We start from the raw sequence: 52,719 nt of genomic DNA on the forward strand, positions 1-52,719 counted from the left end.
ATGCACAAAACTTAGGACCAACAGGAACTGAAGGTTGCACACAACCAGGTCATTGTGTTGGACAAACGGGATGGTTAGGTTGTCACCAACAAGAAACTATTGCTACAGTATGTACACAAGTAGGTTGCGAACCAACACACCTTTTAGGTTGCACTGGATATGAAGGTTGTATTCAACCAACAGGTACGCCTCCTGAAACTGTGTGCCCTCAAGGAGATGCAGATGCTCAAGCACTTGGTCATACAGCTTATGAAGGGTGTGGACAACACGGAACTGAAGCTACTCTATGTACACAAATAGGTTGCGAACCAACGCATCTTATAGGATGTACTGGATATGAAGGATGTATTACTCCAACTGGAACACCACCAGAAACTGTGTGTCCTCAAGGAGATGCAGACGCTCAGGCACTTGGTCATACAGCGTATCAAGGATGTGGACAACACGGAACTGAAGCTACTGTATGTACACAAATAGGTTGTAATGACACATTAGGTCATACAGCGTATGAAGGATGCGGACAACACGGAACTGCTGCTACTGTATGTACGCAAATAGGATGTGGACCTACACATCTTTTAGGATGTACTGGGTATGAAGGATGTCACCAACCAGGAACTGCTGCTACAGTATGTACGCAAGTAGGATGTGATGGTGGAAATGCACAAGCACAAATACATAGTATTCCTGTTGCTAACTGTATTCCTACACGTAGTTGTACAGGAGCATGGCCAGTATGTTAATAATAGCTTATCTGTAATAGATACAACTATTTTTTATTATTATATAGCTGCCTGTTTTTTGCAGGCAGCTTTTAAAACTCAAAATTATTTTTATGCGCTTAACAAAGAAAAATATCACTCACTATCTACTAGACAAAGGTTTTTTAGAACCAACTTCATTCATGTCTGGAGATTATATGCTTACACAAACACAAAGCAGGAATTCTATTTTTAAAATTCAGCAACAGCTAGACAAAGGATTATTTGTTAAGCAACTCATAGCGCAAGATGCTACCAATAGTTACTTAATGCAAAAAGATGCTACGAGTCATTATTTAATTCATCAATCAGATTTATTTAAAGAAACAGCAACACATATTCCAGATTATTATGGGTACGATCCGTATCACAACATTTTAGTAACGGAATATTTTGCAAACACAAAAAACATACACGAAACTGTGTATAGAGACAAAAAACTATCAGAATCACACGCAGTTAAAATGGCGCATATTTTAGCTTCGTATCATTTTGATATTACTGATGAAATAAAAAATAATAGCTCACTACAATTTTTCAGCAAACAAATTCCTTGGATTTTAAACACAGGACAATTATTAAATAGAAGCTCAAAAGGGATTAACAATACTGTCATTTCTGAAATTCACAAACATCAAGATTTGGTAAAAAGAATGGAGAAAGTGGCTGCTCAGTGGGAAACTACAAGCTTAATTCACGGAGATATTAAGTGGATGAACTTTATTGTGATGCCAAATAATGAAGATGTAAAGTTGATTGATTGGGAAATTGCCGATTTAGGCGATCCATTATGGGATGTAGCTGGTATTTTTCAATCGTACTTTAGTGCATGGGTTTTAAGCTTTAACAATCAAAATATTCAACAACATCAGCAAATACAAGGTTCTGAATTTTTAACAATTGAAACCATTACTCCTGTTGTAAAATTACTTTGGAAAACATATGCATCTGCACAAAAATTCACAGAAACAGAAGCAAGAGAAAAATTACTCAAAACACTTTCATACATGGCTGCACGCATGATTCAAACTGCTTTTGAGAACAACATGGCACAAAAACAAATGTATGCAAACTCAGTACGTATTTTACAATTTTGCAATCATATTTTAGGAGATCTAGAAAGAATTGCGAAACAATGGAATTTAATAGACTAAGACGATGAAAGACAACACATATACACAACAAGTACAACAAATTATAAATGCTATTGAAATTACGTCTTTAAGCACTTATAAGGTACAAGGAGAAGAAGAATATGTTCAAAATCAGATGCCGTATCAAACATTTGCAGAAGATTTTAAATCGTTTGGAAGTAACTCAACTGTAGACGATCAGCAACAACGTACCAATCTTATCAATGCATTAACAAATACAATTTATTCTAAATTTTATTGTGGCATTAAAAATGGTCAACATACTTCAAAGATTCCGCCAAAAGCAGAACGCAATGAATTTATGGATCAACTCTCGCAAGCAAACACTTCTGTAGGTGGGTTTGATTATCATTGGAATATTTACAATATTGACACGACAACAAAAAATGTATACGTTCAAAAAAATGGCGAATTACGATGGTTACAACCTAATAGTTATCGGTTTGTAAATCCTCAACAAAAACAAGCAGTAGTTAATACCAAAGTAAACTTAACACGTCAAAAAGAAAACAAAAACATTCAACCAGTATTTTATCATGTATTTGGAAATGAACTATTTCCTCAAGAAGTAGAAATTGGACGTATTTATTGGAACGTTTCGCCAGAAGGCGCATCCAAACTCATCAACTTACTCACAATAACTTTAAACGATTACAAAATTCCGTTTCAATTCAAATGCTTAAATCATCCTGAACTCTACGTACGTTCTGATTCGGCTGTTTTATACTTTAACAAAAAGCATGTACAACTAATCTCTATCATTTTAAATACTGTAATTCCAAATTTAGAACCGTATCTTGTAGACGAAATTCCGATGTTTACCAAACAACTTTTTAAAGGTGTTAGTTACGCGGAAGATCCTGGGAAAGGGCAAAGTTTTGGAATGAGCAGATCATCTACCATTGCAACAGCTTTAGTAGATGCGTTTCAGCAAGAAAAAAATACAAAACAAACGTTTGACACTGTCGTAAATTCTTTATTAAGAAAAGGAATGACTCTAAACCGTTTGTACCTTAACAAGCATACAGCACTAACGCCAACGTTCCCAACTTATGAATAATATAGAAACCACACTCAAAAAAGATGTACAAATGTATGTGAAAACCGCACATAATATTGGTAAATACTTAGCCAAAGAAGCATTATGGTATAAAGACATGTGTAACTGGACAGGTCATGAAGTAGGTAGTGTAGGCGGTAAATTTGAAACCGTTGTCAAAGCTTGTAGCATTGATCTTTATAGCGGACTTACTGGAATTGCTTTATTCTTGGCAGAATTATATGAAAAAACCCAAGATCCTATCATACTACACACACTAAATGGTGCTTTAAATACTATATATTTCAATTTAGATAAAAATAAAGTTAACAACTTTGGATACTATTCTGGAAAAATAGGTGTTGGATATACCTTATGGAAAATTGGAAAAAAATCAGGGAATAACGAACTCATTACAAAAGCGCTTAGTTATATTAAATCTGTAAAAGATGAAAATATTGCCGATTATGAAGTAGATATTATTTCGGGCGCTGCCGGATCTATCTCTGTGTTGTTAAAACTATACTATGCAGAACAAGACGATGATTTCTTGGAAATTGCTAAAAAATGCGGGCAATTTCTACTAGGTAAAGCCATGAAAAAAGGAGACGTCTATTCATGGATGACTGTTGACCAAAAGAATGCCTTAACGGGATATTCGCATGGAGCTTCAGGAATTGCTTCTGCACTGATGGAGCTATATGCAACAACAAAACAAGAAGAATATTGGTATACCGCTATGGGCGGATACAACTATGAGAAGCAATGGTACAACCAACAAACGCAAAACTGGCCAGACTTACGTGAGTATAATGGCACTAAGCCGTTAACCTACGGAGTAATGTGGTGTCATGGTGCGCCAGGAATTGCCATTGCACATTTAAAAGCCTATGAAATGACCAAGCACGAATACTTCTTACAAGAAGCTAAGATTGCTCTAGAAACTACCAAAAGAAGCGTCATTCAAGAAACAAATATAAACTCAAAAGCAAACTTCTCATTGTGCCACGGATTGGCTGGAAATGCTGACATCTTACTATATGCGAGTCAAGTATTAAACAATCCTGAATATGCACAAATTGCAAAAAATGCAGGGAACTTGGGAATCACACAATACGATGCAACAGGCGTTGTATTTCCAAGTGGTGTAAACGATCCTAGCGGATTAACAATTGGGCAACAAGAAAATCCTGGACTCATGTTGGGAATGTCGGGAACAGGCATGTTTTACTTGCGTTTGGCAGATATGATGAATATTCCTTCTGCGTTGGTACCTTAGAATTTATGATATAAGAATTCGAAGATTTCACATAGAAAATAGTAGAAAACACAATTAACTAAAATATTGATTCTATAATCATATTAAGCAATATAAATAACCACAAACTACATTGGTATTATACAACCTATAATTGTCGAATTGTAGATTAACTTTTTATGAATTAATCGTTTTTATGTATTAATTTACTTTATAATTAATTTTTAAAATCAATAATCATGAAAAAGATAATACCAATATTAGCTATCATCATTCTATATTCTTGTGAGAATGATGAGCTAATAAACGATTCAAAAACTGCTCAAAAAGAAACCGCAGAAACAAGTATCAAAAGTTTAGATCTCCCAGAAGGTTGCCCTTATTCATATGATGATTATAATGCTATTGAATCAGATTTTGTTGTAAATAACATTACCGAATTAAAAACTGCGATCACAAATTCAGTAAATGGAAACATTATATATTTAAATGATAATGTAACTTTTTCTTTCGCTGAAAGCGACTTGCCAATCATCATAAATAAATCCATAAAAATTGTAAGTAATAGAAATCAAGGTGGTTCTGAAGGCGCTATATTGCATAATAATTTCGTTGGACAAACAATGTTTAAAGTTGAAGCAAACGATGTCACTTTTAGTGGAGTTAGAATCTTTGGGCATAGTACTAATATTTTCCCTTCTTCTGGTGAAACAACTGGTATTGAAATAGATTATTATGATAGATTAGTAGTAGAAAACTGTGAAATTAAAGGTTGGTTTTTAGCAGGAGTAAAAATCACTAACTCCAAACAAAATAAAATAATCAGTAATTACATTCATCACAATAGAAGAGCTGGTTTGGGTTACGGAGTTGCTGTATATAATGATGCTTCCACAGAAACAGATGTATTAATTTCTTGTAATAATTTTGAATACAATAGGCATGATATCTCTGCTAGTGGTAGTGAAGAACAATCGTATGAAGCTTCCTATAATATCATTGGAGAACCTGGTGATGATGGAGTAAATAAAACACATAGATTTGATGTACACGGAAAAAATGGAGGAACTGAAGAGGTAGCCGGAAAACATTTCAAAATTCATAACAACACCTTTTTATATGAAAGAGATAGAGACATTCCTATCAGAATTGGTGGAATTCCTCAACTAAGTACCGATATCAATAACAATACTTTTGCACAAAAATGTAAAAGACACGCCATAGAACAAAGAACGTTAAACAACGTGCTCAATCAAGAAAACTGGGTATCTATGAACGTTTCTAGTAATACCTATTCAGGAGAAGCGATCAATAATATAAACCTAGACAATTACTTTTTAGCTATCAATGAAGCCTATGAATTTCAACGATACGATTTTGGAAATGAATGCAACTGTTACAATGAAAAAGTACAAGTTGCACATACAAGTCCAAGTATTTACAAAAAATTCTATGTCGGAAATTGGGTCGGAAATTCAACAGATGATGTCCTTGCGTTAACACATGACAATAAACTTATCTTGTTCCCTTATAACAACAGTACTTTTTATGGGCAAGGTGGTCCGATTGAAGTTCCAATTATAAATCCGTCTAGTTATGTGGAATTTTACGTAGGCAATTGGACAAATAATGGCACCGACGATCTCATTGGCTTAACAAATACTGGACAATTTATCCTTTTACCTTTTAATGGAACTTCATTTGGCGGACCAAATTATGGGAACGTTATTGGACACGTAAACCCTAGCACCTATACAAAATTCTTTTCTGGACAATGGACAGGAAATGGAACGAATGATCTTATTGGATTAACAAATAGTGGTGATTTTTATCTATTCCCCTTTAACAATAGTACTTTTTATGGACAAGGTGGCGCTTCTCATGTGGGAAGTATTGGTTCAAATACATTTAAAAATTTCTATGTCGGAAAATTTAAAGCTAACGGTTCTGACGACTTGATGGGTTGGACTGATGACGATCAAATTATTTTGTTCCCTTTCAGTTCGAACACATTCCAACCAAGCTCTGTAATTGCTGTGAATTTTATACATTATAAAGATTTCATTGTGCACAAATCCTTCACTAGTCAAGCTGACGAGTTCATCTTTATTACTAATAATAATCGCCTGAAATTATTTCAACTAGAAAGCACATTATACAATAGACAATTTATTGGCTGTGTAAAAGAATACGAACTATTTCTAGGCGGAAAATGGAAATAAAAACACTTTAATTCCTACAAACAAAACTTCATAACAAGGGTTATTTTCCCTTTTATTTTTAAGGTATTCCCTAGTGAATACATTTTTAGAAGCGTGTACTTTTACTTATTGAAAGTTCAAGTAAAATTCATGTGTATTTCTGAATAGAGGTTGTAGTCGTTCATAGATAGTTAGGTACATGGATTCGAAGAACTTACGAAAATCCCAAGTGTCCGCTTGGGATTTTTAATTCAATGAAACTCAACTTTGAGTAGCCCAAAAAGGCGAACACAAAGATGTACGTTGAATTGATCTCGTTACAGAACGAGATCTCACACATAACACATTTTGGAAAAAAAATTCAACTTTCAAATCTACTTTTTCAGCACTCATCTTACTCTAAATATCAACATCTTTTAATTTCTTTGATTTCCGTGTAAAGTTTTGAAAAAAATTGCGTCCTATTATAGACTGTTTGATTTTGCGTATTTTAGCAGCTCTCAAACGAAAAACAAGCATAAAACATGGACAAATCATATTACAATCCAAGAGACTTAAAAAAATTTGGAGCTATTACAGAATGGAGCGAAGAACTTGGAAATAAATTCTTTGAATACTACGGAAAAGTCTTTGAAGAAGGTGCACTCACACCACGCGAAAAATCATTAATTGCATTGGCCGTTGCACATACAGAGCAATGCCCATATTGCATAGATGCTTATACGAAAGATGGTTTACAACGCGGAATTACGAAAGAAGAAATGATGGAAGCCATTCATGTCGGCGCAGCTATTAAAAGTGGTGCAACCTTAGTACATGGTGTGCAAATGATGAACAAAGTTAATAAGTTAGAAATGTGAGTAGATTGTTAATTTTGCAAAGCAAAATTGTACAAGTCACTCATCCTGATGAAAATCAGGATCTCGTAATCAAAAATAGAAAGGTTCTATATAAAAGTTGAATCTGAAACCCAAATACTCTAAATTACGTATACGACTTAGAGACGAAAAACAAAAATTGATCAATGGCGACAAAGTCCCTACAAAAAAGAGAAAGTGACCTAGCAAACACGCAAAAACAATTGGAAATTCTATCAAATGGAATTTTTAAAAGTGGTGAATTGCCAACGTTTGCAAACAAGATAAAAGAAACAAATCAATTTCCTCTAAAACCGAAAAGCATTGAAATATTACAAATCAATGTAGGGTATATGTGCAATCAGGTATGTTCACATTGCCATGTAGATGCAGGACCTGACCGAAAGGAAATCATGACGCGCGAAACCATGCAACAATGTTTAGACGTCATTGAAAAAACTGGCGCACATACGCTCGATCTTACAGGTGGCGCACCTGAAATGAATCCTAATTTCCGTTGGTTTGTAGAAGAAGCATCTAAAATTGGTGTCAAAGATTTTATTGTACGATCAAATCTTACAATCATTCGTGCCAACAAAAAATACTACGACTTGCCTGAATTCTTCAAAAAACACAACGTACATGTTGTTTCCTCAATGCCACACTGGACGCGCGGAAAAACAGACAAACAACGTGGTGATGGAGTTTTCGACAAATCAATAAAAGCGTTACAAGAACTCAATGCAGTTGGGTATGGAATGCCAGATAGTGATTTACGATTAGACTTGGTATACAATCCTTCAGGAGCATTCTTACCAGGCGATCAAATGGCAATGGAAAAAGATTTCAAAAAAGCATTATTGGACGATTTCAACATTCAATTCCATAATTTATTTGCAATCACAAACTTGCCAATAAGTCGTTTCTTGGATTACCTAATTGCTTCTGAAAACTATGAAGATTACATGTATTCATTAGTAGAAGCGTTTAACCCAAGTGCAGTAGCAAGTGTGATGTGTACAAATACAATTTCAGTAAGTTGGGACGGTTGGTTATACGATTGTGACTTTAATCAAATGCTCGATTTAAAAGTAGCAAGCAAATCAAAACACATTTCAGAATACAACGAAGAAGACTTAAGCAAACGAAACATCATCATCTCACAACACTGTTACGGCTGTACGGCTGGCGCAGGAAGTAGCTGCCAAGGAACAGTTGCTTAAAGTATACAAAATTTGGTATGATAGCATTTTTCCACAATGTGTAAATGATTGCAAACGACGATCTTCAGAAATAATGAGTGAAAAGCGGAATTGCGATGCGTAGCATCAAGCATGAAGCGCATGAACGAATGATGCGCAGCAATTTCCTACAGATCGTCTTGACTTTTTTGGTTCGTTTTTGTGTCAAGACAAAAATGAACATATATTCAAAAGTTTAAAAGAAACTAAAAGGTGATACCTTCAGGTAATATGAAATAAAAATTAGAAATGAAGTATATAATATATTCTATAATTCTTTTCACTTTCGTTTTCGCGAACGGACAAACAGCACTCGACAGTCTCCTCCAAAAAGAAAACAAAGAATCCATTCCATACATAACAGTTTCAGAGTTGGTTCAAAAGGAAAACATTGTATTGCTTGACAGTCGCGAAAAAATAGAATATGAAACCAGTCATATCAAAAATGCGGTTTGTGTGGGCTATGATAAATTCAAACTCAAAAAAATAAAAAAACTACTTCCAAAAGATAAAAACACACCAATTGTAGTGTACTGTTCTTTAGGAATTCGCTCAGAAGATATTGCCGAAAAACTCAAAAAAGCTGGATATACCAATGTGTACAATCTTTATGGTGGAATTTTTGAATGGAAAAACCAAGACAATTCTGTGGTAGACAACAAAGGAGAAACTACCGAAAATGTGCATACTTTCAATGAAGACTGGAGTATCTGGCTCAAAAAAGGTGTCAAAATCTACAAAAAGAAAAAATCTAAACAATAAACATGCGCAACAGTACAACGCTTCTCATGACGTTTACACGAAATCCTGAACTCGGAAAAGTGAAAACACGTTTGGCTAAAGGCATAGGCGAAAAAGCCGCTTTAGAAGTTTACATCAAACTTTTAGAACACACAGAAAATGTACTTCAAAAAATAAATACAGACAAATGTGTATGGTATTCGGTTTCAGTTCGACAGAACGATATATGGCCCGATGATTCCTATCAGAAGAAGGCACAATTCGGTAACGATCTAGGAGAACGTATGCTAAACGCATTTAAAGATGCTTTTCAACATAAATATGAAAAAGTAATTATCATTGGAAGTGACTTATACGATCTACAACCCAAACACATTGAAGAAGCAATTGAAGCTTTAGATACAAATGATATTGTAATTGGTCCAGCACAAGATGGCGGTTATTACTTATTAGGTATGAAAGCTTTGCACGAAAAAGCATTTGCTCCAAAAAATTGGGGAACAGAAACAGTCTTAGCAGACACATTGAACGATTTGGACAACCAAAACATTCAACTACTAGAAACATTAAACGACATTGACCACGCAGAAGATTTAGAACCATACGAGGCTTTTAAAAACTATTTACTATAACTAGTAACGTACATTCATCCTAAGAATATACGTTCACAAAAAAGCTACTATGAAAACAAAATTACTCGTATTATTATGCGCTGCATTTGGCGCACTACAAATTAATGCCCAATGCGCACGATCTGGAAACTTCGTCCAAAGTGATCCAGCCTACAGTATCAGTGGAACAGCAAGCCTTACGTTTACCACTGGTGGTAACAAAGACGTTATTTTCGATTCAAACTTTATGACGGTTCAAGGTTTAGACTTAAGAGTGTACTTATCTAAATTAGATGATATTCTGGCTCCTGGCGCAGATCCAATCGAAGTTACTACAGGACCACTTTTAGGCGACAACGGAATGACATCACCAGTATTATCGCCAATCACAGGAATGAAAACATTTTCTATCAATCAAACAACATATCCAAACGTTGACTTAGGCACGTACGATTATATTGTGATTCAATGCATCGGAATTAACGAACGTTGGGGTTATGTAAACTTAGGAGCGGTTAATGGTCCTGATTGTGCATTGCTAAGTGTTAATGAAAAAACGTTGAGTGAATCAGTGACTGTATATCCAAATCCTGCAAATGATTACTTTGAAATTTCAAACGATTCTCAAAACGAACTTGCAGTAGAAATATATGACATCTTAGGAAACAAAGTCATTGCTTCAGAAGCGTCGCGTGTAAAAAAACAATCGTTTTCTTTAGCAAACTTAAATTCTGGTGTATATTTAGTTCAATTAAAAAGCAATAACCAAAAAGTGGTTAAAAAACTGATAAAGCGCTAAAAACGTACATACATTTATGTTAAAACACATCACAGAAACAACCGAATATTTAATAAGTAAAGGATTTGACAATCCAGAAATTGGAATCGTATTAGGAACAGGTTTAGGAAAACTCATCGATGAAGTAGACATCATCGCAGAAGCACACTACAACAACATTCCGTACTTTCCATTAGCAACGGTAGAATTCCACACAGGAAAACTCATATTTGGAACCTTAGCAGGAAAAAAAGTAGTTGTTATGCAAGGACGCTTTCACTTATATGAAGGCTATGACTTTGTAGACATTACCTATCCAATTCGCATCATGCACAAACTAGGAATCCAAAAACTATTGGTTTCAAATGCTGCAGGAGCCATCAATTTAGACTACAAAAAAGGGGATATCATGATCATTGACGATCACATCAACCTTCAAGGAGGTTCGCCATTGGCTTTCAAAGGTGTCAGTCAATTCGGAGAACGCTTTGCAGACATGAGTGCGCCGTATGATGCAGACATGATTGCCAAAGTAGAAGAAATTGCAGCAACGCAAAAAATTGACATCCAAAAAGGAGTCTATGCAAGTGTGGTTGGTCCGCAATTAGAAACGCGTGCCGAATACCGAATGCTAAAAATTATTGGTGCCGATGCTGTCGGAATGAGTACTGTTCCCGAAGTCATTGTGGCAAATCATTTAAACTTGCCATGTTTGGCAGTTTCTGTCCTTACGGACGAATGTGATCCAGATAATTTAGCACCTGTAGACATTGCAGATATCATTGCTGTTGCTGGAAAAGCAGAACCAAAAATGATTACACTCTTTAGTGAGTTGATTAAAACATTATAATTTGGTTGTTCGTTGTTGATTGCTAGTTCTTCGTTAATTACGAATAAACAGATTGCATATCGACAAAAAAAACGAATTGACGACCAATGACATTATAAACTTGGGCGTATCCAAAATGCTTCACTCTTAGGGTGAAGCATTTTCGTCGCGCTCTCGCTAGTCGCTCTCTTAACGTTGAAATAAACGAGTTCATTGGGCGAAGTCGAAGTGAGGAGCTCCAACAATAGCTCCATCGCTTACGCGGAACTTCCCACAAAAATGGGAAACTCAAAGAAACAGCGGAAAATAGTAGTGAGTTGTTAGTATTGAGTATTTGAGATTGAGAAATAAAAAAAGTGTTGTCTGAGGCACTCAAAACAAACAACTGACAACCGACAACAAACAACTAGCAACAACACCATGAACACAAACAAAAAAATCGCGTTACTAACCATCAGATTATTACTAGGTTTTATCTTCTTCTTTCAAGGGTTCGGTAAACTATTCAAATTTGGTGTAGACAATGTATACAACAACTTTTTTGCTAAAACCTATGAAGGTATTTTACCCGACTTTCTATTGTATGGAACTGCGTATTATACATCGTATATAGAATTTTTAGGTGGTTTGTTGTTAATAATTGGACTAAAACGCGACTACACATTATACGCTTTGGCATCTGTGTTAATAATCGTAACTTTCGGGCACGGTTTGGTAGAACCAATTTGGGATTTATCGCATGTAATGTTCAGAGCAATTTTATTGTTGACCTTGCTCCTATTACCAAAAGAATGGGATTACTATCGACTAGACACTTTATTGAAGAAAAAATAAACAGAAACGATTAATGAGTTATTTAGAAACTACACACGACGTATACAAAGAAGCAGCATTAACTCCCGATGTTGGACTGTGTTGCACAACGAATCCAATTTGGGAATTGCCAGGTTTAAAAATTCCTAAAATCATGCAAGAAATGAACTATGGTTGCGGAAGCACAGTTCATGCACGCGATTTAACAAACAATCCGACAATGTTATATGTTGGTGTTGGTGGCGGAATGGAATTATTGCAATTTGCATACTTCAATCGTCAAAAAGGTGGTGTTATTGGCTTGGATGTTGTAGATGAAATGTTAGAAGCATCTCGCAAAAACTTTGAAGAAGCCGAAGCACAAAATGATTGGTTTAAAAGTGAATTTGTAGACCTACGTAAAGGTGATGCATTAAACTTACCTGTAGATGATAATACTATTGATGTTGCAGCACAAAACTGCTTATTCAACATCTTTAAAACAGAAGATTTAAAAAAGGCAATTGCCGAAATGTATCGCGTATTAAAACCACATGGAAAATTGGTAATGAGCGATCCAACATGTGAGCAGCCAATGAACGAAACTTTACGTAACGACGAACGTTTGCGCGCATTGTGTTTAAGCGGAAGTTTGCCAATTGCTGAATACGTAAAAATGTTGACAGATGCAGGTTTTGGAACCATCGAAATTCGTGCACGTAAACCATATCGTATTTTGGATTCTAAGAATTATCCAACAGACGAATTAATCTATATCGAATCAATTGAAGTAGCAGCAATCAAAGATCCTATGCCAGCAGACGGACCTTGTATTTTTACAGGAAAAGCAGCGATATACTTTGGTACAGAAGACTATTTTGATGATGAAAAAGGGCACATTCTACTAAAAAATCAGCCAATTGCTATCTGTGATAAAACAGCTGGAGATTTAGCTGCTTTAGGAAGAGACGATATTTATATTTCAGAATCTACATACCATTACGATGGCGGCGGATGTTGCTAAGTAAAAATATATGATTTACTAATTGTCAGATTGAGCGCAGTCGAAATCAAATTGAAACAATGTGCTTCATAGAATCTCGACTGCGCTCGATTTGACAATTATTTTTCTATTGAAACGAACCGTCACTTCGAGTGATTTTTCGAAATAACATGAAGAAAAATAGTATCGAGAAGTACTTTGAAATATATAAGTTCTTCATAGTAGATCTCGATACAACAAATCACAGATTTGCCACTCGATCAGACGTTTGGATAATAAACTAATAGAGTTTTCTAAGAACTCAAACTATACAAACACCACAATTCAAACACTGAATTGTGGTGTTTTTTATATTATATATTGAACGCCCAAAAACCTCCGTTCCTTTTACTCAAAACCACAGCAGGTTTTGGTCATTTCCTCCGCTACTTTTACACAAAACCTCAGCAGCTTTTTTGAAGGACTATTTTTAGTATTAAACTTTAGTTGATTTTAAAGTTTTACAAAGGTGTATATAAAATTTTTCATTCCATTTTACGGGAAACCACATTGCATATAAGTAATCTTTACTTTACATTTATGAAAAATAATAGGAAGTTTCGCTGTGATTCGTTCCTGTTATGAACCAATTTTAGTAAAAAATGGGAATTGCTATTATACATATGTTAGGTAAAATTTAAAACCAACCGTAAAGAATGAAAGAATTAGAATATATTAACGTTAGAGAGAAGATTAAAGATTTATCTCTTAATAATGGAAATGGATTAATATTTCTGCCTTATAATTTTGAAAACGCAAAAGGTGTTAAAGAATTTATTTATGATGATTCTGTTAAGGTAGTAAATAAACTTTGGCGTAGCGAAAATATAAATATAGAAAGACTAGAAAATGATATTTCGGAAACAAAATATTATCAAGAAAATGATATAACTTGGATTGGACCAACTATATTTATTGCTTATTCATTCTGGTCTGAAAATCCAAACTTAATGGCTGTAGGTCTATCTGTCGTTGCTAATTATTTAACCGATTTTTTTAAAGGCAAAACAGGTTCGCCAAAAATAAAATTAGAATATATAGTTGAAAAGAATCCAAAGAAAAAATCTAAAAACGTAAGATTCAGTTACGAAGGAGATATTCAAGGATTGGACAAATTACCAAAAATTCTAGAAAAGTTAAAAAATGAATAACAAGCTACTCGAATTCCGAGACATTGCTGACAAAGTGTTTAAAGATGAAGGTAAGTTTTTAAACTTTACATCAAGTGATGAAGACAAGAAGAAAGCAATAGAAAGTTTAAATGATTTAAAAGAAAAAGCTGAATTAGAAAAAAATAACGCTATTAAAATTTCTGATAATGATTTGGCTAACGGATTTGCAAGTTTTGAGCTTGTAATCGAATCTATGAAATCTGAATATAAGATGTGGTTATCACTAAATGAAAAAAACTACAATAAAGCTTGGGACTTTTTAGTTGACGCACAAGATTTTGCCATTTTATCAATGCAGGCTCATAATGTTAATAGTCATTTAGATAAGTACAACCAAAGATTGTTAATCATAGAAAAATTACTATTTCCGCCACAACTATTTTTTAGTGACAGAACTATTGTTTCAAAAAGTTCTTGTACTATTTGCAATAAAGACATGCAAGAATGTGAACACATAAAAGGTAAATTCTATATGGGAATTCAATGTTGTGAAAGAGTGGAAAAAATTGAATCTATTGAAGGAATTGACATTGTTAAAGAACCTGCCAATAAAAAATGTAGAGCAATTTTCTGAAAAAAACTTTGCTTAACAACGTATATAAAAATAGCTGGTTAACCGCTTAAACGAAACAAAACGAAGAAAATAAAGGTCTGTTATCATCCGAAAAAATTAGTGTATAAATCCGCTACTTTTCATATACAAGACCGTACCAACAAGTAATACAAAGTAAATGAGTAAACCATCAACTGAAAATTTGAATCTAATTACTAAGCCAGATGATCTGCAAAATCTTTGTAAATCAATTTCTGTATTAGAGGCAATCATTTGTCCTGCATGGGAATATAGATATTACTCTTATCAAAAGGATTGGAGCGAAAAAGAAGAGTTTTGTGAAATGCGAAACGGACAAGGAGACCAAATGTTGATTCTATTTAGCAATGATACAATATGCATAAACGGATTCGCTAAAGAAAGTAAAATGAATGGTTGGAAAAATATTCGCATAAAAGAGAAAAAATCTTTTATGGATAAATTATTTAGCTCAAAGAAAGAACCGAAAACAGAATTAATTCAAGAGATACCAAATGGAATTGTTACAGATTTACCTAAAGCCTTTAACGAATTCATTTATAGAGAACCTGTTAAAAGCATTGGAACAACATTTTGCATTTGGAACATTGAAAAAGACACAGGTTGGAAAATAGGAAAAATCAATCTCCCAGACGATGATTACCAAGATGGTTCTTCTGACTTACTCCAATTATTGGATGGAAAGCCAGCAACTTATAAGAAGTGGGCAGAGGAATACTATGAAGAAGAATTTGAGAGTAGAGAACTCAAATTAGAGTTGGTAGATAAGATTTATTCAGGATTCAGTATTACAAGAGAGTTAGTTCTTGAGATAAACCCTAATTTAGACGACTTCGAAAAACTTAAAACCGATTTGAATGACATTGGCTATAAACATGAATTATAAAAAAATTAGTTGGTAACAATGTATAATAAATCATAGCTACCTATTTGCAGGCTACACTTATTATAACAAACGTCACCACGAATTTTCACAAAATTCTCGCAAAGACGTTTCAAGCTCAAAACGTCACTTCGAGTGATTTTTCGAAATAACATGAAGAAAAATAGTATCGAGAAGTAATTTGAAATATATAAGTTCTTCATAGTAGATCTCGATACAACAAATCACAGATTTGCCACTCGATCAGACGTTTGGATACTAAACTAATAGAGTTTTCCAAGAACACAAACTATACAAACACCACAGTTCACGCACTGAACTGTGGTGTTTGCGTATTGGTCATTTTATACCGACCTTGAAAAATGTAGTTTTATGCTATAAAACGAAATTCAATGAAAAGTTTTCTATCTATCTTTTTTTGTTTGATTTTTTCCGCAGTAGCGATTGGACAAGATTATGACGCATTAGCAACTCAAATTTTAGAAGACATTCCGTTAGAAAATTTCAAAAAAGAACCTACTTTTTTAAGAGTTTCCTATGCTAAAAATGGTGATCTTATTGATGAAAATGGCAAAGATTACAGCTATCAAACAAAAAATACAGTAGCACGAACACACTTTTTATCTCCCAAAAATCTAGCACGTTTACAACGTAAAATAAAAACTGCATTAATTCCGTATTTAGAAGCTCAAACAATGCAAAGCGGTATCTATTTTCACGGAAACTCTGTATTTAAAGGATATCCTGATTTAATGCCGAAATTTGAAACGATTACTCGTGGAGAAATAATAATCTATAACAGAAAACAAGCTATTGGATATTTTCCGTATAAAAACAAACCTATAAATGTTAACGTTCAAAAATCACTTTGGGACTATATCAAACAAACAAATCATATACAATTAGAGTTTCATCAATCGAGTGCAAATAAAGTGCTTGTCACAGGAACTATCAATCATAAAAAAGTAGTACTCAACTACCAATTAGTTTATGGAAAATGGCAGCAAGTTCCTCAATTCCGCACCAGCGATATTACACATTACAACCACGGCGGCGAATTATTTATACAACACAATAATATCACATTTGAATATGAAAAACTATTTGATCTTGAAGATGTTGACATAGTTTCAGAAACAGACATTACTCCTGTTCATAAAGAATCCTTTACCTCTGAAAATTTAATCAGTGTTGATTCAATAACAGATTTTAGTTTTTCAGATTTAAGAAACCTAAAATTTACTCATGAAAACAAAGATAAAAGTGAGAAGTATGCGTTTTTTCAATTCAATACAGAACTATTTGCTTTAGTCTACTACTTCAAAGATGATGAGAAATGGTCTTTTAGTGAAGTCACTCTCTATGCGTACAGTCCAATTTCTATCACACAAAACAAAAGAGTTTATTATCTTTTTGGTGAAGATGATGGTGTGATTATTCCTGAACAAAATGGCATACATGTCTATCTTGGTAAAACTGAACGATTTTATAATTTCAAAGGTTTTTCTACAAAAAAGCAACAAGAACACAACAGAAATTACGACACCGAAATCTTAGCAAATATTGCAAACAAGCGAAAATTCGACCTTTTTTATCAAATCAAAGAAGAAGGAGAAGAAAAACGTATGTATAATTATCTTGGTATCGATAAATTGGGAAAAGTGTACGATTCTATTTTTGTAAATAATTTTATTGTTGGCGTCAAAGACGGCATGTATGATATTTATAATCAAGCGTTTCAAAAACTTCCTTTAGAAAACGTTCGTGCATTTCATCTAGAAAACACATCAACAACTGAAGGTTCAAACTATATTCCGCATACTGCACAAATTCTTCACAAAAATACATTGAAGAAAATCTATTTATCACTCAAAGAGGAAAAGAAAAATTATTTTGGTGCAATTTTATTACACGGACTTCCTATGGAAGGAACTGTTCAGAAGATTATCGAAAAAAATGATAGTTTATACATCGCAAATATTGATGAATATAATCCTGATTGGGTAGTATATGAATATAAAATTCTAATAACTCCTAAAGAAATTGATAGTATCTATTTTGTTAGTAATAAAACAAAAACAGTTAATTACACAGCTGTTCCACTTCGATATGGATTGGATTTAAACGAAATTGTACATGTAAAAACAAAACAAGGAATACATTATTTATACCATACTTCATACCTAAACAAACAGACTTCTCCTTTTATAAAAACTGCTTTAAACGAAGTTGAAGCGTATGCAGATTGCATTCGTTTCAAAGAAAATAACCTATACGGCTACTACGGAATTCATTTAAAAGGACGTTTTAAAAAACTGGATGCTTTTCAAGGTTTTTTTGCAAAGTTCGAATTGCCAAATGGGCAAAAAGGCTGGCTTGATAGAAACGGAAAAGAGTATTTAAATTTATAGATCATGAAAATTATTGTATCGATATATTGCTGCTTCCTCTTCTCTATTGTTTCCTTTGGACAAACGAATACTGTTTTAAAATTGGAAAGAGAAAAAGCTGATTTTTATACTATATCTAAAAATGAACTGACAACATACTTCAAACATAAAAAGGAACACTTTAGTGTCAATGAACATTTTCAACTTTACAGAAGAAAAGTCGTCACAAAAACAGTTCAGACAAAAATTTCAAACTTCCCGAAACAATTAAAAAACGTTTCTAACATTGTCAAATATGATTTTAAAAGCCTAGTAAACAATAAGTTTATCGCATATAAAGATGATGTTAAATATGAGTTGTTTCAATTGAATACAGAACTATTTATCTTAAAAGAATTTCGCAAAGATATAGATACCGAAAACCGAGAAATATGGCGTCAATATGGAATTCAATTCATTCCTTTCACCTATGTTGATTTTAAAAAAGGTAAAAAAATAATCAAGTTTTTAGGTTATACTTCAGGACATATTATTCCCAAAAAAGATACAATTGAAACTACGGTTTGGATTTATCATAACAGGAAGAAATTGATTCCTATTCAGTTTACAGATATACAAGCATTTGATAGAAAATTTACAAGCAAAGAACTATCTGAAATGATTTATGGTCGCAATAGACTTCAAAGATATTATGAGATCGTAACCAAAAAAAACAAGAAACGTTTGTACAATTATCGCGGTGAAAATGTTCTGCAAAAAAGCTACGATTCTATTGTATTGAGTAGTTTTATTATTGGCTACAAAGGCAAAAAAAATGATGTGTATAATCAAACATTTCAAAAATTAGCATTGCCAAAATTACAAGCAGTTTATTTAGATAGAAGCAATTTATACAACTTGCAAATCATTCAAAACAATGAACTAAAAAGCATTCCACTTTCTGGCGATACTTCCGAAAAATACATGCTTTCAAATCCGACTCCACCATACATGCCAACACTTACATCGGAACTTGAATATCGTATTGAGGAACGCGAAAACGAATTTGCGATACTACGCGAGTTTACTTTTGATACAGTAACCATTCCGAAGAAAGGCATTAAGGACATATTCTTTCTCAAAAACAAACAGCAAAAAATCACAACCGAACATGCTCCTTTTATTATTACAAAACATACGAACAATCAATATTCTATGGTTGACGTATATCATCCAACTAAAAAATTACTAGAAACTGTTGATCGAATTGAGTTGATTCACAATAGTATCCGTTTCAAAGAAAATAACAAATACGGCTACTACGGAATTCACAAAAAAGCACGTTTCCAAAAACTGGAAGCTTTTCAAGGGTTTTTCGCAAAGTTCGAATTGCCAAATGGACAAAAAGGCTGGCTCGATAGGAATGGCAAAGAATACCCAAATTTATAATCTAAAAACGACACTTAAAAAAAACATGCATAAATGTTAAAGTTGGTAAGTTATATAGTTTGTTACCGTCAAACTCTTCATACTTATTTCTAACACTATGATTTTAATTATCTTATTTATTTCAGCTTGTTTTTTAGCCTACAGTAATGGTGCAAATGACAACTTTAAAGGAGTTGCAACATTATTTGGCAGCGGAACTACTAATTATAAAAAAGCAATTAATTGGGCAACGGTAACTACTTTTGCAGGTTCGGTAACGGCTATTTTTTTGGCGAATGAATTAGTTAAAAATTTCTCTGGAAAAGGATTGGTTCCTGATGAACTTATTACACTACCTATTTTTGCAATTTCAATTGCTTTAGGAGCTGCAGTCACCGTATTTATTGCTACCAGAATAGGAATGCCAATTTCTACAACGCATAGTTTAGTTGGAGGATTGTTTGGTGCTGGAATAATGGCTGTTGGTGCTCAATTCAATTTTGATAAGTTAATAGATAAATTTCTTTTTCCGCTAATTGTAAGTCCATTAATGGCAGCTGTAGCAAGTTTCATTATATATTTAATTTTTAGAGCTGTTCGGAAACAATTAAAAATTACGAAAACTACCAATTTAGATATCCATAAATCGCACAGTCCAAAACCAGCAACATTAAATATGGATAGTACCGTAAGCTTACAGACTGAAATAAAGGTGACTGTTAAAAATGAAATTGAGTACTATGAAGGCAAAATTTTAGGATTGAGTTCTCAAAAAGTATTAGATAGTTTGCATTACTTAAGTGCAGGAGTTGTAAGTTTTGCGCGCGGATTAAATGATACACCAAAAATTGTTGGATTGCTTTTAATTATTAATGCTATCGACATCAAATGGAGTATGATTATTATTGCCTTAGTAATGGCTGTCGGTGGATTATTGAATGCAAAAAAGGTAGGAACTACCATGAGTAAAAAAATTACACCTATGAATTCTGGACAAGGATTTACAGCAAATCTTGTTACAGGACTATTAGTAACCACAGCCAGCATACACGGAATGCCAGTTTCTACAACGCATGTTTCTGTAGGTTCTATATTTGGAATTGGAACTGTAACAAAAAAAGCAAATTATAAAATGATTGGTAAAATCCTTTTATCGTGGTTATTAACACTTCCATTAGCAGCTATCATTAGTGCATTAATATTCAAATTACTGGAAATCTTATAAGCGGATTTTGAATTGTAAAACAGTGAAAAGCATCTGTTGGATAGAAACCGAAAAGAATACCTAAATTTGTAACTACATGGAAAACTATCTTGATATTTTTTTAAAGTCCTATGGCGAATACTGGAATTACTTCCTTGAACTGATATTTTTTCAAAAATGGGATAACTATTTTTATGGATTAATCGTAATTTCTTTAGTCGTTTGGGTATTGGAAATAATTTTTCCTTGGCGGAAAGATCAATCGATTTTTCGTAGAGATTTTTGGTTAGATACCTTCTACATGTTTTTCAACTTTTTCATCTTTAACATCCTCATTTTTATTGCGCTTTCTAACACAACTGCGGCATTTTTTAATGATATGTTAGGTGTAATTGGTTTATCTATTGAAAGTCTACAATTATTCAATATTAAAACGCTTCCAACTTGGTTAAGTCTGCTTATTTTCTTTGTCGTAACCGATTTTGTTCAATGGAATACACATCGTTTGCTACACAGAGTTGATTTTTTATGGAACTTTCACAAAGTACATCACTCCGTAAAAGAAATGGGCTTTGCGGCACACTTACGCTATCATTGGATGGAAACGATTGTATATAAATCGTTGCTCTACATTCCGATTGCAATTATTGGCGGATTCAACGTTCAAGATGTAGCATTTGTATACTTTTTCACCATTTCAGTTGGGCATTTAAATCATGCAAATTTGGGTTGGGATTATGGCTTTTTAAAATACATTTTCAACAATCCGAAAATGCACATTTGGCATCACAGTAAAGAACTTCCTGTAAGGTATGGTGTTAATTTTGGACTAACGTTAAGTGTTTGGGATTATCTTTTTAAGACAAATTACATTCCAAAAAACGGACGCGATATCGAGTTAGGGTTTACCAATGACGAATCGTTTCCTCAAGATTTTTTACAACAAGAAATCTACCCTATCAATCTGAAAAAAGAGTAAAAGCATGATGCGAACTATTTATATATTTTTAGCTTCCCTAATTTTTATGTCTTGTGGAACGCAACAGAAAGTTGTTAAAAACTCATCAAAAGAAACAAAAACTACAACTTCAATCGCAACTAAAACTGTGATTGATTCTATTACTGTTGAGCATAATAAAGTAGCTACAAATGATTCATTAAACATTATAAAGAAAGGAGAATTTGTTTTTGTAAAAAAACCTAATGATCGAACTGTTTTAGTTGGTGAAGTCTCAAAAAACACTAAAGACTTAGAAGAAAAAAAACAAATTATTTTTAGTCACAATACTTTTAATAATCTATTGCAGAAACACGTTACCACAGCAGGAAATGTAAATTATAAAGGTTTTAAATCGGATCGAGCAAAATTACGCGCATACATTGTTTCTTTAGGAGAAAACACACCTACAGATGATTGGTTAAAAGAAGAAAAATTAGCCTATTGGATCAATGCGTATAATGCACTTACCGTAGATTTAATTCTGAGGAACTATCCACTAAAAAGCATCAAAGACATCAAAAAACCTTGGGATCAGCGTTTATGGAAATTGGGAGAAAAATGGCAAAACCTAAACGATATTGAGCATAAAATTTTACGTAAAATGGACGAACCAAGAATTCATTTTGCAATCAATTGTGCTTCGTTTTCGTGTCCTCCGTTATTAAATGAAGCGTTTACAGCAGAAAAACTAGAACAGCAATTAACACAGGTAACCAAATTATTTTTAGCAGATTCGAGACGAAACACGATTACTCCAGATAAAATTGAAATTTCAAAAATTTTCAAATGGTTTTCAAAAGATTTCAAACAAAACGGTTCTTTGATTGACTTTTTAAATACATACAGCGACGTAAAAATCAACGCAAAAGCCAAAAAGAAATACAAAGATTACAATTGGGATTTGAATGAGTAAAATTTCCATTATCATACCAATTTTTAACGAAGCAGAAACTATTATTTCTCTGTTAGAAACCTTGTTGGTACGAATGAAATATACGCAACACGAAATCTTATTGATTGATGGCGGAAGTTCTGATAAAACTGTAGCAACGGTCACAAATTTTATTGGCGAATTTCACAATCAGCAACACTTTTCTAAAAAAAGATGTGTCGATACCTTGTTTGAAAACACAACTGAAACAATCGAAATTCAATTATTTCAATCTGAAAAAGGACGTGCTAAACAGATGAACTTTGGCGCACAAAAAGCAACAGGAAATATTTTATATTTCTTGCATGCAGACACCTTTCCTCCAAAGTATTTTGATGATTTCATTCTTCAAAAAATAAATGAAGGTCATCAAGCAGGTTGTTTTCGCATGCGATTTAATTCGTATCATCCTGTGTTATTAGTTTCGCAATTTTTCACACGTTTTAACTATAGTTGGTGTCGCGGTGGCGATCAATCTTTATTTATTGAAACCTCACTTTTTCAATCTTTAGCTGGTTTTGATGAAAACTATATTATTTATGAAGATTGTGAATTCATCAATCGTTTGTACGAAAAAAACGAGTTTACCATCATTCCAAAAAGCGTGCAAACTTCTGCTCGAAAATACAAAGTAAATGGTACTTGGAAACTACAATATCATTTTGCAGTCATTCATATCAAAAAATCCAAAGGCGCCACTCCTGAAGAGTTGTATGCGTATTATAAAAAGTATGTGTCACGTTGAGCGTCCTCGAAATGTGGCTTCGTAACTTAGACTCGCTGCGCTCTTAGACTTGTTCTCGCAAATGCGGAACCTCTTGACTTGTTAGACGCGCTTTGCTTTTAGATTATTGGATTCGTCATTACGAGGAGTTTGCGACAAAGTAATCTGTTATTAAAAGAACAGATTGTCACAAGTTTTTCATTTCGGTTTCGCTCAATGCAAGCAAAACTTTCGCAAAGACGTTTCATAGTACTTCTCGATACAACAAATCGGAGATTTGCCACTCGAAGTGACGTTTTGAGTTGTTAGGGTAACAAATACAACTTCAACGCACTTTCTATTATAAATTTTAAACTTTATAATTATGAAAAAACAAAAAGTAACATCAATCTTACAATTGAAGAAAACGACAGTTTCAGATTTACAAACAACGCTTGTAAAAGGAGGGCTTCCAACAACGCAGCAATCTACCGTTGCCGAACCAGGTCCTATTACGACCATTCCTCCATCAACTACAAAAGATCCAAGACCATTTACAATTAGCTATTCAAATTGTGATCAATGTACTTCTTGGGAACCAACTTGTTAGATTTTAAATCTATGTGATTAAAAACAACACTGTAGATTAAAATTTATGGTGTTGTTGTTTTTTATATCATTGAGAAAAATTACTCTTCTAGTTGTTTTAAAATTTCTTCCAACTTTCGCACGTGTACTCCATACAATTGATCTGCCCATTTAACAGTAATATAATAAATGATGACGCCCGAAATTAAATACCCTAAGATGACTAATAATAAAGTGCTGGTTGACATTTGTAGCATAAACCATTCTGTAAAACGATCATGACCATACTTTTCTGCTCCCATAAAAATACTCGCCACCGAAACAGGCAACAATAACGAACCTGCAATAATACCTGTTTTATACACTTCCATGGTGAGTTTAATATCGTGAATAAAATTCAAAATAGTCACTTTCGTTTGCTGCCCTACATTAGATGTTCTGCGTAAAAACCAAATCATTTTTGCCAAATATCCTAAGGTCATCAAACTCGTAATGAACATAAAAATAAAATATACAGCGCGAGGCAGTTCATACATTTTTATTAGAAAGGGAAAGGCGAAAAACATGACAATCCCAAAAAGTTGTATGGCAATTTCTCCTTTCATCGTTTTGCGAATTTTGGCGATTGGCATCTGACTTTCCTTTAAGTTTTCTAAACTAGTTGGCAACTGCAAATCGTCTTGATTTTCGTCGTCCATAAGTTCTTTTATTTTATCAAAATCCATGATTCTGTGTTTTTATAATTTCTTTTAATTTTTTCTTCGTTCTATTTAGCTTTACGCGAACATTTACAGGTGACATTCCTAAGTTTTTAGCGATTTCTTCTCCAGAAAACCCTTCAATAAATTGAAAAATTAACGCTTTTTCAATTTTGTTTAATTGCTGAACGGCTTTGTAGAAAGTTGCTAATTGTTCTTCCTTTTCATCAGAATACTCGTCTTGTGCCAACTGTACATGTTCGGGCATTTTATGATTGTCTGGTTTGCGTTTTTCTTTCTTAAAAAACACGATTGCAGTATTCAATGCCACACGATACATCCAACTAGAAAACTGGCTTTTCCCATTGAATGATTGGAGCGATTTCCAAAGTTGCAAAATAATTTCCTGCACCAAATCTTCACGATCGTTCGCATCTTCAAAGTACATGCGAGAAACCTTGTAAATAATACCTTTGTGCGTGGTAATTTTGCTAAGAAATTCTTGTTCTGTGAGTTTCAATGAATCGTGCTTTAAAATACAGGCGTAATTGTGTATCCTTGTTTTCTTAATAATTCAATTACACCATTTTTACCAGGTAAATGCGCTGCGCCAACAGCAAATAGATTGCTTTGTTTTTTCATCATATCTGGCATTAATTTCGACCAATTTGTATTTCGGACAGTTAACATCCAATGTGCTGCATTTTTATTAAAGAAACGTTCATCTTTCATCCCTTCATAGAGCTTGCTCATTTCTTCATTTTTGTAAGCTGTCACCATTTCTTTCATGGCTATTTTATATTCTGAATACAATTCTATTTGTTGCCATAAAAAATCTTTTGGATACGCTTTCGCGAAAAAATCCAATTGACCATTTAAGGTTTCCAATCCAGCTACTTTTTTATTGTTTGCTTTCGCAAGACTTGTCAATTCTACTTCATACATTTTCTTTAAAGGACAATCATAACTTTGCTGAATCAATAATGTATATACGGTCACTAAGGTATAACTATTGACCATTTGTAGCGACATATTCATTTCTTTCTTTAATAAGTTATCTAAATATGTTTGCTGTGCTGCAGATAATTCTTCGGTCAATTTCCCGCCAGACATCATCTTTTTTTGTGCTGCCATCAATGCTTTTGTGTCCGACATATCTACTTCTAATACCAAACGATCTGTTTCGTTAAAAGCTTTGGTTACCTTTTCAGGAATTTTGAAATCGTCTTTACATAGAATATGAATCGTTCCGAGCAAATATGATGGTTTTTCAAGATCTTTGTGTTCAATCTTCCATAACACAGAATTTTCGAGTTTTTGATCTTGCGCATTTCCAACGAAGCTACAAGCAATAAAGCAAATAAGTACAATTAGTTTTTTCATGTTTTTGTTTTTTAGTCACAAAAGACTTTCAGCTGAATAGATCTTAGTGTTCAATTAATTTCTATTTGCTCCGTAAGTATCGACTTTGAAAATATGTTACAAAAAAATGAAAATTATTTTCCAATCAACTGTATTACAAATATTTAAAATTAAAAAATAGTAATCTATAGTTATTTTCAATTATATGTATCTTTTCCGTTTGGTAGGGTACTATGCTTTTATTCTGTTCTTATTATAAAAATTCTAGCATTGTTTTTTATGAAAAGATTTCTACTCCTACTCAATCTAATAATATGTACCAATACATTTTTTGCACAAACAACAGATGATCCATTAGACATTCTATTTGTAGGAAACAGTCTTACATACTTTAACAACATGCCACAAACTTTTGAGCAAATTGCAGATGAACAAGGGTATCAAGTCACCGTTGATCAGCATACTCCTGGCGGAACTGGTTTTGTACATCATGTAAATAATAATGCTTTATATCAAAAATTTAGAGATCGCACTTGGGATTATGTTATTCTTCAACCAGGTTCTAACGAGTCTCCAGGATTTTCTTTTCCTATTGCAGAGACGATAGAAAGAGGAAAACGTTTAAGAGATTCTATTTTAAAATACAGTCCATGCGCAAGTATATATTATTACGAAATATCGTATGGAATTGTAAATGCTACTCCAGAAAGTTTTACACAGTATCAAAATAGACAAACGCTTATAAAGGATAATTTAATTCAGATGGGAAATGAAACAGACATTCCGTTTGTTCCGGTAGGAGAATGTTTTAAAGCTTCAATGGAAACTGATGCTTCTCAATTTCTTTGGGTAAATTATGGAGACATTCATCCAAACGCAAAAGGATCGTATATGGCAGCTTGTTCTTTTTATAATGGAATATTTAAGCAAGCAATTGTGAATACCAATCAACTTGGAGGATTATCGGAAGCTGATGCTAACTACTTACGAAACCAAGCAGAACTCACTACTTTAGGAAGTTTGGATACTTCATTAATTGATACGTTTACAAGTACTGCTAATTTTGAATACGCTGTAGATTCACCTTCGTCTATTTTGTTTACCAATACTTCTTCTAATTCTGATAGTGTTCATTGGGATTTTGGAGATGGAACTACAAGCACATCAAATGTTGTGTCACATGAATTCGATTTTTCTGCAAATCAAACATATACCGTTGTTTTAACTTCATATAAGAACTGTAAAGAACACCACAAAATAATTGTTGTTTCAGAAAATTTATTACTCATAGAAGATGTTCAATCAATTGATAATAATGTGTTCTTATATCCGAATCCGACGCAAAGTATTGTTTATGTCAACTTACCAAAATCAACACAAATACAACAAGTGAAATTGTATGATAATTTGGGAAGAGAAATTCGTTCAAAAAATTATGAGTTTCAAAATTCTAAACACAGTATCAATTTAAATAATTTACCGTCTGGTATATATATTTTAATGATGAATTCTGAAGCGAAAAACTATCAATTTAGAGTTGTAAAAAAGAACTAAAGCTTTAGCGTTTTATTTAGCTGCGATCACATCAATTTCGATTTTTGCACCAATTGCTAATCCGCCAGCAGCAAATGTTGTTCGTGCAGGTTTGTTTGGAAAGTATTGTACGTATATGCTATTAAAATCCTTAAAATCGTTGATGTCTGCTAGAATTACCGTGCATTTTACCACACGATCTAAGGAAGAATTGTGTTGCGCCAATACGGCTTTTATGTTTTCCAAAGCTTGTTTTGTTTCTGCTTTAATTCCACCAGAAACTAACATTCCTTTAATATGATCTTTTCCAATTTGACCAGATAAGAAGAGTAAATTTTCAGTTTCTACCGCTGCACTAAAAGGTGTGTTTTGTCGTTCTGTTAAGTGTGATTTATGGAAAGTGATGTCTTTTTTATTTGACTGACAACTTACAAATGTAAACGCTATAATGAAGATGGTTAAGATTGATTTCATTGGGATGAAGTTTGGTTCATAACAAATTTAAGGAATTTACGCTTCTACTCCACTCAGCGTAAACTTTATATTAATTTTTAAACAATTGCAATCAAAAAAATATAGTATCTTTTTGCATGGAAAAAATTCTCATCCTTGGCGGAACACAATTCATCGGACGCACACTTGTTGAACAATTACAAAAATTAAACAAATACGATATTACTTTGTTTAATAGACAAAAAACACAAGCTGATTTGTTTCCTGATGTAAAAAAAATAAAAGGAGATAGAGAAACGAATGATGTCTCACAAATTAAAAATGAAGATTGGGATTATGTGATTGACGTGTCGTGTTATTATCCAGATTCACTTGTAAATGTATTAGATTCACTAAAAGGTTCGCTCAAAAAATACATTCTTGTCTCCACATGTTCGGTGTATGACGAGGTTAATGATCAGACTCCAATGAGAGCTGAAACAGGAAAAGTTCTCAATTGCACAAATGAAGAACGCACGGATCGTACAAATGCATCGTATGGAAATCGTAAAGCTGAATGTGAGCGTATCTTAGTCAACTCAAATCACAAGTACACCATATTTCGTCCTTCACTTGTATATGGTCCGTATGATCACACAGATCGACTTTATTATTGGCTGTATCAAGTACAAACGAATAAAACATTGTTGCTTCCAGATTTTGGTGAAAAATTATTTTCAATAACCTATGTGCACGATCTTGTAAATGCAATTATAAACGCATTGAAATCTGATGTTTCGGGCATTTATAATGTAACGACTGCATTAGAAACTTCTATCAAAGAAATTGTTGAATATGCTGAGAAATTACTTGATAAAACCGCTAAAACAAAAAATGCAGCGCCTAGTTTTTTGAATGAAAATAATGTAGAACAATGGACAGATATGCCATTATGGTTAGATGGCGATTATTTTTCGTACGACAATCAACAATTAAAAAATGATTTCGATTTTCAACTTACAAATTATGAGGAAAGTCTAAAAAATACGATTGCATATTATGAAACGTTGAATTGGCACAAACCAATATATGGAATGTCTGAAAAGACTAAAATTGGACTTTTGGAAAAATTAGATTAATGTGAGTTTAATATAAGAAATCATCAAAATAACCACCATACAAAGTAAAACCAATACTTGCCACTTTGAACATAGCTACGAGAAGCTAAGAAAACGGTGTAATTTTGTTGAATCTCGACTGCGCTCGATTTGACATTTTTTTAAACTTATAAAAAGTTAAGAGTTTGAAATTTCTCTTTTTGAATGAGATTCTCGTTTTCACAGGAATTAAAAATACTGGCCAATTCCGAAGACAATTCCGCGAGTTGCGTTTTTGGTAATTCCGTGTCCGTAATCAATTCTAAAAATGGCGTTAAAGATGCGTTTGTGTATAAAGCGAAGTCCAACTCCTGGGTAGATTCTAAAGTTTTTACTATCTGTAAAATCGCTAAAACTTCCTCCTGGATTTCTCCAAGTTCCTGCATCAATGAATCCGTTTCCCTGTAAAATAAACCAATCTTTTTCGTATAGTGTATATCGATATTCAGAGTTTAATACCATACTTGCCGTTCCGCGATCAATGATGTTTCCAACACCTCGAATGTTTAAATTATTGTCTACCGAAAATGGTGCAAACGGACTGTCACTGTTAGAAGCGACACCAAAACGAAAGCGATTTGCCCAGTTTCCTCTTTCACCAACTCTTTCAAAATATAAAAAGTCACTCCAACCAATTAAAAAGTTATCTTGAAAATCATTCTCTGTAGTTACATATTGCAAATAGAGTGTGTTTTTAACTCCTTCTACATATTGGTAATCGTAGTTTAAACCATCATATTCGTATACAAATTTCAGCATTTGTTTGTCTAATGATAAGTTTTGCGGAATGGCGGTTGAAGTAATTCCATTTAGATAATCGTATTCTTCTTTAAATATGTTGACTCCAAATTGCAATCGGTGTTTGAAATTGATTTGATACAATGCCAACACTTCAAATGATGTATTGCTGTATTTGTAGTTTGCCGATCCGCCATCAAAGAAAAGTGGTTCTTCACTTGTCCAATTTTGATGATTGATGGCAACTCCAAAATCTCGTGTAAACAGGTTTGGTGCACGTAAATTGATTCCGTAAGAGTCAAATCCGTTATTCTGATAAAATCCGCCAAAAGCGATATTTCTTCCCAAAAAATTATAATCGTACAATCCAATTTTATAAGCTACTTGTTCATTGGTGGTTGTCCAAACATTTACATTGGGAATAAGCGTGAAGTTTTCCTCAATATTAAAATACACATTATACAAATTGTCATGTGAAATAAAGACTTGATAATACGCATGCGACACACCTGCCAAACGCTTTAAGAGTATAACATCGCGGTCTAATTGCAGTGAATCTAAGACGTCGCCATTTCGGACACTAACATAGTTTCTTAAGAATCCAACCTTGTTCTTTTTCTGCCCTTGAAATTTTACATCATAGACAATTTTGTCTTGTGCAATTCCGTAAAAGGAAATTAAAAGAAACGTAAAAAGTAATATATTTTTCATAGCTATTGAGCTACAAATATATCTTGAATTACTGTATTTACCCAATTATCTTCGCTAACATCCATTAAGGTAAATTTATACGAACTATCAATTGTTAATCCAGATGGATTTTCGGGTGTAATGTTCAGCACCACGTTAGAAGTGTCATAATATTGAAATTCATTTTCATACGTGTACGTTCCAGAAAGCAAACCATTGTCAACCGTTGAAACTATTTGAAAGTAAATGGCATTATCACCATTTGCATTGTGTTCCCAAGTGAATTTTGGCATTTTAGAAGTTTCTTGATTTATAGCAACCTCATCTGTCCAAACTGTTGGTTTTGTTGTGTTTTTTGTGCGAATTGGGTTTGAAAGTTTCACTTCTCCATTCAATTCAAAAGTAATAATCACCCACTGATCTTGCGCAAAAGTTCTTGTAAACTGATAAATGAACCCTTCAAAAAGTGCTGTTGAATTGATGACTAATTCATTGTAAGTTGTATAATCGTCTTTATCAACGTTTGTGGTATTTGTTTCAAAAAACCGAACATTCGTTGCGCCTTCTTCTAAATAATAAAACACTTGAACATTATTTGAGTTAGATACATCGCTTGCGGCACAAGCAATGACTGCGCCAGTTTCTATGGTACGATTTGCAATCATATCTGACAATTTAGTCGTGTTTACAATATTTACCGCATCTAAAGTATCATCCGATTGACATGAAAGTATTGCTAAAAATAATGTGAAATATATGATTGTCTTTAATCGATTCATCCGTGTGCTTTATAATTTTCGCGAACAATTTTCTCCGCAGGTTTATTTTGTGGTGTAAAATAAAAATCTTCTAATCCACCAGATTTTTTATAGTCATGAAACCATTTCCAAATAAATCCGCCAGCAAACCATTCTTCTTTCCAAAACTCATTGTATAAAGCTTGCAAAGCAATTTCTTGCGCTTCTAAATTCAGCACTTTTCCTTTTCTACTAGAATCCCAAGGTTCTTTTCCTGTAAAGTCCATACTTCGATACCCATATTCAGTAAAGATTACTTTTTTATCGAGTTTTTTAGACAACGCTGCGATCTTCTTTTTGTGCGGTTGCCATCCTTTTTGCAAGGTTTCTAACGAAGGTGTTTTATCTTCACTTAGTGGAAAATACGCGTCAATTCCTATAAAATCTAATGTTGACCAAAATGGAGCTTTATCAAAAGAATCCCAATTTTCTGCATACGTGAGTTTTCCTTTGTATACTTTTTTCACTTTCGTGATTAATTGTTTCCAAAACTCTGGTCGTGCCGCTACAAACTTGTGCAACTCAGTTCCTATACAGTACACTTCAGCATTTATTTCTTGCGCTAAATTTGCATATTCAAGTATAAAACTTTCGTAGGATGCTTCAAACGCTTTCCAATCTGCTTCAGATTCCATTTCAATAAAACCAGTAAATTCACCATGCCAAACCCAAATTTGCGGTTTGATCATGATTTTGATATTATTTTTTTGGAGTAATTCTGAATATTGCTTGGCTCCTTTTCGAGTTTCACCAAACCATTGTCTGTCTGTGTTATGAACAACTTCTGTTGCAGATAGTTTTTTCATAAAACCAAAAGGCATAATCGCAGCATAATTTGCATTGACTTTTATGACAGGATCAACATTTGTTTGATCTATAGGTTGTGGTGCAGCTACAAAACTAACACCATTCATTTTTTGGGATTGGCTCGTACATGAAAATTGTAATAAGCCAAAAAGTACACAAAGGAGTCTAAACTTCATACCTGAATTTTTTTAGACTCCTAAAATACTGTTTTTCCTAAAATAGTGCTCTTAAACCTATGCTAAAAGTTTGTCCTAATCCTTGAAAGTTGTTTCCACGTACAAACTTATCAAAAGAAGCTTCTAAGTTTAACACATCTGTCAACTGATATTTAGCTCCAACACCAACCGATGTTGAGTTTTGCGAAAAGTTATTTCCTAAATCAATTAAGAATGCTTGTTTTGTATTTACATATACTGTCGATTCAGAAGATGGGAAGTAACTTAAAAATACTCCTAATGGTAAAAATAAACTGTTGTTTGCAAAACGCTCACCTGCATTAGAATCTGCATCTGCATCTTCACTTTTTTCTCCAAAATTAAATCCGAAATCTGCTTGTGTAAACACTTGCCATTTGTCTTGTCCGAATGTTTTATCGTAGAAGAATTTTGTTTCCCAAAATACACTTCTCTTATCTAAATATGGCGCATTTGCTTTGTCTTTAAAGATTGGCAAATAGATTGAACTCGTAAATGAGAAATTTGAAATATTTTTAAACGGTTGTACACGAATAGATGGAGCAATTGTTGTTAATCCGCTTCTTGAAGTTGCATCGTCTTTAAAGTTGAATACATCTAATGCACCTGCTCCGCCAAACGTGTTAGAACGTACTTGGAAAATAAATCCGATGTTTACACGACGATTATCGCTAATTCCTGTATAAATTTCTGTAGTGTTTGTAAAAAACGTTTCTCTTGGTATTGTTACAGATGTACTTCCTGCATCGGTACGTTCTGTTTGCGTATAAATGCTGTTGAAGAATTTAATATCCCATTGTCCTTTTTTCAAAAGTTTTGATGGCGTATATTCTTGAACGTTACTTTTTTCATCCGTTGTTTCATCATCTTGATCTTGATCCTGGGCAAAAGAAAAGCTTACAAACAAAAGCGCAAGCATACTTAAAATTAAATTTTTATTTTTCATTATCATTAGTTTAGTAATTGTTCCAGCTTTAGCGGGAATCTATTTTGAATATTTAAGTTTTTATTTTTTGTGTTGAATTTCTATCCGTACGTCTTTGCGAGAGTTTTGAAAAAACTAGCGGCAATCTTTTTCTTTAGTAACAGGTTACTTCGTCGTTAGCACTTCTCGTAATGACAGTTTCAAAAAATTACTTCGTTTTATTCAACTTCCAATTGTATGGATAGTAGCTGATTTTCGATTTCTTTTCAATTTTTTCTTCTCTGTACTTATTGATAAAGTCGATTTCATTTCCGTTTTGGGTAAAATCTTCTTTATACCATTTCATAATTTCAGAAAGTTGCACACGTTTTTTACGTGCATTTACTTTGATAAAATCATCACTATTTAAAGCAATGCGCGTTTGTCTGTCCAATTGTGCATCTAAAGTAGTTGGCAAATACGCTTCTGCAATAATTGGGGGACAACCTAAACCTGCACAGACTAATACAAAGTGAAAACGCGCATCATTAAACTGCCCGCGTAATAATTTATGTTCTATATCATTCAATGTAATCTTCTTTCCTCCTACGGAATGTTTTGTTTTGTCGAAGAAACCTTTAATATCTAATGGTGATTTTACTGGATATTTATTGATGATTCCTTTAATAACAGACAAATTATAGATGTTAATCCAAAATGCTTGATACGTATTTGCATCACTTTTATCTACAGTAATACTATTGGTAGAATCTAAAATTTGGTCTAATGTCGCTGCATTCTTCTTAACAGCTTTATAATTTACGCGTCCGTCTTTTACATATTCTTTTAAAAATGCATCAGATGACTTAAAAAAAGCGTCTGTACTTTGTGCAAATCCTATAGTGGTCATGCATAATACAATTAGTGTGATGATTTTATATTTCATAGCAATTTTTCAATTTTAATTTCAATTTCTAATGCTGGGTAAGTCCACAAAAAAGTTAGGAACTTACAAACTTTCTGAAAATATTTTCTATTTCGTATCAAATTGATTTTCAAGCGGGAAACAAGTTGTTATTTTTTTAAAATCCTTACACCTAGTTTGTAATTTATAATTATTCTAAATCTCTTCTCTTCTTTAAGTTCTTAACTTTACTTTCGACAGAATCCCCAACACAAGACAATTCTTATGTAAATTTAAGAATTCAATAACCAATCAACATTATATGGAACATATTGTAATTATAGGTAATGGAATTTCTGGAGTTACGGCTGCCAGACATATTCGAAAGCTTTCCGACAAAAAAATTACCATTATTTCAGCAGAAACTGATTATTTTTTCTCGCGCACAGCGTTAATGTACATCTACATGGGACACATGAAGTTTGAGCATACACAACCTTATGAAAATTGGTTTTGGGAAAAGAATCGTATCGAGCTTAAAAAAGGGTTTGTAAAGCAAGTAAAAGACGCTTCTAAAGAACTTGTTTTTGCTAGTGGAGAAACTATGAATTACGATAAACTCATCATTGCAACAGGTTCAAAACCTAATAAATTTGGTTGGCCAGGACAAGATTTAGATGGCGTAATGGGCATGTATCATAAGCAAGATTTAGAAAACTTAGAAAAATATGCACCGAATAATAAAGTCTGCAACCGCGCTGTTATTGTCGGTGGCGGATTGATTGGAATTGAATTAGCAGAAATGCTACAAAGTCGCGATATTCCTGTAACATTTTTAGTACGTGAAAATAGTTTTTGGAACGGTGTTTTGCCTGCGGGCGAATCGGCAATGATTAACGAACATATAAAAGAACATCATATTGATTTACGTTTAGGCGTCAATTTACAAGAGATAAAATCTGATGAAAACGGAAAAGTAAAATCGATTATCATCAAAGAAACAGGCGAAGAAATTCCATGTACAGTTGTCGGACTGACTGCTGGAGTTGCGCCAAATATTGACTTCTTAAAAGATTCTAATATTGAACTCGGACGCGGTGTCAAAGTGAATCGAAGATTAGAAACCAATATTAAAGATATTTTTGCTATTGGCGATTGTGCCGAACAACACGAACCTATTGGACAACGTCGACCTATTGAAGCAGTTTGGTATACAGGTCGTATGATGGGCGAAACCCTAGCACAAACTATTTGTGGAAATCCTAGAGATTACAATCCTGGAAATTGGTTTAACTCCGCAAAGTTTTTAGATATTGAATACCAAACCTATGGATGGGTTTTTGGAGAACGCGGACGACCAGAATACGAACAACATTTCCATTGGAAACATCCTAAGAAACATATTTGTATTACCATTGCTTTTCATAAAGAAACCAATTTATTCTTAGGAATTAACACCTTCGGAATTCGCATGCGTCATCATGCTTTTAACAAATGGTTAAACGAAAAACGTTCGGTAGAGTATGTTTTAGAACACTTAGCCGACGCAAATTTTGATCCTGAATTTTACAAACTATACGAAAAAGAAATCATTTCAAATTTCAATCAGGCACACAACACTAACATTCAACTAAAGAAGAGAAGTTGGAAACGTATTTTTCAATTCTCTTAATTATATATTATGAAAACATTACAAAACTTAGGGCTTACGCTGCTTTTAGTAGGATTAGCCATTTTCACTATACTTCCATTTATAGGTTCATACAAAATCAGTGCTGAAAAATTTGACGAAATCGTTCAAAACAAAGGCATTAAAAGTGAACTTTTTATTGAAGATCTAAAAAAGACAACTGTAGGACAAGAAATTACCAGTCCTTTTAAATTGTCTTCAAACTTAATAAATGCTATTGCAAATGCCAATGAAACCCACAAACAAAAAGGAGAATGGGACAAAGTTATTTGGGACAAACCTCATAGCTTTTCGTACGCAATTGCCAAAGATGTAGGTTCTGGTCCAGTACGAGACAACAAAGGGCTATTTTGGTTCTTAACTTTTGGATTAGCAATCATTGGAGCGCTTATGTTTATCATTCCAGAATTATACCGCAAACCTATTCCAGGTATTAAAAACAATGGAATTTGGTTGAATCCTTCTACAAACAGAGGTTGGATTGCTTGGTTTGCTTTTGTATTTCTAGTTGGGTTTTATGTACTTCTATATTTCTTCCCAGACTATATTGTTAATTGGACATATTTGGTTGATCCAATAAGTGAAAGTATTAGCGGTAATATGGCAAGTCAGTGGTTTTTATACGGATTTATGTATTGTGTCGTGATGACAGTAATGGCGATTCGTATGTACATAAAATATCGTCATAACAAATATCAAATGTTACGAACTACTTCTGTACTGTTCTTTCAAGTTGTATTTGCCTTTTTAATTCCTGAAATTTTAGTAAGTTTTGAAAAGCCTTGGTACGACTTTAAAAATGCATTTCCATTAGATTATGATTTCTTCTTTCAGTGGAATTTAGATGATTTGATAGCCAATGGCGGATTTGGAATTTTTATTCTCGTTTGGGGAATCCTCTTAACTGTTGTTGTAGTTCCAGTAATGGTATATTTCTTCGGAAAACGTTGGTATTGTTCTTGGGTTTGTGGTTGTGGAGGATTGGCAGAAACACTTGGAGATCCATACAGACAATTATCTGACAAATCACTACGATCATGGAAAGTAGAACGTTGGTTAATTCACGGAGTTTTGGTGTTTGCTGTTGTCATGACAGGAATAACCTTATATGCTTTTTTCACAGGAGCGGATGTTGTATTAGGTATTAAAACACAAACAATTCAAGACATCTATGGTTTCTTAATCGGATCTATTTTTGCAGGAGTTATTGGTACTGGATTTTATCCAATTTTCGGAAATAGAGTTTGGTGCCGTTTTGGTTGTCCGCTAGCAGCATATTTAGGAATAGTTCAACGTTTTAAATCTAAATTTAGAATTACGACTAATGGTGGACAATGTATTTCTTGTGGAAACTGTTCAACGTATTGTGAACAAGGAATCGATGTGCGTGCGTATGCACAAAAAGGACAAAACATTGTGCGTTCTTCTTGTGTAGGTTGCGGAATTTGTAGCGCAGTTTGTCCAAGAGGAGTTTTAAAATTAGAAAATGGTTCTGATGATGGAGCAACTCGTCACGAAATTCCTGAAGTTATCTTAGGAAACGATGTGGACTTATTTGAAATGTTGGAGGAAAACAAGTAGTTTTTAGTTGTTGGTTGCTAGTTGCTGGTTTTAGCTACTTACGAAAAGGAACGCAACTACTAAACTTTTAAACTATATAATTTCAAACGTCAGTTCGAGGAACTTTAAAAATTTTGAATGCTAAATTTTGAATGTTAAATGTATTTCTTAGTCTAATTCAGTAACTCATTTAACATATATAATTTAAAATATAACATAAAAAACAAAAGCTAAGACCTAAAAGCCAAGACCCAAAAAATGAAACATCTATTAATCATAATCTGCTTAAGTATTACATTCAGCGTAAGCGCACAAAAGAAGTATCAAAAAAGTTATTTTGATAATGGGCAGCTTAAAGAAGAAGGTTGGACTAAAAATGGTGTAAAAATAAAACACTGGAAATTCTATTATCAAAATGGAACACTAAAAAAACAAGGCAGCTTCAAGAATGGGAAACCCGCAAAATATTGGTACTTTTATCGCGAAAATGGCACAAAGGAAAGTGCAGGTCATTATGTAAAAGGAAAAAAGAGTAAATGGTGGCTTTTTTATGATGAAAATGAAAAAATAAATCATAAATGTCAATTGAAGAATAATCAGAAAAACGGATATTGTTTGCGCTATATGGATGAAGAATTGATTCGTGCCGAGAAGTATAAAAATGGAGAGAAAATTGGCGAATGGACGGATTTGAAGAGCTTTAAGAAAGAGAATAGTGTTTGGGATTTACAGTAGGTTGGGTATTAGGTATTAGGTATTAGGAAGTTGTTTTTTCTGCTTTTATTTAAAAATAGAAACTATTAAACTTATAAACACTTAAACTAAAAATGTTAAATGTATTTCTCATGGTAGTTTAAAACTCATTTAACATGTACAATTTAAAATATAACATAAAAACTATACTCAAAACGTCAGTTCGAGTGGTTTTTCGTAATGAAATGAAGAAGAATTGTATCGAGAACAACTTGGAAACTAAAAATATTAAATGCTAAATTTTAAATATTGAATGTATTTCCCATGGTAATTGAAAACTCATTTAACATGTACAATTTAAAATATAACATAAAGCCGAAGGCAATACACGCCAACAGCTAAAAAATAAAATATGATCATAAAAGTCATCATTCCTGCATATAATGAAGAAGATTCTATTGCAAATGTGATTCAGGAAATCCCCCAAAATGTCACCGAAGTTATTGTGGTGAGCAATAATTCTACCGATAATACCGAAGCAAATGCTAAAGCCGCAGGCGCAACTGTGTTAAAAGAACCAAGAAAAGGCTACGGATATGCTTGCTTGAAAGGAATGGAATACATTACCAATCAAGAAGAAAAGCCAAATATTCTTGTATTTTTGGATGGCGATTATTCAGATTACCCTGAAGAATTGACAAAAATTGTGGCTCCTATTATAGAGCAAGACATTGATTTTGTAGTTGGTTCACGTGTAAAATCACTTCGAGAAGATGGTTCCATGACGCCACAACAAGTGTTTGGAAATTGGCTAGCTACTTTTTTGATGAAGCTATTTTTTAGAGCACGATTTACCGATTTAGGACCTTTTAGAGCTATTAAGTACGAGAAGCTCTTGAATTTGAATATGGAAGACAAAACCTATGGTTGGACAGTTGAAATGCAACTCAAAGCATTGAAGCAGAAACTATCATATGTAGAAGTTCCTGTAAAATATAAAAAGAGAATTGGTGTCTCAAAAGTTTCAGGAACCGTAAAAGGTACTATATTTGCGGGCGTGAAAATTTTAGGTTGGATTTTTAAATATAGTTTTAAGTAAATGGGATTTGATGCAGAATTTTTCAAACTAGCAGGATCGTTTTTTGTCATGGCAATCTACGGTATCGCTTTGATTTTGATTTTAATGTATAGCTTGGCACAGTTGAACTTATTGATCAATTATTTACGATCAAAAAAGAAAGAAGACAATGCGCCACGCTTCGATTTGAATAACCCGAATGAAGTTCCGTATGTGACCATTCAGCTTCCTGTATACAATGAATTGTATGTAATGGAACGCTTATTGGATAATATTGCTTTGATCGATTATCCAAAAGATAAACTCGAAATTCAAGTATTAGACGATTCTACAGACGAATCAGTAGCTTCTACAGCAGCACAAATTAAAGAAATACAAAAACTCGGATTGGATATTGTACATATTCGCCGTGAAGATAGATCTGGCTTTAAAGCTGGTGCACTGAAAGAAGGATTGGTAGATGCGAAAGGTGAATTCATTGCCATTTTTGATGCCGATTTCCTTCCAAAAGCAGACTGGCTAAAACAAACAATTCCGTTCTTTAAAGATGACGAAATTGGTGTAGTACAAACACGTTGGGGACATCTTAACCGCGATTATTCTTTACTCACAAAAATTCAGGCATTCGCGCTTGACGCACATTTTACGCTCGAACAAGTTGGGCGAAATTCCAAGGGACATTTTATTAACTTTAACGGAACTGCCGGAATTTGGCGCAAAACCTGCATTATTGACGCTGGAAACTGGGAAGGCGATACGCTTACCGAGGATTTAGATTTGAGTTACCGTGCACAATTAAAAAACTGGAAATTCAAGTATTTGGAAGATGTAGAAACTCCTGCTGAATTGCCTGTAGTTATTAGCGCGGCACGTTCGCAACAATTCCGTTGGAATAAAGGTGGTGCAGAGAATTTTCGCAAAATGTTTAAACGCGTTATTTTCTCTAAAAACATATCATTTAAGACAAAAATTCACGGAATATTACACTTACTAAACAGCACCATGTTTTTAAACGTATTGCTAGTTGGGATTTTAAGTATTCCGATGTTATACATAAAAAACACCTACGGACATTTAGAAATTTACTTCACCGTTTCAAGTTTCTTTATTATAAGTACGATCATATTTTTTATCTGTTTTTGGTTTCCGTTCAAGCGTGTACAAGGCGGCGGATTTTTAAAATTCCTTGAATATATTCAGATGTTTTTCGCCTTCTTTTCAGTTGCGATGGGATTCTCTGTTCACAATTCAATAGCCGTTTTAGAAGGTCATGCTGGAAAGCGTAGTGAATTTGTTCGTACACCAAAATTCAACATTAAAAACTTGAAAGATTCGTGGAAAAACAACAAATACATTAAAAAGAAAATTTCTGCAAATACCATCATTGAAGCTATTTTAATGGTGTATTTCTTGTTTGGAATGTACAGTGCGTATCCATTAAATGATTTCGGATTATTTCCGTTTCACTTAATGTTATTCTTAGGTTTTGCCTTTGTATTTTTTAATTCGATTCGTTCAAAAGTGTGATCGCTTCCGCAGCGAAATATCAACGTTTCTCTATTGTACTTGTGCTTCTTAGCGCCTTTGTATATTTCTACATTGGCTATCCGTTAGTGCGTACCGATGTTACCATTTTAATTTCGCTTTACGCGATTGGTTTTGCTAGTTTTTTAGGGTTAATTCAACTGAAAAAAAGTAGTTTTTGGTTCCTTGCGGGAATTGCCATTGCGTTCCGATTTGTCTTTATAGGAAGCATTCCCAACTTATCACAAGATTTTTACCGCTTTATTTGGGATGGAAGAATGTTGATTGAAGGCTGGAATCCATATCTATATTTGCCAAACGATTTGATGGCTTCAGGAACAGCGCCAATTGCAGAAGCGCAGGAATTGTTTAACGGAATGGGGAATTTGAGTGCTTCTCATTACACCAATTATCCGCCAATAAATCAATTATGTTTCGCTTTCGCGGGATTATTCTCTGGAAAAAGCATTGTGGGTTCAGTTGTTGTTTTACGACTCTTAATTATTCTTGCTGATATTGGAACCTTATATTTTGGTAAAAAACTATTAGAACGTCTAGGATTGTCTGTCAACAATATTTGGTGGTACATTCTGAATCCTTTCATTATTATTGAACTCACAGGAAATCTACATTTTGAAGGTGTGATGATTTTCTTCGTAGTTTGGAGTTTATATTTATTACACAAAGGTTCATGGAAATTAGCCGCAATAGTATTGGCATTGTCCGTTTCTGTAAAATTGATTCCATTGATTTTTCTACCAATATTTTTTCAATGGTTTACAAAACACAAAGTTTCTGAATTGTCTAAAAATACGTTTCCAACTATTTGGAAAGGCGCATTGAAACTACTCGCTTTCTACGGAATTGTATTGGCTACAATTATCATTTTATTTTTACCATTTTTATCAAAACAATTTATAACAAACTATCAAGAAACCGTTGAATTGTGGTTTCAAAATTTCGAATTCAACGCAAGTTTTTATTACATCGCACGTTGGATTGGCTATGAAACTATTGGTTGGAATTTGATTAAAGACATTGGACGTGTTACACCAATAATAGTGTTATTATTTGTTACAGGAATAAGTCTTTTTAGAAATAATAAAGACTTTCAAAAAACAATTACGGCGCTTCTATTTGGGCTTTCGTTTTACTTTTTCACAACCACAACAATGCATCCTTGGTACTTAGCTACTTTATTAATTTTAAGCGTATTTACCAACTACCGATTTACAGTTGTTTGGTCGTTCATGATCATTTTTAGTTATACGGCATATCAAAACGAAGGCTATGCAGAAAACTTAGGTTTTGTGGCGTTGGAATATAGTGTGGTTTATGGGTTTCTTATTTGGGAATTGTTTTTAAAAAAAGAAAAGAGGCAAAAACCTCTTTTCAATCATTAATTTTAGTAGAAGCTACAAATCCATGCACATTCTAATGGATCATCAACCATCGCCTTCAATACTCCTTCACAATAACAAGGTATTATCTTATCTGGAAATGTAATAGGATCTCCCTGTCTACCTCCTATAATTGATTTTTGAGCTTGTTTTTCTAATGTTTTTACTCCTGTAATACTTACAATGTTTTTTAACATAGCATTCTGATTTTGTTTGTTAATATTGAGTCAAACATACCTAGAAGAAACTGTTCTTAAAAAGGTTGATTCCCATGATTATCGAATTAGCGGTTATAACTTCAATATGTTATTTTCGGTATTTCTACTATTCTTTTAAAGAACATTTTCACTTTTTTTTACTATTTTTATAATTATAACCAAATTATTTACTGATTATGAAAACATTACGTCTGTTACCAATTGCACTTTCACTATTATTTTGTATTCCTCTTTTTGCTCAAATTGATGGTTCACCTAGACAATATGAAAACACATCTCAACTTTTTCAGAATCTTCGAAAAGTAATAAACTCGAAGGAAAAAACTCCGTATGAAATTGATTGGAATAATGTAAAAGGGAGTCCGTATTTGGAACAAAATTATAAATTAGGACAGTTTTTTGTTGGTGATAAATCGTATGGAAACGTAATGATGCGTCTCAACACATATACAGACGAAATTGAGTTAATGCCTATTGACGGAGAAGAAGTTGGTGCATTGATGAAAATAGACAATTCGAGACTTACGTATGGAAATAAAACTTTAGAGTTACTTTCTTATAAGGATGAAGATGGCAAAGTACAACAAGGCTATTTTTTAGTATTGAATACTAGTAATAATGTAAAATTATTGCTTAGAAAAAAATGTGTTTTCTCTCCAAACGAAAAAGCATTGACAGCTAACCAAGCGGATAGAGCTGCTAAGTTTACACAATATGATTATTATTATATTCTTAAAGAAGGAACTCCAGTCATGGTAAGTCCTAAAAAGAAAGCTATTGTAAAATTATTTCCAGACAAGAAAAATGAAATTAAAGGATATATTAAATCAGAGAAATTAAAGCTTAAAAATCAAGAAGACTTCGCAAAATTAGTAGATTATATTGCGAGTTTATAACGTATTTATAAATACATATAAGAGCTTCCTTTAGTTTATAATTAAATTAGAGGAAGCTTTTTTATTTCTTTTAAATCAACCCTAAATCTTTAGCATTTGCGATCAAGTGAATTGCATTATTTGCTTTAAAATAAATTTTTAACTTACTCAATCGTTTTTCTATTGAACTCAGACTGTTAGGAGAAATGCTTCTTTCTTTTAGATTACTAGCAATTTCATCTTGACTCATTCCTTTTGATAACAACTTGAGTAGTTCAATATCATAATCATCAATTTCCATGTCGTTTTTAGGACTCAGTGCTGCGCCAATTTTTTGAGACAAATACTGTTCTCCTTTAAAGACTTCTTTGATGGCATTTGCGAGTTCTTGCAAACTTTTTCTGCCCTTACATACATACGCATCAATTCCGTACTCGCTAACTAAACGACGAACACGTTGCAATTTGTCTTCAACAGAATATACAATGATTTTCAAATTGGGTTGCTCTGACTTTAACTTGACAATTAAGTCTTCTCCAGAGTTTAAAATCTGTTCTCTGTGATCTTTCACAAAAGACAAATCTGTAATCAACAATTCATAAGGCTTTTTATCTTTTCGTGCTTTTTTCGCTTTCAAATCTGCATCATCGCAATATTGAGCGTGATCTATTTTTGCTATTTCCAATTTGGAAAGTACCGTTAGGACACCTGTGTTGATGTCATCCATATCTTCGGCAATTAAAACTTTAGTAAACATAGGCTATTCTATCATACTGGTACATTAATACTAAACTTACAACCTTTGTGAAGTTCTGTATCAAAAGTAAGTTTTCCTTTAATTGCATGAATACGGTTTTCCGCATTTTGCAGACCATTTTTTGAAATTTCTTCTGTAAAGCCTTTCCCATTATCAATATATTGAATAAATAATTGCTTGTTATTTTTTTCAATAGAAACCACTACTAATGCGGCATTGCTGTGTTTTTTCATATTTGTAAGCAATTCTTGCAATACACGATATACAGTAATTTTTATATGTGAAGAAATTCCTTTCCAAATTTCAACATCATATCGTTTTAGTAACACATTTATTTTTTCAGATTGATAACTTCTGAACAAATTACTGAGTTCATCAGCAAATTTTTGGTCAGTATCTACACTTTGAATTTGCTTAGAAATATCTCGTGCCTGATTGTAAATTGTATCTAATTTATCTAAAATCATTTCTTTCTCAGGGCTCGAAGTTTCCAATTGCGACATTAATTCATACAAATCGTTTGCCAACTCATCGTGCACTTTTGAAGAAATTCGTGCTTCGGTGACATGTACTGTTTTTAGTTTTTCGATTTTATGACGACGTTTGATGCGTTGGTAGATGAAGAAGATAAGAACAATTAAACTTATGAGGATTAAAAAAAGTATTAAAAGTTGAGTTGTTCTTTTAGACGCCTTACTCTCCGCTATTATAGTTTCGTTTTCCGCCCTAATTTTCTCTTTTTCAGCATCTTCATAATTAAATCGATAATTAATGTAAAAGTAGTCTAAATCTTCTTTTTCTCTTTGTAATTCATTTCTTAGAGCAATAAATCTTTTATAATCTATTTTATTAAAATCAATATCAAGTTTTATTTCTAATGCTTCATAAATAGATTTTTTTTTGTCACGATCTTCCGCTGATTTTAGTGCTTCATTAATGTATTGAGTAGATTTTCCTTTATCAACATCTTTATATAACTGTGCTCGTTTTAGTAATGTAGAAAATATTTCTGAATCTTTATTTTGAGATAAGAAATATTCATATGAATTACGTAATAAAGAATCAGAAACTGTATTATACCCATTCTTAACGTATATGGTATGTGCTAGGTTAAATTGTGTTCTCTTTGCCTCTAAAGTATTATTTTTAAAATCTTTTAAGGCGGACTCAAGGTAATAGATTGCTTCATCGAATTTTTCAAGATCCTTTAAAATATTTGCTTTAGTATTTTTAAATTTTCCAATAGTAATTTTATCTATTTCTTTCACAGCGCTTGAATCTTTGACTAATTCTAAGGCTTTATCAATGTAATCATTTGCCACTTTTGTTCTTTCCGTTTCTCTTGAAATAGTGGCTAAGGCTAAATACAATCCTCCTATTGATTTTAATTCGTTAGTTCCTTCTAAATATTTTAATCCTTCAGTAGCTGTTAATTCACATGCTCCAAAACTTCCAAGTCCTCTTTGGACATTAGCAACTTCTAATAGTTCCTTTCCTGCTCCAATAGTATTACCTATTTTTAAATACAAATTTTTTGAATCTGTAAAATTGCTCAATGATAATTTAGTACTATCTATGTCTTTGTAGAGTGCGCCTTTTTTATGATATATTTTAGCCATCCATACAGTATCATTCATTAAAGAGACAATATTATATATTTTTTGGAGGTAAGAAAAAGCGGAGTCTATATTTTTCTTTTTTTTATAGCTCAAATATAATCCATGATAACTCTCCTTAATTGAAGCGGTATCTTTTAATTTAATGGCTTCTTTTAATGCTATTTCTTGATGATATATAGCGCTATCAAATTTACCTTTATTACGTAAAGATTTTGCCAATTCTTCATTCTCAAAAATTTTGGCAGGAATAGGATTTTTTTGGATTTTTCTAGATTCACAAGAGCTAATCAATAGTAAAAAACCGAAAAAAACAAAGAAGGATGTTACTAATGGTAGTTTCATCCTTCTAAAATAGTAAAAATATAGTTACAGTAAAATTATTAATTACCTCTAGTGGTTTCTTCTTCTTCACCAGTAACTTCTCCTTCATCACCTTCAGTAGCTTGTTGTTCAAATTGTGCTTCATCTTCGGCAATTGAGTTCGGTGTACAAGAAAATATTGCGCAATTGAGGAAAACCGTAAGTATTATTAAGCTGAATTTTTTCATTTTGTATAGTTTAAAAATTGGACATACGCGTTGCCGTCCGAGAAATACTCAGCGTATTAATGTGCAGCAACACAGCGAAATAGAAATGGCGCCGATTTCTTGTGTTTTTAGGAAGTGAAGAGGCAATTACACAGGCTATAGCTACTTCCAGGAGCTACCCTATGCTTCTTGTCTCAAGAATAAACCGAGCTAAATGCAGGAGATCAAATTGATTTACATCTCAGTTTTTAGAAATATTTCTGAAACAAAGAAACTGAGGTTTTGAATGAATGAATGGAAAGTTTAAGGAAGAGATTGGGAAAGTTTGAAGAAATTAATTTCCCGATTTTATACCGAATTTTTAAACGCTTTTACAATGGAAAAAGAAACCTAAAACTAAAATCATGCATAGAGAGTTAGTATTAAGTGCTTTTAAAAAAGCAAGAAAAGAAGTAAAAGAAGAAACTGGAGTAACGATGTCTATTACAGGGCTTTCAAAGAAAATTTCAGATTATATGATGGACGAATGTCACTTTCAATATCATGAAAAGAGTCTTCGTAACAAGTATAATATTGCAATGAAAGGTGAAGAAGTTGAATTGAAAAGTTCTGTTGCTAATTGTTTGTGTTGCTATCTTGGTTATGAAAATTATGCAGCGTTTATTGTTGAAAAAAACAATCAAGAAATTGCTACACAACCTGCCGAAATTATTCCCGCAGAAACGGCCTTAGAAAGAGCAAAGAAAGAAGTATCTATGGGGGAAAAATTGAAGATTGTAATTCAAAAGAATAAAATTACATTGATTTTTGGGTGGATGTGTTTTTTGATGAACTTTGGACTTTATATGACGAATTAAGAATGGTAAATACTATATACTTAAAAGTTTTTTCAAATGAAGATTGATCACGATTTTAAAAATTACTTAAAGCTATTTTTACAATACTTTATAAAAACAAAAAAACCTCCCAAAATGAGAGGTTTCTGTTATATATGTTTCGGATGGTAGTTATAAATTTTTCAAATTTATGACTTCTTGAGCCGTTAAATTACGCCAATGGCTTCGTGGTAAATCTTTCTTTGTCAATCCTGCAAAAACTACACGATCTAAACGTGCGACAGTATATGATAAATGTTCAAAAATTGCTTTTACTAAACCATTACTTCCTTCACTTGCTTTGATACCTACTTCACGTTTAGAAGCACCATGTATCCAAGAAATTTCGTCAACTGCATGTATATCTCCTCGAATATTAAGTCCGTCTTTGATTTTATTAAAATCTGCCTGACTTAAATTTCTATCCAATTCTACATGAAATATTTTACGAACTTTTTGATGCGGATCTGTTAGTTTTCTCGCCAACTCTCCATCGTTTGTGAACAATAATAAACCTGTTGCTTGACGCTCCAAACGTCCTACAGGGACAACTCTAGCAGTTGTTGCACCAGCTACTAAATCCATAACTGTTTTACGACCTTTTTCATCTTTAGTTGTTACTAAAAACCCTTTCGGTTTATTTAGTAAAATATAGGTTGCTTTTTCCGGATTGATCACTCGTCCATCAAAACGAACTTCATCTGACAATTGTACTTTATACCCCATTTCGGTCACAACTTTACCATTCACAGTCACACTTCCAATAGAAATGTGCATGTCTGCTTCTCGTCGTGAACAAATTCCTGAGTTTGAAATATATTTATTTAAGCGAATCTCATTTGGATTGCTTGAAGATTTCTTCTGTGGCGCTGCTTTTTTCTTGTAATTTGAATTTGGCTTCTTTTTATCAAAAGGTTTTTTACCATCAAATGACTTTTTATCATCTGATGATTTCTTTTTATCAAAAGGCTTTTTTCCTCCATGACGCTTGCTGTCTGCTTTGACTTTACTCTTACCGTGTCGCTCTTTTGCCATTACTTTATGCTCTAAAATTTTTGCAAAGATACTTTTTAATTTACGATAACCGAATCTAACATCGATTATTCGTTTTTTATGTTTGAAAAAGATAACTCATTCAGAATCAAATCATAAATCAGTCATTTAATTTAATTGTACTTTGACGTTCTCTATTGACTGTTAACTGTGTCACATCTGGACGCGAATAATGCCCGACAGCATCAAAGTTTTGACGTTCTTCCAACACACGATTAAAGTCTAAAGTCGCAATGATTAAGCCTTCTTTGTGTAATACAGGCGGAATTAACCATTCGCCATCTGGACTTGCAATACACGATCCGCCATTAGCCATTTCATCTGGAACATTTTTTAAGATTTCATCTACATGTGGAACATCTGATGGAATATCTGCTCTTCGCATCAAACTAGATACAGAGATCACATACGAGCGCGATTCTCTTGCAATAAAACGGGTAATATCTTTGGTATTGACTTCACTTCCTGGCCAAACTGCAATATGAACATTTTCGCCCATTCCGTACAAAGCTGCTCTTGGTAACGGCATCCAATTTTCCCAACAGTTTAATCCGCCAACTGTAAAATCTTTTAATGGATGTACTTTCAAGCCATTTCCATCGCCACTTGCCCACGTTAAACGTTCTTCATAAGTTGGCATTAATTTTCTATGCATCGATTCAATACTTCCATCTTGATTTATGTAGGCTAACGAACAGTAAATACTATGTCCGCCACGATCAACTGCACGTTCCATCAATCCTAAATAAATAGCGATATTATGTTCTTTTGCTAAGTCGCAAATTGTATCTAAATCACCTTTTTCTACTTGTACAGAATTTTGAACGTAATGTCTATGAATTTCCTTTTGTGTGGTCGAATTAAACGCTGCGCCATTTGTATTGGCTACCCAAAACGGATATCCTGGCAATAAGGCTTCACCAAAAACAATGAGTTCGCAATGTTGCTGACTTGCGTCAAGAATTTGTTGTTTTATTTTTTCTATTGTTTTGGTTTTATCTAACCAAACTGGTGCAATTTGCGCTAAGGCAACTTTTAATTCGTGTGAAGATGACATAGATGATTTTTATGATTTAGTATTGTTCAGTTTTATCTGTCGATTAAAAATAAAAAACCTTTTAAAAATTAACATTTTAACAAATATTGAACTGCTACAAATTACCAATTTTAGAGAAGAAAAACACGCTTTAAAATCGCTTTAACAATTTTAAATCATCTACAAATTTTTATCACAAAACGCGCGTGATATTATTCAAAATCACATCAATATTTAAAAGCGGAATACTAAAAACTCCTGAAACGATAATGAATTTTAAAACATTGTGAAGTAACAAATATTGTGGCTTTGTGTTTGCTCTGTAAAGTATCAACACAGAAAAAATTAAAAGTCCAATACTTCCGTAGAAATAAAAACGCATGTATCCTGTATCATACTGAGTAATTAGAAAAATAGTAACTAAAATTGCAATTGATGCAGACAAGGTTATAAGACCTTTGGAAACTTTTTCACCATACATGACTGGAATGGTTTTGTAGTTTTGTGCCAAATCCCCTTTGATGTTTTCTAAATCTTTGATGAATTCACGAATCAAAATTAATAGAAAAAGAAATGCAGCATGTACAAATATGACACTGTGTAGGTTTCCGTAATAGATAAATATGGCAAAAAATGGTGTAATTGCGAGCATTGCCGAAGTCAAATTGCCAAGAAAAGGAATCTTTTTTAGTTTATGAGAATAAAACCATATTCCGAAGATATATGCTGAGAAGAAAATAAACGCATTGAACGATACAAAACTTGCAATGGCAACCGAAATGAAGTTTAAGGTAAAGTAAGTAGCAATTTTTGTCCGCTGACTTACCAAACGATCTAACATTGATTTTTTAGGTCGATTGATTAAATCTTTTTCCGCATCGTAAAAGTTATTGATAATGTATCCTGCTGCAATAGCAACCGCAGAAGCTAACACAAGTGCAAGTAAATGTGTATCTAAAATAATCTCCATGAAACCTTCCTTTGGAGCCAAGATATATCTTGCTGCCAAGTATTGTGCAATGACAATAATTAGAATGTTATATCCTCTAACTACAGAAAATAAGCTGAAGAGTTTGTAAAAGAATAGCTTTTGTTTTCTAGATAACATTTATATCCAAACTTTAGAAGTTGTATACTACTTCAAGTTTGTAATCTTTTAGCGTTTCTTTTGTTTTTTGAATATTTTGTGTAAACCCAAGAATGTATCCGCCACCGCCAGATCCACAAAGTTTTAAGTAGTAATCATTGGTATCAATTCCTTGTTTCCAAAGTGAATGGAATTGTTGTGGAATCATTGGTTTGAAGTTGTTAAAAACGACTTTCGATAATGATTTTAAGTTTCCGAATAATGACTTCACATCTCCTTTTAGGAAATCTTCCACACAAGAATCGGTATGTTTTATAAATTGATCTTTTAGCATATTACGGAAACCTTCTTGTTTCATGTTTTCCATAAAGATATTGACCATTGGCGCCGTTTCGCCCATTATTCCACTATCTAATAAAAATACAGCTCCAGTTCCAACTTCATTTTGCGAAGGAATTCCTGTAGGTTCAATATTATCTTGGGAATTGATTAAAATCGGAATGCTTAAATAGCTATTTAACGGATCTAAACCAGAGCTTTTTCCATGGAAAAACGATTCCATAGCGCCAAAAATTTCTTTTAGCTTTAATAGCTTGTCTCTTGTCAGGTTTTCTAAAACGGTGATTTTATCATACGCATATTTGTCGTAAATAGAAGCAACCAATGCTCCCGAACTTCCAACTCCATATCCTTGCGGAATAGATGAATCAAAGTACATTCCGTTTTCCAAATCACTCTTTAAAGCAGCAACATCAAATGTTACCAATTCGTCATCTAAAGCGTCTAAGTGATTCGCGAAATTTTGTAAACTTTTGTTAGAATCTTTAGCTTCTTCTGAAAGATTTTCGTCAATTTTTAAAGCTCCTTTGTAAAAGTTATATGGAATAGATAACCCTTTAGAATCTTTGATGATTCCGTATTCTCCGAAGAGAAGGATTTTAGAGTAGAAAAGAGGTCCTTTCATTTTTCCGTTTTTTATTTTCTAGATATGTGAAATGGAATTCACGTATCCGTTTTTGTTTGAGGCTATTGTTACTGTAAAATTACGACTTTTTTGCTCCAAAACCTATTCTGTCGCAAATGTGATGTCCATTTTGGCAATATTTCACTAATTCTTCTTGAATAAATGGATATACTGTATCTTTTTCATTTTCAGGATATAATACATGTACATTGGCTCCAGCGTCTAAAGTAAAGCAAACATTCGTTCCCGAAGTTTTACGAAACTCCCAAATTCGATTGATGATTTCGAGTGTATTCGGCTTCATTAAAATGAAATACGGCATTGAAGTCATCATCATTGCATGTAAAGTTAATGCTTCACTTTCTACAATAGCGATAAATTCTTTTAAATCGCCATCTGCTAAGACCGATTGCATTTTTGTTAGGTTTTCATGTGCTTGCGAGAAACGTTGCGCTGCAAACGGATGATTGTGCATTAAATTGTGTCCAACTGTACTACTCACCTGTTTTTCACCTTTGTCAACCAGCAAAATAGTATCATGATAATTTTTGAAAACTTCATGCACTTTGTACGGATATTTTATACCGAATAAATCCGAACTCCCAACGGTATCTTCATGTGTTCCCCAAACAATTAAATCGCCTTCAATACTTCTGCTTGCGCTTCCAGAACCTAATCGTGCTAAAAATGATGCTTTTTGATTGAAATGTTCGTCTGTCATTGTCGGATTTAGTTCTTTTTCTAAACTTAGTAAACATAATGCCAACGCACTCATTCCTGATGCTGAAGAAGCAATTCCGCTACTGTGTGGAAAGGAATTTGAGGTTTCAATTGTAAAATGATAGTCTTTTAAGAATGGAAGATATTGTTCAATACGTTTTAAAAACGTATTGATTTTTGGTTTGAAATCGTCTTTTTGTTTCCCTTCAAAAAATAAGTCAAAAGAAAAATTATCGTTTGATGTTTCGTGCTTTTTATAAGATAACGTTGTCGTTGTAGCACAGGCATCTAATGTAAAACTGATCGATGGATTTTGTGGAATTTGATCTTCTTTTTTTCCCCAATATTTTATGAGTGCAATATTACTTGGCGATTTCCAAGTCACGCTTCCGTTATCAATACTTTTTGAGTATGCTTCAGGCAGAAATGTTTCTATTTTCATAGACGATTTTAAAATTTATGCAAAGATACGGATTTGTAGTAGACTTGATTAGACTTCTTAGATTTTTAGATTGTTAGACGCGCTTTGCTTTTAGACCACTTTGCTTTTAGACCGCTTCGCTGTTAGACGCGGCTTTGCCTTTTGGATCGCTGCGCTTTTAGTATTCTGGTATCGGCTTTGCCTCTTAGTATATTCGGATTGTTTCACTCTT

The 52,719-nt window shown here is 33.2% G+C and carries 51 protein-coding genes; 33 read left to right on the forward strand and 18 right to left on the reverse strand.

The window, feature by feature from the left end; translation table 11 throughout:
- From ACRBBL_RS08745 to ACRBBL_RS08855, 23 genes are all read left to right on the forward strand, one after another.
- Positions 1-743, forward strand: a 743-nt coding sequence (locus tag ACRBBL_RS08745; protein ID WP_431368653.1) for a hypothetical protein, incomplete at its 5' end; no start/stop codon positions are given.
- A gap of 92 nt (positions 744-835) precedes the next feature.
- Positions 836-1,915 (forward strand): phosphotransferase family protein, encoded by a 1,080-nt coding sequence (locus tag ACRBBL_RS08750; protein ID WP_431368654.1) that lies wholly within the window; start codon positions 836-838, stop codon positions 1,913-1,915.
- Between the two features lie 4 nt (positions 1,916-1,919).
- Positions 1,920-2,975 carry a T3SS effector HopA1 family protein gene (locus ACRBBL_RS08755; RefSeq protein WP_431368655.1) on the forward strand — a complete coding sequence of 352 codons (1,056 nt, stop codon included), beginning with the start codon at positions 1,920-1,922 and terminating at the stop codon, positions 2,973-2,975.
- Positions 2,968-4,233 (forward strand): lanthionine synthetase LanC family protein, encoded by a 1,266-nt coding sequence (locus tag ACRBBL_RS08760; protein ID WP_431368656.1) that lies wholly within the window; start codon positions 2,968-2,970, stop codon positions 4,231-4,233. The genes ACRBBL_RS08755 and ACRBBL_RS08760 overlap by 8 nt, the downstream gene beginning before the upstream one ends.
- Positions 4,234-4,451: 218 nt before the next feature.
- The gene (locus ACRBBL_RS08765) at positions 4,452-6,434 is read left to right on the forward strand and encodes a hypothetical protein (protein WP_431368657.1); all 1,983 of its coding nucleotides are present in this window, start codon (positions 4,452-4,454) and stop codon (positions 6,432-6,434) included.
- Between the two features lie 503 nt (positions 6,435-6,937).
- Positions 6,938-7,273 carry an arsenosugar biosynthesis-associated peroxidase-like protein gene (locus ACRBBL_RS08770; protein WP_431368658.1) on the forward strand — a complete coding sequence of 112 codons (336 nt, stop codon included), beginning with the start codon at positions 6,938-6,940 and terminating at the stop codon, positions 7,271-7,273.
- 164 nt (positions 7,274-7,437) lie between these two features.
- Complete coding sequence (arsS, locus tag ACRBBL_RS08775) at positions 7,438-8,493, forward strand: arsenosugar biosynthesis radical SAM (seleno)protein ArsS (RefSeq protein ID WP_431368659.1); 1,056 nt, start codon at positions 7,438-7,440, stop codon at positions 8,491-8,493.
- A gap of 267 nt (positions 8,494-8,760) precedes the next feature.
- Complete coding sequence (locus tag ACRBBL_RS08780) at positions 8,761-9,273, forward strand: rhodanese-like domain-containing protein (RefSeq protein WP_431368660.1); 513 nt, start codon at positions 8,761-8,763, stop codon at positions 9,271-9,273.
- Positions 9,274-9,275: 2 nt separating this feature from the next.
- Positions 9,276-9,884 carry a TIGR04282 family arsenosugar biosynthesis glycosyltransferase gene (locus ACRBBL_RS08785; protein ID WP_431368661.1) on the forward strand — a complete coding sequence of 203 codons (609 nt, stop codon included), beginning with the start codon at positions 9,276-9,278 and terminating at the stop codon, positions 9,882-9,884.
- Positions 9,885-9,933: 49 nt separating this feature from the next.
- Entirely contained in the window at positions 9,934-10,662 is a 729-nt protein-coding gene (locus ACRBBL_RS08790) for a T9SS type A sorting domain-containing protein (RefSeq protein ID WP_431368662.1), read from the forward strand.
- 16 nt (positions 10,663-10,678) lie between these two features.
- Complete coding sequence (locus ACRBBL_RS08795; RefSeq protein ID WP_431368663.1) at positions 10,679-11,491, forward strand: purine-nucleoside phosphorylase; 813 nt, start codon at positions 10,679-10,681, stop codon at positions 11,489-11,491.
- Positions 11,492-11,890: 399 nt separating this feature from the next.
- Positions 11,891-12,304 (forward strand): DoxX family membrane protein, encoded by a 414-nt coding sequence (locus tag ACRBBL_RS08800; protein ID WP_431368664.1) that lies wholly within the window; start codon positions 11,891-11,893, stop codon positions 12,302-12,304.
- 13 nt (positions 12,305-12,317) lie between these two features.
- Positions 12,318-13,286, forward strand: coding sequence for an arsenosugar biosynthesis arsenite methyltransferase ArsM (arsM, locus tag ACRBBL_RS08805; RefSeq protein ID WP_431368665.1), 969 nt, complete (start codon positions 12,318-12,320; stop codon positions 13,284-13,286).
- A gap of 674 nt (positions 13,287-13,960) precedes the next feature.
- Positions 13,961-14,455 (forward strand): hypothetical protein, encoded by a 495-nt coding sequence (locus tag ACRBBL_RS08810; RefSeq protein WP_431368666.1) that lies wholly within the window; start codon positions 13,961-13,963, stop codon positions 14,453-14,455.
- Complete coding sequence (locus ACRBBL_RS08815; RefSeq protein ID WP_431368667.1) at positions 14,448-15,050, forward strand: hypothetical protein; 603 nt, start codon at positions 14,448-14,450, stop codon at positions 15,048-15,050. The genes ACRBBL_RS08810 and ACRBBL_RS08815 overlap by 8 nt, the downstream gene beginning before the upstream one ends.
- 157 nt (positions 15,051-15,207) lie before the next feature.
- Complete coding sequence (locus ACRBBL_RS08820) at positions 15,208-15,954, forward strand: hypothetical protein (protein WP_431368668.1); 747 nt, start codon at positions 15,208-15,210, stop codon at positions 15,952-15,954.
- Positions 15,955-16,343: 389 nt separating this feature from the next.
- Positions 16,344-18,362, forward strand: a complete 2,019-nt coding sequence (locus ACRBBL_RS08825; RefSeq protein ID WP_431368669.1) for a hypothetical protein — start codon at positions 16,344-16,346, stop codon at positions 18,360-18,362.
- Positions 18,363-18,365: 3 nt separating this feature from the next.
- The gene (locus ACRBBL_RS08830; protein ID WP_431368670.1) at positions 18,366-19,769 is read left to right on the forward strand and encodes a hypothetical protein; all 1,404 of its coding nucleotides are present in this window, start codon (positions 18,366-18,368) and stop codon (positions 19,767-19,769) included.
- Between the two features lie 97 nt (positions 19,770-19,866).
- Complete coding sequence (locus tag ACRBBL_RS08835; RefSeq protein WP_431368671.1) at positions 19,867-20,973, forward strand: inorganic phosphate transporter; 1,107 nt, start codon at positions 19,867-19,869, stop codon at positions 20,971-20,973.
- A 76-nt stretch (positions 20,974-21,049) separates the two neighbouring features.
- Positions 21,050-21,931: a sterol desaturase family protein gene (locus tag ACRBBL_RS08840; protein ID WP_431368672.1), complete on the forward strand. Its 882-nt coding sequence runs from the start codon at positions 21,050-21,052 to the stop codon at positions 21,929-21,931.
- A 4-nt stretch (positions 21,932-21,935) separates the two neighbouring features.
- Complete coding sequence (locus tag ACRBBL_RS08845; protein WP_431368673.1) at positions 21,936-22,865, forward strand: DUF547 domain-containing protein; 930 nt, start codon at positions 21,936-21,938, stop codon at positions 22,863-22,865.
- Entirely contained in the window at positions 22,858-23,628 is a 771-nt protein-coding gene (locus ACRBBL_RS08850) for a TIGR04283 family arsenosugar biosynthesis glycosyltransferase (RefSeq protein ID WP_431368674.1), read from the forward strand. Before ACRBBL_RS08845 ends, ACRBBL_RS08850 begins: the two co-directional genes overlap by 8 nt.
- 343 nt (positions 23,629-23,971) lie before the next feature.
- The gene (locus ACRBBL_RS08855; RefSeq protein ID WP_431368675.1) at positions 23,972-24,196 is read left to right on the forward strand and encodes a hypothetical protein; all 225 of its coding nucleotides are present in this window, start codon (positions 23,972-23,974) and stop codon (positions 24,194-24,196) included.
- A 79-nt stretch (positions 24,197-24,275) separates the two neighbouring features.
- Here ACRBBL_RS08855 and ACRBBL_RS08860 read toward each other — a convergent pair whose 3' ends face one another.
- The 3 genes from ACRBBL_RS08860 to ACRBBL_RS08870 are packed head-to-tail and all read right to left on the reverse strand — an operon-like array spanning position 24,276 to position 26,255.
- Positions 24,276-24,899, reverse strand: a complete 624-nt coding sequence (locus tag ACRBBL_RS08860; RefSeq protein ID WP_431368676.1) for a hypothetical protein — start codon at positions 24,897-24,899, stop codon at positions 24,276-24,278.
- Positions 24,889-25,392: an RNA polymerase sigma factor gene (locus ACRBBL_RS08865; RefSeq protein WP_431368677.1), complete on the reverse strand. Its 504-nt coding sequence runs from the start codon at positions 25,390-25,392 to the stop codon at positions 24,889-24,891. The genes ACRBBL_RS08860 and ACRBBL_RS08865 overlap by 11 nt, the downstream gene beginning before the upstream one ends.
- An 11-nt stretch (positions 25,393-25,403) precedes the next feature.
- Positions 25,404-26,255: a TraB/GumN family protein gene (locus ACRBBL_RS08870; RefSeq protein ID WP_431368678.1), complete on the reverse strand. Its 852-nt coding sequence runs from the start codon at positions 26,253-26,255 to the stop codon at positions 25,404-25,406.
- Between the two features lie 258 nt (positions 26,256-26,513).
- Here ACRBBL_RS08870 and ACRBBL_RS08875 point away from each other — a divergent pair, with 258 nt between their 5' ends.
- A complete protein-coding gene (locus tag ACRBBL_RS08875) occupies positions 26,514-27,788 on the forward strand; it encodes a T9SS type A sorting domain-containing protein (RefSeq protein ID WP_431368679.1) in 1,275 nt (424 codons plus the stop codon).
- 12 nt (positions 27,789-27,800) lie between these two features.
- Here the strand turns inward: ACRBBL_RS08875 and ACRBBL_RS08880 are convergent, their stop codons facing one another.
- Positions 27,801-28,241, reverse strand: coding sequence for a RidA family protein (locus tag ACRBBL_RS08880; RefSeq protein WP_431368680.1), 441 nt, complete (start codon positions 28,239-28,241; stop codon positions 27,801-27,803).
- Between the two features lie 116 nt (positions 28,242-28,357).
- Here ACRBBL_RS08880 and ACRBBL_RS08885 point away from each other — a divergent pair, with 116 nt between their 5' ends.
- On the forward strand, positions 28,358-29,338 hold the full coding sequence (locus tag ACRBBL_RS08885) for an NAD-dependent epimerase/dehydratase family protein (protein WP_431368681.1): 981 nt from the start codon (positions 28,358-28,360) through the stop codon (positions 29,336-29,338).
- Between the two features lie 207 nt (positions 29,339-29,545).
- Here ACRBBL_RS08885 and ACRBBL_RS08890 read toward each other — a convergent pair whose 3' ends face one another.
- The 5 genes from ACRBBL_RS08890 to ACRBBL_RS08910 all read right to left on the reverse strand — a co-directional run bounded on the left by ACRBBL_RS08890 (position 29,546) and on the right by ACRBBL_RS08910 (position 34,432).
- Positions 29,546-30,805, reverse strand: coding sequence for an outer membrane protein assembly factor (locus ACRBBL_RS08890; protein WP_431368682.1), 1,260 nt, complete (start codon positions 30,803-30,805; stop codon positions 29,546-29,548).
- Positions 30,806-30,807: 2 nt separating this feature from the next.
- On the reverse strand, positions 30,808-31,563 hold the full coding sequence (locus ACRBBL_RS08895) for a hypothetical protein (protein WP_431368683.1): 756 nt from the start codon (positions 31,561-31,563) through the stop codon (positions 30,808-30,810).
- Positions 31,560-32,564 carry a glycoside hydrolase family 113 gene (locus tag ACRBBL_RS08900; protein WP_431368684.1) on the reverse strand — a complete coding sequence of 335 codons (1,005 nt, stop codon included), beginning with the start codon at positions 32,562-32,564 and terminating at the stop codon, positions 31,560-31,562. Before ACRBBL_RS08900 ends, ACRBBL_RS08895 begins: the two co-directional genes overlap by 4 nt.
- Positions 32,565-32,601: 37 nt before the next feature.
- A complete protein-coding gene (locus ACRBBL_RS08905; RefSeq protein ID WP_431368685.1) occupies positions 32,602-33,528 on the reverse strand; it encodes a hypothetical protein in 927 nt (308 codons plus the stop codon).
- A 187-nt stretch (positions 33,529-33,715) separates the two neighbouring features.
- A complete protein-coding gene (locus ACRBBL_RS08910; RefSeq protein WP_431368686.1) occupies positions 33,716-34,432 on the reverse strand; it encodes a DUF547 domain-containing protein in 717 nt (238 codons plus the stop codon).
- 280 nt (positions 34,433-34,712) lie between these two features.
- On the opposite strand from ACRBBL_RS08910, the gene ACRBBL_RS08915 reads away from it, so the two are divergent.
- The 6 genes from ACRBBL_RS08915 (at position 34,713) to ACRBBL_RS08940 (ending at position 42,338) form a co-directional block, all read left to right on the forward strand.
- Positions 34,713-36,062, forward strand: a complete 1,350-nt coding sequence (locus ACRBBL_RS08915) for an NAD(P)/FAD-dependent oxidoreductase (protein WP_431368687.1) — start codon at positions 34,713-34,715, stop codon at positions 36,060-36,062.
- Between the two features lie 9 nt (positions 36,063-36,071).
- A complete protein-coding gene (locus ACRBBL_RS08920) occupies positions 36,072-37,661 on the forward strand; it encodes a 4Fe-4S binding protein (RefSeq protein ID WP_431368688.1) in 1,590 nt (529 codons plus the stop codon).
- A gap of 237 nt (positions 37,662-37,898) precedes the next feature.
- Entirely contained in the window at positions 37,899-38,375 is a 477-nt protein-coding gene (locus tag ACRBBL_RS08925; RefSeq protein ID WP_431368689.1) for a toxin-antitoxin system YwqK family antitoxin, read from the forward strand.
- A 370-nt stretch (positions 38,376-38,745) separates the two neighbouring features.
- A complete protein-coding gene (locus ACRBBL_RS08930) occupies positions 38,746-39,432 on the forward strand; it encodes a glycosyltransferase family 2 protein (protein ID WP_431368690.1) in 687 nt (228 codons plus the stop codon).
- Complete coding sequence (locus ACRBBL_RS08935; RefSeq protein WP_431368691.1) at positions 39,433-40,938, forward strand: cellulose synthase family protein; 1,506 nt, start codon at positions 39,433-39,435, stop codon at positions 40,936-40,938.
- Positions 40,935-42,338, forward strand: a complete 1,404-nt coding sequence (locus tag ACRBBL_RS08940; protein ID WP_431368692.1) for a glycosyltransferase 87 family protein — start codon at positions 40,935-40,937, stop codon at positions 42,336-42,338. Before ACRBBL_RS08935 ends, ACRBBL_RS08940 begins: the two co-directional genes overlap by 4 nt.
- A gap of 2 nt (positions 42,339-42,340) precedes the next feature.
- On the opposite strand, the gene ACRBBL_RS08945 is transcribed toward ACRBBL_RS08940, so the two are convergent.
- The gene (locus ACRBBL_RS08945) at positions 42,341-42,532 is read right to left on the reverse strand and encodes a hypothetical protein (protein ID WP_431368693.1); all 192 of its coding nucleotides are present in this window, start codon (positions 42,530-42,532) and stop codon (positions 42,341-42,343) included.
- 197 nt (positions 42,533-42,729) lie between these two features.
- Between ACRBBL_RS08945 and ACRBBL_RS08950 the strand changes: the two genes are divergently transcribed.
- On the forward strand, positions 42,730-43,449 hold the full coding sequence (locus ACRBBL_RS08950; RefSeq protein ID WP_431368694.1) for a hypothetical protein: 720 nt from the start codon (positions 42,730-42,732) through the stop codon (positions 43,447-43,449).
- Between the two features lie 70 nt (positions 43,450-43,519).
- Here the strand turns inward: ACRBBL_RS08950 and ACRBBL_RS08955 are convergent, their stop codons facing one another.
- Genes ACRBBL_RS08955 through ACRBBL_RS08965 form a run of 3 tightly spaced genes read right to left on the reverse strand, consistent with a single transcriptional unit; the run spans position 43,520 to position 46,352 of the window.
- Entirely contained in the window at positions 43,520-44,185 is a 666-nt protein-coding gene (locus tag ACRBBL_RS08955; RefSeq protein WP_431368695.1) for a response regulator, read from the reverse strand.
- Positions 44,186-44,196: 11 nt separating this feature from the next.
- Positions 44,197-46,146 (reverse strand): sensor histidine kinase, encoded by a 1,950-nt coding sequence (locus tag ACRBBL_RS08960; protein ID WP_431368696.1) that lies wholly within the window; start codon positions 46,144-46,146, stop codon positions 44,197-44,199.
- A 38-nt stretch (positions 46,147-46,184) separates the two neighbouring features.
- Entirely contained in the window at positions 46,185-46,352 is a 168-nt protein-coding gene (locus tag ACRBBL_RS08965) for a hypothetical protein (protein WP_431368697.1), read from the reverse strand.
- A gap of 383 nt (positions 46,353-46,735) precedes the next feature.
- On the opposite strand from ACRBBL_RS08965, the gene ACRBBL_RS08970 reads away from it, so the two are divergent.
- Complete coding sequence (locus ACRBBL_RS08970) at positions 46,736-47,188, forward strand: hypothetical protein (RefSeq protein WP_431368698.1); 453 nt, start codon at positions 46,736-46,738, stop codon at positions 47,186-47,188.
- A gap of 150 nt (positions 47,189-47,338) precedes the next feature.
- Here the strand turns inward: ACRBBL_RS08970 and ACRBBL_RS08975 are convergent, their stop codons facing one another.
- From ACRBBL_RS08975 to ACRBBL_RS08995, 5 genes are all read right to left on the reverse strand, one after another.
- On the reverse strand, positions 47,339-48,241 hold the full coding sequence (locus tag ACRBBL_RS08975) for a pseudouridine synthase (RefSeq protein ID WP_431368699.1): 903 nt from the start codon (positions 48,239-48,241) through the stop codon (positions 47,339-47,341).
- A 118-nt stretch (positions 48,242-48,359) separates the two neighbouring features.
- Positions 48,360-49,316, reverse strand: coding sequence for a carbon-nitrogen hydrolase family protein (locus ACRBBL_RS08980; protein WP_431368700.1), 957 nt, complete (start codon positions 49,314-49,316; stop codon positions 48,360-48,362).
- Between the two features lie 172 nt (positions 49,317-49,488).
- The gene (locus ACRBBL_RS08985) at positions 49,489-50,403 is read right to left on the reverse strand and encodes a geranylgeranylglycerol-phosphate geranylgeranyltransferase (RefSeq protein WP_431368701.1); all 915 of its coding nucleotides are present in this window, start codon (positions 50,401-50,403) and stop codon (positions 49,489-49,491) included.
- Between the two features lie 13 nt (positions 50,404-50,416).
- Positions 50,417-51,346, reverse strand: a complete 930-nt coding sequence (locus ACRBBL_RS08990; RefSeq protein ID WP_431368702.1) for a mevalonate kinase family protein — start codon at positions 51,344-51,346, stop codon at positions 50,417-50,419.
- Positions 51,347-51,425: 79 nt separating this feature from the next.
- A complete protein-coding gene (locus tag ACRBBL_RS08995) occupies positions 51,426-52,508 on the reverse strand; it encodes a diphosphomevalonate/mevalonate 3,5-bisphosphate decarboxylase family protein (protein ID WP_431368703.1) in 1,083 nt (360 codons plus the stop codon).
- Positions 52,509-52,719: the final 211 nt, after the last annotated feature.

Origin of the sequence: Kordia sp., assembly GCF_050633145.1 — a bacterium.
GTDB lineage: Bacteria > Bacteroidota > Bacteroidia > Flavobacteriales > Flavobacteriaceae > Kordia.

Excerpts from the sequence above, each read along its gene's own strand:
- ACRBBL_RS08750 (WP_431368654.1), top strand. The coding sequence starts at position 836 with ATGCGCTTAACAAAGAAAAATATCACTCACTATCTACTAGACAAAGGT.
- ACRBBL_RS08755 (WP_431368655.1), top strand. The coding sequence starts at position 1,920 with ATGAAAGACAACACATATACACAACAAGTACAACAAATTATAAATGCT.
- ACRBBL_RS08760 (WP_431368656.1), top strand. The coding sequence starts at position 2,968 with ATGAATAATATAGAAACCACACTCAAAAAAGATGTACAAATGTATGTG.
- ACRBBL_RS08765 (WP_431368657.1), top strand. The coding sequence starts at position 4,452 with ATGAAAAAGATAATACCAATATTAGCTATCATCATTCTATATTCTTGT.
- ACRBBL_RS08770 (WP_431368658.1), top strand. The coding sequence starts at position 6,938 with ATGGACAAATCATATTACAATCCAAGAGACTTAAAAAAATTTGGAGCT.
- arsS (WP_431368659.1), top strand. The coding sequence starts at position 7,438 with ATGGCGACAAAGTCCCTACAAAAAAGAGAAAGTGACCTAGCAAACACG.
- ACRBBL_RS08780 (WP_431368660.1), top strand. The coding sequence starts at position 8,761 with ATGAAGTATATAATATATTCTATAATTCTTTTCACTTTCGTTTTCGCG.
- ACRBBL_RS08785 (WP_431368661.1), top strand. The coding sequence starts at position 9,276 with ATGCGCAACAGTACAACGCTTCTCATGACGTTTACACGAAATCCTGAA.
- ACRBBL_RS08790 (WP_431368662.1), top strand. The coding sequence starts at position 9,934 with ATGAAAACAAAATTACTCGTATTATTATGCGCTGCATTTGGCGCACTA.
- ACRBBL_RS08795 (WP_431368663.1), top strand. The coding sequence starts at position 10,679 with ATGTTAAAACACATCACAGAAACAACCGAATATTTAATAAGTAAAGGA.
- ACRBBL_RS08800 (WP_431368664.1), top strand. The coding sequence starts at position 11,891 with ATGAACACAAACAAAAAAATCGCGTTACTAACCATCAGATTATTACTA.
- arsM (WP_431368665.1), top strand. The coding sequence starts at position 12,318 with ATGAGTTATTTAGAAACTACACACGACGTATACAAAGAAGCAGCATTA.
- ACRBBL_RS08810 (WP_431368666.1), top strand. The coding sequence starts at position 13,961 with ATGAAAGAATTAGAATATATTAACGTTAGAGAGAAGATTAAAGATTTA.
- ACRBBL_RS08815 (WP_431368667.1), top strand. The coding sequence starts at position 14,448 with ATGAATAACAAGCTACTCGAATTCCGAGACATTGCTGACAAAGTGTTT.
- ACRBBL_RS08820 (WP_431368668.1), top strand. The coding sequence starts at position 15,208 with ATGAGTAAACCATCAACTGAAAATTTGAATCTAATTACTAAGCCAGAT.
- ACRBBL_RS08825 (WP_431368669.1), top strand. The coding sequence starts at position 16,344 with ATGAAAAGTTTTCTATCTATCTTTTTTTGTTTGATTTTTTCCGCAGTA.
- ACRBBL_RS08830 (WP_431368670.1), top strand. The coding sequence starts at position 18,366 with ATGAAAATTATTGTATCGATATATTGCTGCTTCCTCTTCTCTATTGTT.
- ACRBBL_RS08835 (WP_431368671.1), top strand. The coding sequence starts at position 19,867 with ATGATTTTAATTATCTTATTTATTTCAGCTTGTTTTTTAGCCTACAGT.
- ACRBBL_RS08840 (WP_431368672.1), top strand. The coding sequence starts at position 21,050 with ATGGAAAACTATCTTGATATTTTTTTAAAGTCCTATGGCGAATACTGG.
- ACRBBL_RS08845 (WP_431368673.1), top strand. The coding sequence starts at position 21,936 with ATGATGCGAACTATTTATATATTTTTAGCTTCCCTAATTTTTATGTCT.
- ACRBBL_RS08850 (WP_431368674.1), top strand. The coding sequence starts at position 22,858 with ATGAGTAAAATTTCCATTATCATACCAATTTTTAACGAAGCAGAAACT.
- ACRBBL_RS08855 (WP_431368675.1), top strand. The coding sequence starts at position 23,972 with ATGAAAAAACAAAAAGTAACATCAATCTTACAATTGAAGAAAACGACA.
- ACRBBL_RS08860 (WP_431368676.1), bottom strand. The coding sequence starts at position 24,899 with ATGGATTTTGATAAAATAAAAGAACTTATGGACGACGAAAATCAAGAC.
- ACRBBL_RS08870 (WP_431368678.1), bottom strand. The coding sequence starts at position 26,255 with ATGAAAAAACTAATTGTACTTATTTGCTTTATTGCTTGTAGCTTCGTT.
- ACRBBL_RS08875 (WP_431368679.1), top strand. The coding sequence starts at position 26,514 with ATGAAAAGATTTCTACTCCTACTCAATCTAATAATATGTACCAATACA.
- ACRBBL_RS08880 (WP_431368680.1), bottom strand. The coding sequence starts at position 28,241 with ATGAAATCAATCTTAACCATCTTCATTATAGCGTTTACATTTGTAAGT.
- ACRBBL_RS08885 (WP_431368681.1), top strand. The coding sequence starts at position 28,358 with ATGGAAAAAATTCTCATCCTTGGCGGAACACAATTCATCGGACGCACA.
- ACRBBL_RS08890 (WP_431368682.1), bottom strand. The coding sequence starts at position 30,805 with ATGAAAAATATATTACTTTTTACGTTTCTTTTAATTTCCTTTTACGGA.
- ACRBBL_RS08895 (WP_431368683.1), bottom strand. The coding sequence starts at position 31,563 with ATGAATCGATTAAAGACAATCATATATTTCACATTATTTTTAGCAATA.
- ACRBBL_RS08900 (WP_431368684.1), bottom strand. The coding sequence starts at position 32,564 with ATGAAGTTTAGACTCCTTTGTGTACTTTTTGGCTTATTACAATTTTCA.
- ACRBBL_RS08905 (WP_431368685.1), bottom strand. The coding sequence starts at position 33,528 with ATGAAAAATAAAAATTTAATTTTAAGTATGCTTGCGCTTTTGTTTGTA.
- ACRBBL_RS08910 (WP_431368686.1), bottom strand. The coding sequence starts at position 34,432 with ATGAAATATAAAATCATCACACTAATTGTATTATGCATGACCACTATA.
- ACRBBL_RS08915 (WP_431368687.1), top strand. The coding sequence starts at position 34,713 with ATGGAACATATTGTAATTATAGGTAATGGAATTTCTGGAGTTACGGCT.
- ACRBBL_RS08920 (WP_431368688.1), top strand. The coding sequence starts at position 36,072 with ATGAAAACATTACAAAACTTAGGGCTTACGCTGCTTTTAGTAGGATTA.
- ACRBBL_RS08925 (WP_431368689.1), top strand. The coding sequence starts at position 37,899 with ATGAAACATCTATTAATCATAATCTGCTTAAGTATTACATTCAGCGTA.
- ACRBBL_RS08930 (WP_431368690.1), top strand. The coding sequence starts at position 38,746 with ATGATCATAAAAGTCATCATTCCTGCATATAATGAAGAAGATTCTATT.
- ACRBBL_RS08935 (WP_431368691.1), top strand. The coding sequence starts at position 39,433 with ATGGGATTTGATGCAGAATTTTTCAAACTAGCAGGATCGTTTTTTGTC.
- ACRBBL_RS08945 (WP_431368693.1), bottom strand. The coding sequence starts at position 42,532 with ATGTTAAAAAACATTGTAAGTATTACAGGAGTAAAAACATTAGAAAAA.
- ACRBBL_RS08950 (WP_431368694.1), top strand. The coding sequence starts at position 42,730 with ATGAAAACATTACGTCTGTTACCAATTGCACTTTCACTATTATTTTGT.
- ACRBBL_RS08955 (WP_431368695.1), bottom strand. The coding sequence starts at position 44,185 with ATGTTTACTAAAGTTTTAATTGCCGAAGATATGGATGACATCAACACA.
- ACRBBL_RS08960 (WP_431368696.1), bottom strand. The coding sequence starts at position 46,146 with ATGAAACTACCATTAGTAACATCCTTCTTTGTTTTTTTCGGTTTTTTA.
- ACRBBL_RS08965 (WP_431368697.1), bottom strand. The coding sequence starts at position 46,352 with ATGAAAAAATTCAGCTTAATAATACTTACGGTTTTCCTCAATTGCGCA.
- ACRBBL_RS08970 (WP_431368698.1), top strand. The coding sequence starts at position 46,736 with ATGCATAGAGAGTTAGTATTAAGTGCTTTTAAAAAAGCAAGAAAAGAA.
- ACRBBL_RS08975 (WP_431368699.1), bottom strand. The coding sequence starts at position 48,241 with ATGGCAAAAGAGCGACACGGTAAGAGTAAAGTCAAAGCAGACAGCAAG.
- ACRBBL_RS08980 (WP_431368700.1), bottom strand. The coding sequence starts at position 49,316 with ATGTCATCTTCACACGAATTAAAAGTTGCCTTAGCGCAAATTGCACCA.
- ACRBBL_RS08985 (WP_431368701.1), bottom strand. The coding sequence starts at position 50,403 with ATGTTATCTAGAAAACAAAAGCTATTCTTTTACAAACTCTTCAGCTTA.
- ACRBBL_RS08990 (WP_431368702.1), bottom strand. The coding sequence starts at position 51,346 with ATGAAAGGACCTCTTTTCTACTCTAAAATCCTTCTCTTCGGAGAATAC.
- ACRBBL_RS08995 (WP_431368703.1), bottom strand. The coding sequence starts at position 52,508 with ATGAAAATAGAAACATTTCTGCCTGAAGCATACTCAAAAAGTATTGAT.